General features: G+C 59.8%; 53 protein-coding genes and 1 tRNA gene (2 of these 54 cut by a window edge). 10 read left to right on the top strand and 44 right to left on the bottom strand.

Going from position 1 to position 57,671, the window contains the following annotated elements; all coding sequences use genetic code 11:
• The 6 genes from GFER_RS12940 to GFER_RS12915 form a co-directional block, all read right to left on the bottom strand.
• Positions 1-176 carry the start of an adenylosuccinate synthase gene (locus GFER_RS12940; RefSeq protein WP_040100088.1) on the bottom strand. It extends 1,120 nt beyond the left edge of the window, so the window shows 176 of its 1,296 coding nt (coding positions 1-176); it begins with the start codon at positions 174-176; the stop codon falls past the left edge of the window.
• Between the two features lie 20 nt (positions 177-196).
• Positions 197-1,492, bottom strand: a complete 1,296-nt coding sequence (locus GFER_RS12935; protein WP_040100087.1) for an ATP phosphoribosyltransferase regulatory subunit — start codon at positions 1,490-1,492, stop codon at positions 197-199.
• A gap of 39 nt (positions 1,493-1,531) precedes the next feature.
• Positions 1,532-3,118: a phosphoglycerate dehydrogenase gene (gene serA / locus GFER_RS12930; protein ID WP_040100086.1), complete on the bottom strand. Its 1,587-nt coding sequence runs from the start codon at positions 3,116-3,118 to the stop codon at positions 1,532-1,534.
• 226 nt (positions 3,119-3,344) lie between these two features.
• A complete protein-coding gene (locus tag GFER_RS12925) occupies positions 3,345-3,551 on the bottom strand; it encodes a cold-shock protein (RefSeq protein ID WP_040100085.1) in 207 nt (68 codons plus the stop codon).
• Between the two features lie 333 nt (positions 3,552-3,884).
• On the bottom strand, positions 3,885-4,061 hold the full coding sequence (locus GFER_RS18935) for a hypothetical protein (protein WP_153304556.1): 177 nt from the start codon (positions 4,059-4,061) through the stop codon (positions 3,885-3,887).
• Positions 4,062-4,250: 189 nt separating this feature from the next.
• Positions 4,251-5,759 carry a leucyl aminopeptidase gene (locus tag GFER_RS12915; RefSeq protein ID WP_052446389.1) on the bottom strand — a complete coding sequence of 503 codons (1,509 nt, stop codon included), beginning with the start codon at positions 5,757-5,759 and terminating at the stop codon, positions 4,251-4,253.
• Positions 5,760-6,150: 391 nt separating this feature from the next.
• Here GFER_RS12915 and GFER_RS12910 point away from each other — a divergent pair, with 391 nt between their 5' ends.
• The 5 genes from GFER_RS12910 (at position 6,151) to GFER_RS17845 (ending at position 11,472) form a co-directional block, all read left to right on the top strand.
• Positions 6,151-6,990, top strand: a complete 840-nt coding sequence (locus tag GFER_RS12910) for a carboxypeptidase-like regulatory domain-containing protein (RefSeq protein ID WP_040100083.1) — start codon at positions 6,151-6,153, stop codon at positions 6,988-6,990.
• A gap of 2 nt (positions 6,991-6,992) precedes the next feature.
• Entirely contained in the window at positions 6,993-8,159 is a 1,167-nt protein-coding gene (locus tag GFER_RS12905) for a transporter substrate-binding domain-containing protein (RefSeq protein WP_139172164.1), read from the top strand.
• A gap of 151 nt (positions 8,160-8,310) precedes the next feature.
• Entirely contained in the window at positions 8,311-9,171 is an 861-nt protein-coding gene (locus GFER_RS12900) for an HDOD domain-containing protein (protein WP_040100082.1), read from the top strand.
• Positions 9,172-9,414: 243 nt separating this feature from the next.
• Positions 9,415-9,612 (top strand): hypothetical protein, encoded by a 198-nt coding sequence (locus GFER_RS12895; RefSeq protein WP_040100081.1) that lies wholly within the window; start codon positions 9,415-9,417, stop codon positions 9,610-9,612.
• 327 nt (positions 9,613-9,939) lie between these two features.
• Positions 9,940-11,472 (top strand): DUF342 domain-containing protein, encoded by a 1,533-nt coding sequence (locus GFER_RS17845; RefSeq protein WP_052446388.1) that lies wholly within the window; start codon positions 9,940-9,942, stop codon positions 11,470-11,472.
• Positions 11,473-11,508: 36 nt separating this feature from the next.
• Here GFER_RS17845 and GFER_RS12885 read toward each other — a convergent pair whose 3' ends face one another.
• From GFER_RS12885 to mnmH, 4 genes are all read right to left on the bottom strand, one after another.
• The gene (locus GFER_RS12885) at positions 11,509-11,841 is read right to left on the bottom strand and encodes an Hpt domain-containing protein (RefSeq protein ID WP_040100080.1); all 333 of its coding nucleotides are present in this window, start codon (positions 11,839-11,841) and stop codon (positions 11,509-11,511) included.
• Positions 11,842-11,871: 30 nt separating this feature from the next.
• Entirely contained in the window at positions 11,872-14,184 is a 2,313-nt protein-coding gene (locus GFER_RS17840; protein WP_052446387.1) for a sensor domain-containing protein, read from the bottom strand.
• Positions 14,185-14,415: 231 nt separating this feature from the next.
• The gene (locus tag GFER_RS12875; protein WP_040100079.1) at positions 14,416-15,720 is read right to left on the bottom strand and encodes a YbhB/YbcL family Raf kinase inhibitor-like protein; all 1,305 of its coding nucleotides are present in this window, start codon (positions 15,718-15,720) and stop codon (positions 14,416-14,418) included.
• Positions 15,721-15,780: 60 nt separating this feature from the next.
• The gene (mnmH, locus tag GFER_RS12870; protein ID WP_052446386.1) at positions 15,781-16,860 is read right to left on the bottom strand and encodes a tRNA 2-selenouridine(34) synthase MnmH; all 1,080 of its coding nucleotides are present in this window, start codon (positions 16,858-16,860) and stop codon (positions 15,781-15,783) included.
• Between the two features lie 157 nt (positions 16,861-17,017).
• Here mnmH and GFER_RS12865 point away from each other — a divergent pair.
• Positions 17,018-17,094 (top strand) — tRNA-Met (locus GFER_RS12865).
• A gap of 156 nt (positions 17,095-17,250) precedes the next feature.
• Here GFER_RS12865 and nifV read toward each other — a convergent pair.
• The 34 genes from nifV to GFER_RS12700 all read right to left on the bottom strand — a co-directional run bounded on the left by nifV (position 17,251) and on the right by GFER_RS12700 (position 52,059).
• Positions 17,251-18,405, bottom strand: coding sequence for a homocitrate synthase (gene nifV, locus GFER_RS12860; RefSeq protein ID WP_235264093.1), 1,155 nt, complete (start codon positions 18,403-18,405; stop codon positions 17,251-17,253).
• A 278-nt stretch (positions 18,406-18,683) separates the two neighbouring features.
• Positions 18,684-20,852, bottom strand: coding sequence for a bacteriohemerythrin (locus GFER_RS17835; protein WP_052446385.1), 2,169 nt, complete (start codon positions 20,850-20,852; stop codon positions 18,684-18,686).
• Positions 20,853-20,919: 67 nt separating this feature from the next.
• Positions 20,920-21,237 (bottom strand): rhodanese-like domain-containing protein, encoded by a 318-nt coding sequence (locus tag GFER_RS17830; RefSeq protein ID WP_052446384.1) that lies wholly within the window; start codon positions 21,235-21,237, stop codon positions 20,920-20,922.
• Between the two features lie 141 nt (positions 21,238-21,378).
• Positions 21,379-21,651 (bottom strand): rhodanese-like domain-containing protein, encoded by a 273-nt coding sequence (locus GFER_RS17825; protein ID WP_052446383.1) that lies wholly within the window; start codon positions 21,649-21,651, stop codon positions 21,379-21,381.
• 85 nt (positions 21,652-21,736) lie between these two features.
• Positions 21,737-23,908, bottom strand: a complete 2,172-nt coding sequence (locus GFER_RS17820; protein ID WP_052446382.1) for a methyl-accepting chemotaxis protein — start codon at positions 23,906-23,908, stop codon at positions 21,737-21,739.
• A 271-nt stretch (positions 23,909-24,179) separates the two neighbouring features.
• On the bottom strand, positions 24,180-24,863 hold the full coding sequence (locus GFER_RS12840; protein WP_052446381.1) for a type 1 glutamine amidotransferase: 684 nt from the start codon (positions 24,861-24,863) through the stop codon (positions 24,180-24,182).
• A gap of 18 nt (positions 24,864-24,881) precedes the next feature.
• Entirely contained in the window at positions 24,882-25,940 is a 1,059-nt protein-coding gene (gene modC, locus GFER_RS12835; RefSeq protein WP_040100078.1) for a molybdenum ABC transporter ATP-binding protein, read from the bottom strand.
• Positions 25,937-26,626, bottom strand: coding sequence for a molybdate ABC transporter permease subunit (modB, locus tag GFER_RS12830; RefSeq protein WP_040100077.1), 690 nt, complete (start codon positions 26,624-26,626; stop codon positions 25,937-25,939). The genes modC and modB overlap by 4 nt, the downstream gene beginning before the upstream one ends.
• A gap of 15 nt (positions 26,627-26,641) precedes the next feature.
• Positions 26,642-27,424 (bottom strand): molybdate ABC transporter substrate-binding protein, encoded by a 783-nt coding sequence (gene modA, locus GFER_RS12825; protein WP_052446380.1) that lies wholly within the window; start codon positions 27,422-27,424, stop codon positions 26,642-26,644.
• 16 nt (positions 27,425-27,440) lie between these two features.
• Positions 27,441-28,310 carry a radical SAM protein gene (locus GFER_RS12820; RefSeq protein ID WP_040100076.1) on the bottom strand — a complete coding sequence of 290 codons (870 nt, stop codon included), beginning with the start codon at positions 28,308-28,310 and terminating at the stop codon, positions 27,441-27,443.
• Positions 28,311-28,613: 303 nt separating this feature from the next.
• The gene (locus tag GFER_RS12815) at positions 28,614-28,979 is read right to left on the bottom strand and encodes a NifB/NifX family molybdenum-iron cluster-binding protein (protein ID WP_040100075.1); all 366 of its coding nucleotides are present in this window, start codon (positions 28,977-28,979) and stop codon (positions 28,614-28,616) included.
• 15 nt (positions 28,980-28,994) lie between these two features.
• Complete coding sequence (gene fdxB, locus GFER_RS12810; RefSeq protein ID WP_040100074.1) at positions 28,995-29,264, bottom strand: ferredoxin III, nif-specific; 270 nt, start codon at positions 29,262-29,264, stop codon at positions 28,995-28,997.
• A gap of 304 nt (positions 29,265-29,568) precedes the next feature.
• Positions 29,569-29,955, bottom strand: a complete 387-nt coding sequence (nifX, locus tag GFER_RS12805; protein WP_040100153.1) for a nitrogen fixation protein NifX — start codon at positions 29,953-29,955, stop codon at positions 29,569-29,571.
• A 143-nt stretch (positions 29,956-30,098) separates the two neighbouring features.
• On the bottom strand, positions 30,099-31,556 hold the full coding sequence (nifK, locus tag GFER_RS12800; protein WP_040100073.1) for a nitrogenase molybdenum-iron protein subunit beta: 1,458 nt from the start codon (positions 31,554-31,556) through the stop codon (positions 30,099-30,101).
• A 116-nt stretch (positions 31,557-31,672) separates the two neighbouring features.
• The gene (gene nifD, locus GFER_RS12795; protein WP_040100072.1) at positions 31,673-33,142 is read right to left on the bottom strand and encodes a nitrogenase molybdenum-iron protein alpha chain; all 1,470 of its coding nucleotides are present in this window, start codon (positions 33,140-33,142) and stop codon (positions 31,673-31,675) included.
• Positions 33,143-33,238: 96 nt separating this feature from the next.
• Entirely contained in the window at positions 33,239-34,102 is an 864-nt protein-coding gene (gene nifH / locus GFER_RS12790; RefSeq protein WP_040100152.1) for a nitrogenase iron protein, read from the bottom strand.
• Positions 34,103-34,562: 460 nt separating this feature from the next.
• Entirely contained in the window at positions 34,563-35,942 is a 1,380-nt protein-coding gene (locus tag GFER_RS12785) for a radical SAM protein (protein WP_052446379.1), read from the bottom strand.
• A gap of 226 nt (positions 35,943-36,168) precedes the next feature.
• Positions 36,169-37,587, bottom strand: coding sequence for an NADH-quinone oxidoreductase subunit N (locus tag GFER_RS12780; RefSeq protein WP_040100071.1), 1,419 nt, complete (start codon positions 37,585-37,587; stop codon positions 36,169-36,171).
• Between the two features lie 13 nt (positions 37,588-37,600).
• Positions 37,601-39,217, bottom strand: coding sequence for a complex I subunit 4 family protein (locus GFER_RS12775; RefSeq protein ID WP_052446378.1), 1,617 nt, complete (start codon positions 39,215-39,217; stop codon positions 37,601-37,603).
• Between the two features lie 240 nt (positions 39,218-39,457).
• Positions 39,458-41,221 carry a Na(+)/H(+) antiporter subunit D gene (locus tag GFER_RS12770; RefSeq protein WP_040100070.1) on the bottom strand — a complete coding sequence of 588 codons (1,764 nt, stop codon included), beginning with the start codon at positions 41,219-41,221 and terminating at the stop codon, positions 39,458-39,460.
• Entirely contained in the window at positions 41,211-41,459 is a 249-nt protein-coding gene (locus GFER_RS12765; protein ID WP_139172165.1) for a hypothetical protein, read from the bottom strand. The genes GFER_RS12770 and GFER_RS12765 overlap by 11 nt, the downstream gene beginning before the upstream one ends.
• On the bottom strand, positions 41,456-42,946 hold the full coding sequence (locus tag GFER_RS12760) for a monovalent cation/H+ antiporter subunit D family protein (RefSeq protein ID WP_040100069.1): 1,491 nt from the start codon (positions 42,944-42,946) through the stop codon (positions 41,456-41,458). Before GFER_RS12760 ends, GFER_RS12765 begins: the two co-directional genes overlap by 4 nt.
• Before the next feature lie 22 nt (positions 42,947-42,968).
• Entirely contained in the window at positions 42,969-43,286 is a 318-nt protein-coding gene (nuoK, locus tag GFER_RS12755) for an NADH-quinone oxidoreductase subunit NuoK (RefSeq protein WP_082048067.1), read from the bottom strand.
• Positions 43,283-43,807 carry an NADH-quinone oxidoreductase subunit J family protein gene (locus GFER_RS12750; RefSeq protein WP_040100068.1) on the bottom strand — a complete coding sequence of 175 codons (525 nt, stop codon included), beginning with the start codon at positions 43,805-43,807 and terminating at the stop codon, positions 43,283-43,285. The genes nuoK and GFER_RS12750 overlap by 4 nt, the downstream gene beginning before the upstream one ends.
• Positions 43,804-44,247 carry a NuoI/complex I 23 kDa subunit family protein gene (locus GFER_RS12745; RefSeq protein ID WP_040100067.1) on the bottom strand — a complete coding sequence of 148 codons (444 nt, stop codon included), beginning with the start codon at positions 44,245-44,247 and terminating at the stop codon, positions 43,804-43,806. Before GFER_RS12745 ends, GFER_RS12750 begins: the two co-directional genes overlap by 4 nt.
• Positions 44,244-45,227: an NADH-quinone oxidoreductase subunit NuoH gene (gene nuoH / locus GFER_RS12740; RefSeq protein WP_139172166.1), complete on the bottom strand. Its 984-nt coding sequence runs from the start codon at positions 45,225-45,227 to the stop codon at positions 44,244-44,246. The genes GFER_RS12745 and nuoH overlap by 4 nt, the downstream gene beginning before the upstream one ends.
• Before the next feature lie 5 nt (positions 45,228-45,232).
• Positions 45,233-46,345, bottom strand: a complete 1,113-nt coding sequence (locus GFER_RS12735) for an NADH-quinone oxidoreductase subunit D (protein ID WP_040100066.1) — start codon at positions 46,343-46,345, stop codon at positions 45,233-45,235.
• Positions 46,342-46,860: an NADH-quinone oxidoreductase subunit C gene (locus tag GFER_RS12730; RefSeq protein ID WP_052446376.1), complete on the bottom strand. Its 519-nt coding sequence runs from the start codon at positions 46,858-46,860 to the stop codon at positions 46,342-46,344. Before GFER_RS12730 ends, GFER_RS12735 begins: the two co-directional genes overlap by 4 nt.
• A gap of 4 nt (positions 46,861-46,864) precedes the next feature.
• Positions 46,865-47,446, bottom strand: coding sequence for an NADH-quinone oxidoreductase subunit B (locus GFER_RS12725; protein WP_040100065.1), 582 nt, complete (start codon positions 47,444-47,446; stop codon positions 46,865-46,867).
• The gene (locus GFER_RS12720) at positions 47,419-47,811 is read right to left on the bottom strand and encodes an NADH-quinone oxidoreductase subunit A (protein WP_040100064.1); all 393 of its coding nucleotides are present in this window, start codon (positions 47,809-47,811) and stop codon (positions 47,419-47,421) included. Before GFER_RS12720 ends, GFER_RS12725 begins: the two co-directional genes overlap by 28 nt.
• Positions 47,812-48,325: 514 nt before the next feature.
• On the bottom strand, positions 48,326-49,225 hold the full coding sequence (draG, locus tag GFER_RS12715) for an ADP-ribosyl-[dinitrogen reductase] hydrolase (protein ID WP_040100063.1): 900 nt from the start codon (positions 49,223-49,225) through the stop codon (positions 48,326-48,328).
• Complete coding sequence (locus tag GFER_RS12710) at positions 49,222-50,022, bottom strand: NAD(+)--dinitrogen-reductase ADP-D-ribosyltransferase (protein WP_040100062.1); 801 nt, start codon at positions 50,020-50,022, stop codon at positions 49,222-49,224. The genes draG and GFER_RS12710 overlap by 4 nt, the downstream gene beginning before the upstream one ends.
• Before the next feature lie 12 nt (positions 50,023-50,034).
• On the bottom strand, positions 50,035-50,598 hold the full coding sequence (locus tag GFER_RS12705) for an ANTAR domain-containing response regulator (protein ID WP_040100061.1): 564 nt from the start codon (positions 50,596-50,598) through the stop codon (positions 50,035-50,037).
• 75 nt (positions 50,599-50,673) lie between these two features.
• On the bottom strand, positions 50,674-52,059 hold the full coding sequence (locus tag GFER_RS12700) for an MFS transporter (RefSeq protein ID WP_074669567.1): 1,386 nt from the start codon (positions 52,057-52,059) through the stop codon (positions 50,674-50,676).
• Positions 52,060-52,384: 325 nt separating this feature from the next.
• On the opposite strand from GFER_RS12700, the gene GFER_RS12695 reads away from it, so the two are divergent.
• The 4 genes in view from GFER_RS12695 to GFER_RS12680 are tightly spaced (each overlapping or abutting the next) and all read left to right on the top strand, a layout consistent with a single transcriptional unit that may run on beyond the window.
• Positions 52,385-53,020 carry a TetR/AcrR family transcriptional regulator gene (locus GFER_RS12695; protein WP_040100060.1) on the top strand — a complete coding sequence of 212 codons (636 nt, stop codon included), beginning with the start codon at positions 52,385-52,387 and terminating at the stop codon, positions 53,018-53,020.
• The gene (locus GFER_RS12690) at positions 53,017-54,447 is read left to right on the top strand and encodes an efflux transporter outer membrane subunit (protein WP_040100059.1); all 1,431 of its coding nucleotides are present in this window, start codon (positions 53,017-53,019) and stop codon (positions 54,445-54,447) included. The genes GFER_RS12695 and GFER_RS12690 overlap by 4 nt, the downstream gene beginning before the upstream one ends.
• Entirely contained in the window at positions 54,444-55,634 is a 1,191-nt protein-coding gene (locus GFER_RS12685; protein ID WP_040100058.1) for an efflux RND transporter periplasmic adaptor subunit, read from the top strand. Before GFER_RS12690 ends, GFER_RS12685 begins: the two co-directional genes overlap by 4 nt.
• Positions 55,631-57,671 carry the 5' portion of an efflux RND transporter permease subunit gene (locus GFER_RS12680; RefSeq protein ID WP_040100057.1) on the top strand. The gene runs 1,136 nt beyond the window's last position, so the window shows 2,041 of its 3,177 coding nt (coding positions 1-2,041); the start codon lies at positions 55,631-55,633; its stop codon lies off the right edge, out of view. Before GFER_RS12685 ends, GFER_RS12680 begins: the two co-directional genes overlap by 4 nt.

The following is a 57,671-nucleotide window of genomic DNA, read 5'->3' as shown; positions in this document are numbered from 1 at the left end:
ATTCCCGAGGGGATGAGGTGCAGGACGGTTTTTTCCTTGCCAACGACCAGGGTATGTCCGGCATTGTTGCCGCCTTGAAAACGAACCACGTCGCCGGCATATTCGGTGTAGATGTCAACGACCTTTCCCTTGCCTTCGTCACCCCACTGGGCGCCGACGATAATTACATTTGCCATAAAGGTATCCTTCTTTCTATTCAATCGGTCAGAAAAGCAAAATCACCCGCCAGAATATCCTGTAGATCGGCCTGGAGACTGATGCCGTCCGCCGTGCGGATGATCCGAACATCTTCACCTTCACGACCGAGAGTCATGACAAAGCGAAAACTCATCTTGCGGGCATACTCCAGGGTTTCATCGAGTTCGCGCGGGTAGATGTCGCGGGCGGCAGAAAAGCCCGCGGCTCGTAGCAGGCGCGCCAAGCGTTGCGCAAGAACCTTGTCGTCTCCCGACTGAAAAATCAGCACATCGGTGCTGCGTCGGGTCCGCTCATCGAGTTCGCCCTCCAGGGCGAAGAGCAGATTGAGAATGTTGAAAGCAAAGCCCGTGGCAGGAGCGGGAAAGCCATACCGCGCCGTCAGGTTGTCGTAACGCCCTCCCGAGCAGACCGCGCGGCCGAGTCCCGGCAGGAACCCCTGAAAGGTCACACCTGTGTGATAATCGAGTCCGCGAATCTCGCCGAGGTCAATGGTGACATGATCCTCAACCCCGTACACGGCGAGGATATCAAGAACCCGCGCCAAGTTGTCCAGCGCACGCCGGGAGCGCTCGTTGCGCACCACGGAGGCGGCGCGGTCCAGTACCTCGCGCCCACCGAACAGGCGCGGCAGAATGCTGATTTCCTCCCGCGCCTGGGCGGAAATCGGCGCCTCGGCCAGCAATGCCTGCAGGCCCGAGGAATCCTTGTGGCCAATGGCGTTCTCGACATCTTGCGCGAGGTTTCCCGACAGGGAAAGCCCCTCCATGACTCCGCGGAAAAACTCCACCTGTCCGATATCCACGGTAAATTTGCGGGCACCGAGAGCGTTGAGACCTTCCACCGCCATGGCGATCATTTCCGCATCGGCCTCGGGACTCTGCAATCCGATCAACTCCGCGCCGGCCTGTAGTATCTCGCGGTCCTTGCCGGTCTGCTGCTCGGCATGACGCATGACCCGCCCCGCATAGCACAACCGCAGGGGCAGGGGAAAATCACGCATGCGGGTCGCAACGATACGGGCGACCTGCGGCGTGATATCCGGAGGAATCGCCACCAAATGACCGCCCTGGCGATCGTCGAAACGGAAGGTGCGCTCACGCAATCCGGCTCCCAATGCCTTTTCCAGAACATGCAGGTATTCCAGTGAGGGCGGCATGACGGGCCTGAAACCCCACTGCGCGAAGACATCAAGCAGGGTATGCTTGAGATATTCGATCTTGGCCGCCTTGACCGGGAGAAAGTCCTTAACCCCCCGGGGGAGCATATTTTCAGGAACGGCGGATGGTAGCTTCATGGACGCGCAAAATCCTTTCAAGACAATCCGGTCGCCGATTTACAACTCGACCTGCACAGCCGAAAGAATACTCTCATGGCCAAGCAATCGAGCCAGCACGGATTCGGGCACCGGGCTGTCGACAGTTATAAGGGATACCGCCTCACCGCCCCTTTTGGTACGGCGAGACAGATTCATCATGGCGATATTGATTTCGGCCTCGGCAAGTATCTGGCCGATAAAACCGATGACGCCGGGACGATCAACATTGAGCAGCACCAGAATATGGCCTTGGGGCATGGCCTCCAGCTGGTGATCGTCGATACGCACGATACGCATGTCGCGGCCGTCGAACAGCGCCCCGGCCACCACCCGCCGGGTTTCGCCGGCGTCCACGGTGAGTCGGATCAGGTTGGAGTAGCCTTCGGCCGAGGGATTGCTGACCTCAACCACGGCGATGCCCCGCTCCCGAGCCAGATGAGGCGCGTTGACGTAATTGACCACTTCGCCGAGCAAAGGGCCCATGAGCCCTTTGAGCAGCGCCATGGTCATGGGCGCGGTGGGAAAATCGACGATATCTCCGGCATATTCGATGGTCACCCGCTTCAGACCACGGGGATTGAGCTGCGCCTGAAAAGCACCGAGTTTTTCCGCCAGTTCAAAATAAGGGCGCATCACCGGCAGCAATTCGGCGCTGACACAGGGTACGTTGAGGGCGTTGACGATCACTCCGCGCAGCAGAAAATCAACCACCTGATGAGCCACCTGCAGCGAGACATTGATCTGCGCATCGACGGAAGATGTACGCAGATGCGGCGTACAGATCACCTGATCAAGTTGGAGCAGCGGGTTCTCGGGATCGGGGGGCTCTTTGGCAAACACGTCGAGGGCGGCACCGGCCACGCGTCCGGTGCCGATGGCCCGAGCCAGGGCGGCCTCGTCGACCAGCCCGCCCTGGGCGCAATTAATGATCCGACAACCCGGCTTGACCCGACCCAGGGCGTTTTCGTCAAGCAACTGAAAGGTTTCGGAATTCAGAGGAACGTGCAAGGTGATAAAATCGCTGCGCGCCAGGATTTTGGAAAAATCAACCGGCTCGGCGCCCAACTGGTGAACCATCTCAGAGCTCAGATAGGGGTCGTGCACCAGAACCCGCATCTTCAACCCAAGGGCCCGTTCAATCACCAAGCGCCCGATCTTGCCGGCGCCGACGACTCCCAGAATTTTTCCGGAGATCTCCACGCCGGGGGAATCGGTCTTGGACCAAATGCCATCCTTGACGGCCTTATCGGCTGCGGGGATGTTGCGGGCCAGGGCCATGAGCATGGCCAGGGTGTGCTCGGCGGAAGTAATGGCGCTACCGAAAGGGGTATTCATGACCACCACCCCTTTGTGATTGGCGGCAGCCAGGTCCACGTTTTCAACACCGATTCCGGCACGGCCGATGACCCTCAAGCGGGGCGCGGCATCGAAAAGTTCAGCATCCACCTGGGTGCCGGCCCGCACCACCAGAGCATCGGCCTGCGCCACATGCTGCAGAAGCTCCTGGCGTTCGGCGCCGGGGAGATAATCCACCTCGATGCCTTCGGTTTCCTCGAAGATGCGCAAACCCTCCGCGGAGAGCTTGTCGGAAACCAGGATTTTCATTACCTCTCCCATCCCCCGAAATGGCCGTAAACACACCGTATCCAGCGAGTTTACCGAAGCTGGTACACTAGCAACAGGAGGGGGGGATGTCAAGACCAAAGCCGGGCGGCAAAGCGGCCGCCTGGGGAGTCAAAGGGGGGCTGATGTGGAGGGCGACGAAAAAGGCTCCGCCCGAAAGCGGAGCCTGAAGCGGACAAGACAGATCCCTAGAGGCAATCGAAGCAAACTAGGCTCTCATCACATTTTGCGCCTGAAGCCCCTTGGGACCCTGAATGACGCTGAAAATCACCGCGTCCCCCTCGACCAGGGTCTTGAAACCATCCATCTGTATCGCACTGTAATGCACGAACACATCCGGACCACTGTCCTGCTCAATGAACCCGAAACCTTTGGTTTCATTGAACCACTTCACCTTTCCCTGTTCCTGTTCCATTACTCCCTCTCCCTGCATAAGCGCTATGGTTCCCCCGGCGGCGATCAACCCGGAGGAAAGCCTCCTGTCGATATCAAAAAATGATCGCCTGATATGAATTGTCTGCAAAGGACAAGCAAAAAGGCAACTATTCAGCAGCAATGCCCAACACGTCACAGGCCTTGGCGGTTGCGTACCGCGCTGAATGTTTGAGCCACAGGCGAGGTTTCAGCGCAAGCGATGCCGCCGCGGCCTGCGGTGCAGACTGAGCAACTACTTAAAAAGAAAAGAAAAAAGAAGACCCCCTCCGGGTTCCCGGAAACAGTGGATGGCAAGACATGTCCGTTACAGGCATCAGATACGTGAATCGCCTTCCATCTCGACCGGGAGAGATATCTCCTCGGCCAATTTAGCGAAACACGGCGGGCAGATGGCCGCCGTGTCGACTTCACTGCGATCTTCTCGCACCTGATGTCCCTTTCCGGCTTTGACTCCCAGAAAACTGTCGCACCATGCACAATAACGGAGCAAGCCCATCTCCTTCTGTTACCGCCTTGCCGTGGTTCCCGGACCCAAAACCCCACAATGTCCGTACCCCGGCTCTCTGCGCTACATTTTAGCAGAACTCACTCTTACTTCAATCCCGAGGGACGATTCAGATACAAGGCCCCATTGCGCCGCAGGCGATGCCGCTGCGACCTGCGGCGCAGGCTGAACAGATTAGCCCTCCGACTCCTTTTGCAGAAATCTCATCAACAACCGCACACCGAAACCGCTTGCGCCCTTGGCGACCCAGGGCTCGCCCTTTTCTTCCCATGCGGTGCCGGCGATATCAAGATGCGCCCAGTTGAGGCCATCGGCGAATTTGTGCAGAAAGGCAGCAGCGGTAATGGTCCCCGCGGGTCGTCCGCCGAGGTTCTTGACATCGGCGATTTCGCTTTTGATCTGCGCCGCATATTCGTCCCACAGGGGCAGTTGCCAGAGCTTCTCGCCGCTGTCGCGCCCCGCGGCCAACAGACGGGTAATAAGTTCCTCGTCGCTACCGAGAACAGCAGCCGCATGATGGCCCAGGGCAATGATGCAGGCGCCGGTCAGAGTCGCCAGATCAACGACCACACGCGGTTCAAAGCGTTTAACGTAGGTCAGCGCATCGGCCAGAATCAACCGTCCCTCGGCATCGGTATTGAGCACTTCGATGGTGCGCCCCGACAGGGAAGTCAGGATATCGCCGGGGCGCATGGCGGTACCGGACGGCAGGTTTTCCACCGCGGGAATCACGCCGACCAGGTTGACGGGCAGGCGGGCCTGTGCCGCGGCCCTGAAGGTGCCAATCACCGCCGCCGCGCCGGCCATGTCCATTTTCATTTCGTCCATCTTTTCAGCCGGCTTAAGAGATATACCCCCGGCGTCAAAAACCACCCCCTTGCCGACCAGCGCAACAGGTTTTTCTTCTTTTTTGCCACCCTGATATTCAAGCACGATCAGACAGGGTTCGCGCACGCTGCCGCGAGCAACGCCGAGCAGGGCGCCAAAGCCCTGCTTCTCCAGTTCCTCGCGTTCAATGAGGGTGCAGACAAAGCCCTGCTCCCGCGCCACGGCTTGTGCCTGCTCCGCCAGATAGCGCGGCGACTTGACATTGCCCGGCTCGTTGACCAGGTCGCGAGCCAGATAAACCCCGGTGCCTACCGCCCGGGCCACCGCCACCCCCGCTTCGACGGCGGACACGACGGCGGATTCATCAACCAGATAGCAGACCTCGGCCAGCGCCGGCGGCAACTTGTCGCGCTGCTCGGTACGGTAACGATCAAAGCGGTAAGCCCCGAGCAGAAAACCTTCGGTAACCGCCTGCGCCACATCGGAATGGCCGGCGCCCTTGACCCCGACTTGCACCAGATTAGTAGCCAATTCCGTGATACGGCGCCGCTGGAGCAGCTCAGCCGCCACCGCGGCGGCCTTGCGCAATCGATCCAGATCGCAGTCCGTCGCGCGCCCCAGTCCCACGGCCAGCACCCGCTGCGCGGGCAGGCGGCCGGCGGTGCTCATCAACAGTGTTTCCTTGAATTCGCCGCGGAATTCGCCCGCGCGAATCGCTTGCTGCAAAAGTCCGCCCAGGGCTTCATCGAGCTTCTTCAAAAAACCACCCTTGAGCTTGTCTTCGAAAACACCGACCACCAGTACCGCTGCCTTGCGCTTCAGCAGGTCGGCTTTTTTCACTTTGAATTCCATCATTTCACCCTTTCCATCAGCAGATTTCAGCAATATTGTCGCTGCGGCATCCGCGCTCCGCAGCTTCGCCCATGACTTTAATCGAAATCCCGTGCAATTCAACCCCGGCGCACCCGCCAAGGATCATCCCGCAGAGCCTATCAACCTTTATTAACAAGGTCTTTTGACTTTTCAGGCTCTACGAGTAAAATCTTTGAGGGCCTATATGTGTGCTTAAAAAATCTCTGTAACTATTCTGCTGCGAGGACCGACACTGCCGCAGGATGCGGCGGTTGAGTGCTGCGGCAAATGTTTGAGCCGCAGGTGAGTTTTTGCCACACGCGATGCCGCCGCACCCTGCGGCGCCTGCTCAACGGTTACAAATCTCTTCTTCATCAGGTTCAGGAGGCCGGAAATGAAACGCTTGACGCTGCTGCAGCCGCTGGTGGCCGGGTTGGTCTTTTTGCTGCTCAATGCCTGCGCACCTGGAACGCCCGCCACAGATACCCGCCATCTGGCCCGTTATGTCGAGCAGGATGGGAAGACCGGGGTCACAGGCCAGGTTACCCTCGGGGAAAAGGGCGCCCCTCTAAGCGACGCCTATGTCAGCCTCTACCCTGGGGCCTTCAGCAACCTGCTCGGTCCGCCCCAATACATCTCCGGCCCGAGCGACGACCAAGGCCGCTACCAGATAGACAACATCCAGCCGGGAACTTATTACGTCGTCGCGCGCAAACGCCAGAGCGGCCAACCCGCTGGTCCCCTCTCGCCCGGCGACTACTATTCGGAACACCAGCGCATTACCACCGAGGTTCGCCCCGGCAAGATGTCCCTGGTCGACCTGCCGGTGGTTACCATCAAGGCGCCCATGCTGTTCAAAAGATCGGTCGGAGAAGTGCGCACCGACACCGGCATCCGCGGCAAACTCACGGATACCAAGGGCCAACCCGTCGCGGGCAGCTTTGCCATAGCCTACCTCGACGAGGATGTCAAACGCGCGCCCGATTTCGCCTCGACCCTGGCGGATCAGGAAGGCCGCTTCGTTCTCTATCTGCCCCAGGGCGGCACCTACTACCTGGCCGCGCGTGTGCATGCCTGGGACATGCCCCGACCGGGCGAACTTTATGGTCTGCATGGCGGCGACGCGCCGCAACCGCTGAAAATCACCGACGGAGAGTTCATCGAGGAAATGCACCTCGTCATGAAACCCTTTGAAGGCGAGTACAAACCTGAAAAAAGTCGCAGGCCGTTTTGAACTTGAATCCTCACAGGCGCCGCGGCGCGATCCCTGTCGCGGCACACGGACTTTCGACAAAGAAGACCTCAGAACTCAATCGGTGGCGAAACAGGGCGCTGATCCTGGCGCTGTTTATCTGCCCTTTCGGCCTTCTGTTCAGTGGTGCGGCCGCGGCGGCAACCACGCCCGACGAAGAGGTGCTGCGTGTCGCCACCCGTGAGGTGCCACCCTTTGCCATGCGCGACGCCGAGGGTCACTGGCGCGGCATCAGTATCGACCTGTGGCGCGCCGCCGCCGAAGATCTGAACTTGAAGTTTGAATTCTACGACACCAGCCTTGCGGACATGCTTGACGGAACAGGGCGGCAGCGTTTTGACGCGGCGGTGGCTGCCATCACCGTCACCGCCGAGCGGGAACGCCATCTGGATTTTACCCACCCGTTCTACACCACCGGGCTGGCCATTGCCGTACCCACCACGGAAAGAACCCAGTGGCTAGGAGTGGCCCGCGCATTTCTTTCGCGCGAGTTTTTTCAGGTGGTCAGCGTCCTCGCGCTGGTGCTGCTGGGCTTCGGATTGTTAACCTGGCTGTGCGAGCGCCGCCGCAATTCCGCGCAATTCGGGGGCAGCAGCCTGCAGGGCATCGGTGCGGGCTTCTGGTGGGCTGCCGTCACCATGACCACCGTCGGCTACGGCGACAAGGCGCCCGTGACTCTGGGCGGGCGTCTGGTGGCGCTGGTGTGGATGTTCGGTGCGATCATCATCATTTCCAGCTTTACCGCAGCCATTACCTCGGCGTTGACGGTTTCGCAACTGAGCGGATCCATCAGTGGCCCTGAAGAGCTGCATCGGGCACGCGTAACCAGTGTTTCCGGCTCCACCAGCGCCGCTTACCTGAGCCGCAACCATATCGGATTTCACCCCTTTGCCACATTGTCCGAGGCCCTGCAAGCGGTAGCCGACGGCCGGGCCGATGCCTGCGTCTACGACGCGCCCCTGCTGCAACATTTAACCAACACGCAATTTTCCGGGAATATCCGCGTTCTGCCCGCAACCTTTGAACGCCAGGATTATTCCATTGCCTTGCCCCGCGACAGTGAGCTGCGCAAACCTCTCAACCAGGAAATATTGCTCCGCATCAATTCGCGCTGGTGGCAAGACATTCTCTATCGTTACCTCGGCGGGTGAAAGACGCGACACCAAAATCGACTGCCGATAATTAAACTCATTGAAATTCCCACATAAGAACGATTAAGATGGGCCGACCTGTGCAGCCTCGGCCGCGACTCGCTTGCGATTGAATGCCCTGCCGCCTCCTCAGCAAAGATTAACGGCGCCCATGTTCAACGACTATAAAACTATTGTCAAACATCTCGGGGATCTTCCCCCGATGCCCGCCGTCGCCATAAAGGTTCTGGATTTGCTCAAGAACCCTTACTGCTCGGCGAAACTCCTGGCCAAAGCCATTTCCCACGACGCGGCCGTTTCCGGACGCATTCTGCGCATCGCAAATTCTCCCATCTACGGGCGCCAGAAGCGGGTCACGACCCTGGAAGGAGCCATCGTGGTGTTGGGCGAAAATATTCTCCGCACCCTGGTTCTTGAAACCAGCCTGCGCGGCATCAACAAATCCTTCGGCCGCCTTGAGCGCATGCTGTGGGAAGACTCCATCGGTTGCGCCATCGCCGCGCGCATCATCGCCCGGCGCCTCGGGCAGGCCGATCCCGAGGAAACCTTCATCGCCGGCCTGTTTCGCCATATCGGCAAAGTGGTCATGAGCAATCACGACAAGGAAACCTACCAGCGCGTTCTCGATATGGCGCCCACCGCCGAAGAAGGCCTGATCGATCTCGAACGTGCTTTTTTCGCCTTTTCTCATGAACTGGTGGGCGCCGCCGTACTCGACAACTGGAATCTGGCGCCGGTCTTGGTGCAAAGCGCCCTCCATCATCACGATCTGCGCCTCGACGAAGAAGCCGACCCGCAGACCTGGCACCAGGTTGCCATTGTCAATGTCGCGGGCCGGGTCTGCCGGCGGCTAGGCATCGGTCAGGAAGCCCCCTTGCCCGACCTCGACCTGGCAAGTGCTCCCGGGGCCATTTACCTCAGGCTCTCGGATGATCTCCTTGAAATTTTCGAGCAGGAAATTGCTGCCCTGTTTGAAAAAGAGCGCGACTTTTTCCTGTCGCCAGGCCGCTGACACCCCATTCTGAGGCGCCCCCCCTGAGACATTCTGTCCCAAAGCCAGGGACAAAATGTCCAAGCATTCGCACAGCCCCCCAAGCCACAAAAGAAATCCTTTACATTCCCGACACATACACAAGAGAACAGCAACTCCCCCCGATGGTACGATCCCTGCAAAACTCCTCTATGCGAATGATGCATTTGCCGGCCATCGCATCATTCGAGGCACTCAGATATTCGCTCCACGGAGGCAAATCTCATGAAGAAATTTCTAGAAATATCGGCAGTCCTGAGTTTTCTTCTTATCAGCAGCAGCGCGTCCTTTGCCGCATCGGGCCAGATTCAGGGTCCGGGAAGCTTGTTTTTTGTCCTACTGACCTGCTTTCTCGCATACTGCTCCCTGCTGGTCGGCTTGCAACTGACCCGGACCATCCGCCTAGTCCTGAAACGCCCCTGACCTCTCTCTGGCAAATTCCCTCGCTTCAGGGGCGGAAAGCTATGCCTTCCGCCCCTTTTCTGTACTGTCCACGATTAAAATTATGGAACTGTTTCTCAGGCACCCCAGGGTGCGGCGGCATCGCGTGCGGCAAAAACTCACCTGCGGCTCAAACATTTGCCGCAGCGCTCAACCGCGGCACCCTGCGGTGCTCTCGAACGATGCGCCTGAATAGTAACAAAAATATTTGACTTGGACAGCATCCCTCGATAGAATAAAAAGAATTGCTTCATAAAAAATTTTTCACTTCTTTAAGAAGTCGCTGTCAGATGGATGGGAGGTTGACCCATGGGCGAGGCCCCAAGCGCCGTAGCGGACAAACAAAGCAATCAGCCGGAAATTCTCTTCGAGGAAGACATCGAGCGCCACGCTCTGCGTCTCGAACTGCTGAAAAACGCCCACGAATGCCGCTGCTCAATCACCCCGAAGAGCAAAGAGGGACAAGTCACCAAAGAAGAAATCGCGGAACTTCTGGCCGCCCACGGGATAACACAGGGCATCGACAACGGACAGATCCAGGCCATGTGCCGCACTCTGGCCAAAGGTAAAACCGCCAACAACTTTTTGTTGGCCGAAGGTGTACAGCCCGCACCCGGCCCGGACGGTTATCTGGAACTGTTCGTCAAAACCTCCTCCGATCTTCCCGACTACGCCGAAGCCGAAGACGGCACCATCGATTTCCGCACCCTGAATTTCTTCTCCAACGTGACCCCGGATCAGGAAATCGGGATCCTGCGCCCCCCGGAACTGGGCGAGGAAGGCTATACGGTACGCGGCGACGTCCTGCCCGCGGTGCCGGGCAAACCTCTCAAACTCAACGTTGGCGCCGGCGCGCGCGCCGAGGGCGACAAGGTGCTGGCCGACATGGAGGGACGGGTGCTCTTCGACGGCAAGACCGTCTCCGTCACCGAGGAATATCTGGTGCAGGGCGATGTGGATCTCGCAGTGGGGAATATCGATTTTCGCGGCTTTGTGCAGGTACGCGGCGACGTACTCGACGATTTCGACATTCACGCTGTCAAGGGCATTCAGATCAACGGCAACGTGGGCATGTGTCACATCTCCTGCGGCGGCGACATCGCCCTGGGCGGCATGGCCGGTCAGGGACGCGGCACCCTCACCTGCGGCGGCAATCTGGTCGTCACCTACCTCAATGACGTGACGGTGGAGTGCGAAGGCGACATCCTGGTTAAAAACGAAATCCGCAATTCGCGGGTGTACTGTTCAGGCACCCTGACCATCGCCAACGGCAACATCTTCGGCGGGGAAACCTACGCATTGGGCGGCATCGAAGCCAAAAACGTCGGTGCTGTCAGCGGTATCAAGACGCGCCTCTACGGCGGCATCGATTACGTGCAGATTAAACTGGCCCGAGAACTCGACGAAGTACAAATGGAGTTCATCGAGCTCAATGATGAGCTGGCCATCCTCAGCCAACAGCTCAAACTCAACAGATCCCTCGGGCCTGAGGACAAGAAAAAAGTTCTCGCATTGGCCAAGCGCCTGGAGGAGATCAACCAGATCAAGTCAGAAATCGGTGAAAAAATCGTTCAGGCGCGCAAATTTGCCGAGCAACACGCCAATGGAAAAATCAACATCAAAGGCCGCCTGGGCGAGGGAGTGGTGCTGCACATCGGCGAAAATGCCGAAGAAATCAAACACGAACGCAGCGGCGCGGTGTCCATTATCGAAAACCGCAAAGGCAGCGGCTTTCACTTTCTCTCTCTGACACCCCTGTCGAAAACGGCAGAGGCCTTGGAAGAAGAACTGCAGGAAGAAGAGGCGGAAGAAGAAGTCGGCGGCGGCGAGTGGGGCAGTTGAAAGAATATTTTCGCAGACGCCCGTCGGCAGGCGGCTTCAAATAAAGTTTTCCTCGTTGAGAAAGCGGCACAGCTCCTCCCACTGCCGCCACAGATCCGCAAAACGTTCGCGCGCTTCCAGAACCTGGCCCTTCTCGCAGGCAGCCTCAAGATCGATGGCGGCTTTTTTCAAACTCACGGCGCCGACCACCGCCACCGAGCCCTTGACGGTATGAGCGATTCTTCCGACCTGGTTCAGGTCCGCGGCAGCTAGGCACGCCCGCATTTCTTCGAAACGCAAAGGCAGATCCTCCATCAGCAGCACCAGACAATCCTGCAACAACTCACGGTCGCCCTCCAGAGCCGCCAATGCCCCTTTAAGATCTATCATTTTCTTCGCCCTTCTTCGATATCGCTAATTTCAATGCAGGATCGCTTTCGCAAAAGATGTACAGTCCGGCCGTAAAAGGGCCGGCAAGTCCTCGGCTTTCAACGGATGCGCCCAGAAAAAACCCTGGACTTCATCGCAATGGCGCGCCATGAGAAAATCGACCTGGGCCTTTTCCTCCACCCCCTCGGCGACCACCCGTAAGCCGAGGCTGTGCGCCATGGCGATCATTGCCTCGACGATCGCGGCCTGACCGTAGGGACCGTTGAGATCCGAGAGGAAGAACCGGTCGATCTTGATCTGATCGATGGGAAACGAGCGCAGATGGTTGAGGCTCGAGTAGCCGGTGCCGAAATCGTCCAGGGCCAGACCAATTCCCCTGATCTTAAGATCGGTCAGGGTCATGATCGCCTCTTCGGTCTTTTCCATCACCGTACTCTCGGTCATCTCCAACACCAGGCGCGTCGGATCAAGGCCGGTCTCGGCAAGAATGGTATCAACCAGATCGATAAAGTCGGGGTGGCGAAACTGCCGCCCGGAGACGTTCACCGCCACCCGCAGATCGCCATGGCCGGCATCGTGCCAGGAGCGCACCTGACGGCAGGCCTGACGCAGAACCCATTCCCCGAGGGGCAGAATCATGCCGGTTTCCTCCGCCAGAGGAATAAAACGCACGGGATCCACTTTGCCCAAAACCGGGCTGTTCCAACGTAGGAGCGCCTCGACGCCGACCACTATTCCACTCTTAAGATCGAGTTGAGGCTGGTAGTGTATATAAGTCTCGCCACGGGCCCAAGCCAGGCGCAAATGGCGCTCAAGCAACAATTTAGCCTGGATGCGACGGTTCATTTCCGGAGAAAAAAAGCGATAAATCTGACGCCCTTCGGCCTTGGCATTATACATGGCGGCATCAGCATGACGAATCAGGGTATCGACATCTTCGCCATCCGTGGGATGGAGGGCGATACCGATGCTGGTGCTGCTGTAAACCTCACGGCTGCCGATGAGAAAAGGCTGTGTGAAGGCGTCGAGAATTTTTTTAGCCACGGGCTCGACCTGGCCCTGGCCGTAAATGCTGTGCAGAATGATGACGAACTCGTCGCCGCCCAGGCGCGCGACCGTGTCACTCTGGCGCACGCAGCCACGCAGGCGCTCGCCAACCGCCTTGAGTAACTGATCTCCGCCCTCGTGGCCGAGGGTGTCATTGATATCCTTGAACCGATCGAGATCAAGAAACAACAGACCCATCCGGCGATCTTCGCGCCGCGCCAGGGAGAGTCCCTGCTCAAGACGTTCGAGAAACATGCTCCGGTTGGGCAAACCGGTCAGGGCGTCGAAATAGGCCAGCTTCTGCACCTGCTCAAGCGCCGCGCCATGCTCGGTGCGCATGCGCAGAGCGATCAGACCGAAGGCGAGTTGATTCGCCAGCTCCATGAGCAACCGCTCTTCTTCCTCACTGAAAACCCCCGTCTCGCGCGCATAGATGCCAAGCACACCCAGGCAGCGTTCTTCGGTCAGCAAGGGCAGGGAAATGCAGGAGGCCAATCCCCGACGTGCCGCTTCTTGCCGATAGGATGCAAAGATAGAATCTTCGGCGATGCTCGCGCAGACCACCGGCTTGCGCAAACGCACGGCTCGCCCGCTCGGACCACGACCACTGCGGCGATTTCCCCAGGAGATGCTCAATCCGCGCAAAAAATCCGCATGCTCGCCGTAAACCGCCACGGGCCGAATGCGCTGCCGCTCACCCTCATCGACCAGGCCGACCCAGGCCAAGGCGAAATTGCCCTTTTCAACGATGATGCGGCAAATCTCGGCAAACAAAGCGTCCTCGCACCCGGCCTGGAGCAGAGCACGGTTGCAGGCCGCCTGCACCTGATAGGCGCGGGAGGTGCGCTCGACGACCTGCTCCTGGCGCCTGTGCTCGGAGAGATCCTGCACTGCCGTGCGGCAACCGATCACACGGCCATCGGCTGCGACCTCCGGCATACTTTGAAACTGGACTTCCAGGGGGGTCCCGTCGCGCTTCAGAAGCACCATCTCTTGCGCGCACTCCAAGCCGTTGAAAACCTGGCGCAGATGATCATTGAACTGGTTGCGCCAGCGCGGATGAACATGCTCGTGAAAGGGACGGTCGAGAAAAAATTCACGCGGTCGATCGAACAGACGGGCCGCGGCCGGATTAAACTCGACAGCGCAGGCGTGGTGATCGAGGGAGAGATATCCAATGGGAGCGAAGTCGAAAAGTTCACGGTAACGGCGCTGATAATCCTCAAGCGCCTGCTGCGAGAGACGCAGATCGCATTGCAATCGCCCGCACTCATAACTCTTGATGAGTCGCCGCAATTTTACGCCCCTGGATCTAAGCCGGGCGGCTTTTCCGGGCCGGAGTTTGCGCGGCGGTCGAACCCTAAGACAGTTTAACTGCTTCGCCATTGGCACCCTCGCATGATATGTGAAAATACATTCTAACTGTTTTTCTCAATTTTTCATCTGGATCCGCGAGATCCGGGTTACAGCAAGAAGGCAACAATTCAGAGCCGCGCACCAGGTGCCTGCGGAACTTCATTGGTCGGGTCACAGACCACTCGATTCAAGAGAGACCGCCGTCGCCAATTCCCCCAGACGCAATGCCATCTTGCGCCTGACCGCAGTGGGAATTTCAACATGCAGACACACCGCACCGGGCTCGAAACGCCGCGCCTCCATGCGCTGTAGGGCGTTGCCGCCTGCCCCCGGCAACCAGCGGATGTTCTCGGCAGGCAAAAAGGTGCGCTCCTCTCCCGCGAGCAAGCTGCGCACTTCGGCATGCGGATCAAGGGTGCGGCCGATGAGCTGCAGCCGCCCCAGCACGGCAAAGTGATAGGCCCGGTGCGGCGTTTCGCAGAATTGCACGTATATTTCTTCCGAGAGATCACGCAGCAGCGCCAAGCCGTCGCGATAAGCGGCGCGCGGGAAAAGATGCAGCACCGCGCCGCGCTGTTCGACCCGACCGATATCCGCCGGAGCCAGATAAGGCGGCAGTCCGCCCAGCCCCACGATCAAGCGGTGGTCCTGCGCGTCGGTGCCGACGCAGCCATGAATATCAATCACCAGTTTGGGCCGCGCCCCCCCCAGCAGTGCGGCATAGCGGGCAAAGCCCTTTTCCAGCTTGTAGCAATACGGATGCCCCGCGCTGTCAACATAGGGGTAGATCACATCAATATTGCTCGGGTTGAGGGGAACTCCCCACTTTTTAAGTTTTTCCAGGTTTTCGTCGGTCAGCGGTTCGCGGCCGGCAAAGCCCAGATTGATCAGGGCGGCGCGCGCTTTGCCCGTATGCAGAAAATAGAGGGCGACCTCGAAGGTATGCGGGTCATAGGGACCGTGCGTGGCGGTCAATAAGGGCAGGGACGCTGCCGCCCGCGGACGGCGTAGCAGCAGCACACCGCCCGCCTCGTCAGGCAGAAACCGCGCCTCGGCCCCGGGCAATAGCGGTGGGCCGGGATGCCAGCCGCTGTCCTCACAGAGCAGACGCCCAAAGAAACGGCGCAGGACGTTTTCACGCCACAGGGGAGAAAAGCGCAAGGATCGACCCTTCAGCCGGTACCAGACGTGGTAGAAATGGCGGTCAAGGTAGACGCGGATACCCTGGCGCAGCAACAGCTGCCGGTTGTAATTGTTCTGGGTGGTCTTAAGCAGCCGCTCGGTAATCTCCTCCATCGCCGCGAAAGCCGCGTCCGGCGGGCTCGGCTCCACCAGATCGACGCGCTTGAGGTGACGGTAATCCTCACGGCCGATCTCCACCTCCAGCCGGTTGAGATAGCGCCGGAAGGGATCACTGTCCTGCACTGCGAAGCGATTGAGAAAAAGCGGCGGGATCTGTGCTCGGTTCTCAGCCATGGTCGCCTCCTCGCCCCCTTCAAGTGTAGCAAACAAAGCCGACGCGCGGCAGATCGAAAATCAGGCAAAAAGGGACGCCTCGGTGCGGGCCGCAGGGCCGGCCGAGAGAAGCAAGGGGATAGCCTTTTCAATCCCCGCCAGGCCCGCCTCTTCTTCGTCGACGTCGATTTCTATACGCCGTGCCGGCAGGGTATGCCGATAGAGAGGATCGTAGTAAAGCACCATCAACTCACGCACCAGGGTCGACCAGCATTCACCTTCGAGCAGCACCAGAAGACGCTGCACCGCCTCGCCGCCCAGGCGCCGGCGCAGCGCGCCAATCGGTTCGCGAAAAGTTTCGCGATCGGCGCTGGTCGCGGGATAGTCGCGCAAGATGCGCTCCACGCGCGTCTCCAGGGATGCGTTAAGCCACAAAGAGGTTTCCTCCTGCAGCGCCTGATAGACCTTCGGGGGGAGAAGACATCTGCCGATATGCCGACTCTCCCCTTCGGCCAGAGCATAACCATCCGCGGGGATACGCCGCAATTCATCCCAGAGCAAGCTCTCAAACATTTTCTGGGTTGGTTGCGCAGCCAATCCCAGGGCGCCGAAGGCACTGCCGCGATGGCTGGCAAGGGCTTCAAGATCGATGACCGGATGACCCTGCTCGCGCAAACGCCGCAGGAATCCGGTTTTGCCCACCCCTGTCAAGCCACGCAGCACCAGCAACCGCCCCCAGCGGCGCTGCTCGAAAAACGCGCGCACATAGCGGCGAAAGCCTTTGTGGCCTCCCTGCAACTGGTGCGCAGGCAGACCCGCGAGACGCAGAAAAGTCGCCAGAGCCCGGCTGCGCTCCCCGCCGCGCCAGCAGAACACCACGACTTTGCGAAAATCACTGGTGCGCGCTGCGGCGGCCGCGCGCACCAGTTGCGGAATGCGCGGTGCCACCAGATCTACCGCGAGCAAGCGCGCGGCGCCAGGCCCCTGGTGCTTGTACGCCAAACCGACCCGTGCGCGGCCTTCATTGCACAGCAGGGGCAGGTTGACGGCACCTGGCACCGTCGCTTCGGCAAACTCCGCGGGGGAACGGGCATCGATGAAAAGCGCCCCACGCTCCCGCAAGACGAGCGCTGCGTCAAGATCGATCAAAAGGTTGGTCATATCAGACGAGAATCCGTGAAGAGATGAATAAACTTCAGATTTTCTACCACTTCCGAGAACGTCTGACAACCAATCTTCCCGTCTCGTCCGGAGCAAAAAATTCCTCGGAAAAAACCTTGACATCTCTCCCAGGAAAGAATATAGTTCGCCCTCTTGTCGCGGGGTGGAGCAGTTCGGTAGCTCGTCGGGCTCATAACCCGAAGGTCGCAGGTTCAAATCCTGCCCCCGCAACCAAAAATAGCCAAGGGTCACGACCAGGACGGTCGTGACCCTTTTTTTATTGTAATTTTATTGTAACTGTTCAGCGGTAACATTCCACAGTTCCGCAGGGTGCGGCGACATCACTCTGACCGCCCCTGCCATGAAGGGCGATGACGGCTTTAATTTCTATCAGGCCACCTCGGCGTGACGTCGTGCCAGGAGGAGCAATTCACTATCGGTCAGTGCGCGCTTGTTGCGCTGGGACATGCTGCGCACCCGATCGAGCAGTGCCACGGCCTCAATACGACTTAATTCCACGCCCAGTTCTTTGAGCCGGTGCACCAGCGCCTGACTGCCCGAATGCTTGCCCAGCACCAAGTGCCGCCCCAAACCGACTTCACCAGGATCGAACCCTTCATAATTTTGCGGATTCTTGAGCACCCCATCGGCATGCAGACCCGACTCATGGGAAAACACGCGTTCACCCACCACCGCCTTCCACTCGGGCACCGGCCGGCAACTGGCACGACCGACGAATTTTGAGATATCCACAAAGCGCCGCGTATCCAGGCCGAGATCCAGGCCGCAAGCGTACTTAAGGCCCATGATAACCTCTTCCAGAGCGGCGTTTCCGGCCCGCTCGCCGAGGCCGTTGACCGTGGTGTTGACAAATCGCGCTCCGGCCCTGACTCCGGCGATGGCATTGGCGGTGGCCATGCCCAGGTCGTTGTGCGTATGCACCTCCAGATCCAAATCCACATGGCTGCGCAGGTAGGTGATCTTTTCGTAGGTGGAAAAGGGATCAAGGATTCCCAGAGTATCGCAGAAACGAAAACGGTCGGCACCCATCTCTTTGGCGATCTGCATCAACTCCACGAGAAAGTCCGGATCAGCACGGCTGGAATCCTCACCACCCACCGACACATAGAGATCGTGCTTGGCACAGAAATCCAGTGCCCGCCTGAGCTGCTCCCTGACCCACTGGCGGGTCTTGCGCAGCTTGTGGGTGATATGAATATCGGACACCGACAGGCTGATGTCCACCGCGCGGATACCGCAGTCCAAAGACGCCTGAATATCGCTGACCAGGGCGCGGTTCCAGGTAATAAGCCGCGCCTTCAGCCCCAGATCGACGAGAGCCCGCACACTTGCCTGTTCGATCGCGCCCATTGCGGGGATGCCGCATTCGAGTTCGCCCACTCCGATTTCATCAAGCATGCGGGCGATGGTTATTTTTTCCTCCAGGGAAAAGGCCACCCCGGCGGTCTGTTCCCCATCGCGCAGAGTGGTGTCGTCGATGACGATGGGCTTCTCGATCGGCATCTGCATAGAATGAAACGCCATGGTGCACCTCTCTAAAAAGAAAAGCCCCAGAGATCTCGTCCCTGGGGCTTCGTTGCCTGGTTGCCGGCGGCATTGCCGGTGAAAATTGCGGATTTTGCCTATGCCTTAGCTTATGCAGTGTTCGTGCCAACGAACAAAGCCCCTTGGATCCAGGGGGAAGGTGCGTGCGACCGGAAAACCTGCCGCTCTTTTAGGCAGGGCTGCCCGTTTTTCTAACCGGCTTGCAGATACGCATCCGGAGCGAATACGTCCATCCGGAAACTCCGGATAAAAACTCGCTAGTAAACGCCGCGCCCGTTGAAATAGGGGCCGTACTTTTTGTCCTCACCCTGGATATGATTGATCAGCCAGCCTTTAAGGAAGTTGAACAAATCGCTGGACACGGAGACCTTGCCGGCCTTGAATTTTGTCTGAAAATCCGCCACCTGCGCCACCAACTGGGCATGAGCCGCCTTATGCGCCTCCTGGTCCGGATACTGGTGGGACTTCATCATGCGTTCTTCCTCGAAGAAATGCCGCTGGGTGTAATTAACCAGCCGGTCAAGGATGTCGCTCAGCACCTTATCGCCCTGGCCGGTTTTCAAGGCGGCGAACATCTCGTTGACCATGGCCACCAACTGCTGATGCTGACGATCGAGATGCTCGATGCCGACGCTCAGATCCTCGCTCCAGCGCATCAGCACGTGCTCGCCGCCGTGCGCGGCGGGTTGCCTTTTGGATTGCACCGCAGGTTGCGGCGCGCCGAGGGATCGTTGCGCGACAGGGGCGGGCGTCGCCGGGCGAGGCGCGGACGCATTGTCGAGGCGAAAGCGGCTGATCATCTGCTTGAGCTGCTCGGCCTGGGCCGAAAGTTCCTCGGCGGCCGCCGCACTTTCCTCGGCGTTAGCGGTGTTTTGCTGCACGGCGATGTCGACCTGATCCACGCCGAGAGTGATCTGCTTGATGCCCTCGGCTTGTTCGCGCGAAGACACCGTCACTTCATCCACCAAGTTACTGACCTTGGCGATGCGCTCGGCAAGATCGTTAAGAGCCGTAGCGGTCTGTTCGGCGACTTCGACTCCCGCGCCCGTCTTGTCGATGGACGAGGTGATCAGTTCGCTGGTTTCCTGAGCGGCCTTGGCGCTGCGCGCCGCGAGGTTGCGCACCTCTTCGGCGACCACGGCAAAACCCTTGCCGTGCTGACCGGCGCGCGCCGCCTCGACCGCGGCGTTGAGGGCCAGCAGGTTGGTTTGAAAAGCGATTTCGTCGATAGTGCGGATGATTTTGGAGATGTTCTGCCCGGCGGCGGCAATCTCGTTCATGGTGCCGACCATCTTGCCCACATGCCCATTGCTGGCTGCGGCGGCGTCGCGCGCCTCGGCGGCCAGCCGGTTGACCTGCCCGCAATTTTGCGCGTTGAGCCGCGTCTGGGATTCGAGTTCGTTGATGGAACTGCCGATTTCCTGCAAGGCACCGGCCTGACGCGTCGCCATATCAGACACCGACTGGCTGGAGGACGAGACCTGATTGGAACCGCTGGTGATCTGCTCGGCACCGTTGCGGATCTCGTGCAGAATACTGTTGAGGTCAAGCGCCACGGTTTGCAGCGCATTGCGCAAGCGGTCGGATTGCCCGCGCGGTTGGGCGGTGAAGGTCAGATCACCCTGGGCCAGGGATTCCATGGCGGCGACGATTTCCGTCTCAAGGCTTTCGGCGAAGGCGTCGAGACCACGCCCCATGTCGCCGATCTCATCCTTGCGGCCCATCTTGAGGCGATGCTCCAGATGCCCTTTCTCCAGTTCATGAAGCATCGCCAGAGTGCTTTTGAGTGGCCGAGCGATGCTGCGCGTGATAAGCACGGCCAACAATACGGCAAAGACCAGGGCGAACAGCGAAACGATCAGGCCGGTGCGTGCCGTCTGCGCGGCCAGGGCATCGATGCCCTCAAGCCCGGAATGCAACTCGGCGGAGCCCGTCTGCTTGAGCTCCTCGGCCTGCGCGACAAAGGCTTGCTGGGCCTCGGCAAAGGCGGGGCGCGCTTCCATCATGCCAATGAAGTCCTGGGCGATGGCATAGCGGGCCATGCTTTTGCCCGCCTCGAACATGGCGAGAAAACTCGCGTCCAAAGCGGCCAGAGCGCCATTCAGAGCTGGGGATAGGTGCAACTCGCGCAACTGCGCCAGAGCTTCCTGGTAGTGCACCAGCTGCTCCTCGGCCTGTCTGAGCAAATCCTGGCGCTGCGCGTCGGCCGCGGCAACCAGGGAGTTAGCCACGCCGTCGGCCCGATTGACCAGTTCCAGAGATGCGATGGCGTGGGTAAAACGCTCTTCCTTGAGAACCGTCGCCTCGGCGCCGATACGCTCGGCGTTGAGGTAGCTCAGCAGCGAGAAACCCAGGAAAAGCGCCAAAACTGCGCCGAAAGACACAAAAAGTTTGGCCGAAATTTTCAGATTGTCGATCAGGCGCATGGCGTCTCCCTAAACAACAGGCAAAGGTTTGAAGCAAGGGCGCGGGGCACACCCCGCGCCCCACTGGTTAATTGCCGGCCTTGGTCGGCATGCCCTCTACGACCCAGCGCTGCATGCCGCCGTTGAGAAAGGCCACGTCGGAAAAACCACGGGCGGTCAGGAAGCGGCCGGCGGTCGGCCCGCGCTGCCCGTTGACATCCACGATGATGATCTTCTTGCCTTGAGGAATTTCGCCGACCCGCTCAAGCAGGCTGTTGAAGGGCACCACCATGCGCTTGGGATGGTCGATATAATATTTGTCAATCTCCTGCTGAATGCGGATATCCAAAAGAACCAGGTCTTCGCCCGAATCCAGGGCGCTCTTGACTTCGGCGGAGACCAGCACGGGGATATCCACGCGTGGCAGGGGCTCGGGCGCATTGACCGGATAGCCTGCTCCTATCCAGGCAGGCAGGCCGTCACGGAAAGTGTGAACATTCTGGAAACCAGCTTCGGCCGCCCGACGGGCGGCTGCGGGTGCGGCCAGTCAGGTTCGGCCCAGACAGTAAAAGACCAGGGTCTGGTTCTTGTCCGCCGGCAACTGGTCGGGGATATTGCCGAGTTCGATATGCACGGAACCAGCAATGTGCAGGCTGTTGAATTCGATAAGACTCAGAGGAAAAATGACCTTGGCCTCGCCCTTGTCCATCAGGGCCTTGAGATCCGCCGCGTTGATTTCGGGCGGATCCTCGGATGCCGCCGCGGGTCCACTCAGGGCCAGGGCTCCGAGCAGCGCCAGACAAATAAACAGATGTCGCATGAAGAGATCCTCCTTTTTTAAGCTGGGGTTGAGTCAAGGTTCCGACACCTCAGGTTGTCGGATTGCCGACGTGGTTGCCTCCTGGTCAATAACGTCCGAACTCATCGTCGTCGAGAGCGATGGCTGTTGTTTTGGCGGCGGGTTGTGCAGCCGGCCAGACATCCTGCGGCGCGGCAAAAGCCGCAGGCTGAGTTTTTTCACTTGGCGCGGATACATCCGGCACGGCTGCGCTCAAACGAAAACGCGCCAGCATTTGTTTGAGCTGCATGGCCTGGGCGGAAAGCTCCTCGGCGGCCGCCGCGCTCTCTTCGGCGTTGGCGGTATTCTGCTGCGTTACCTGATCAATCTGGGAGAGGCCGGAATTGACCTGGCCGATACCCTCGGCCTGCTCGTTGGCCGCCGTGGCGATTTCCCCGATCAGATCCGTGACTTTGCGAACCCCCCCAACGATCGTGTCGAGGGCCTGAGCGGTCTCATTCGCAATTTGCGTGCCACGGGAGGTTTTTTCCACCGTGCCTTCAATCAGTTCGGCGGTCTCTCCTGCGGCCTTGGCGCTACGCGCCGCCAGATTGCGCACCTCCTCGGCCACCACCGCAAATCCCTTGCCGTGCTGACCGGCGCGCGCCGCCTCGACGGCGGCATTCAGCGCGAGCAGATTGGTTTGAAAAGCGATTTCCTCGATGGTTTTAATGATTTTAGAGATGCTTTGACCGGCCTCGGAAATCTCGGCCATGGCCTGTGTCATATCACCCATTTTTCGATTGCCTTGCTCGGCCGCTTTTTGTGCCTCGTCGGAGAGATGATTCGCCTGCCCTGCGTTCTCGGCGCTTTGCCGCGTCTGGGAGACCATCTCGTTCATCGATGCCGAGATCTCCTCCAGGGAACTGGCCTGCTCGGTGGCGCCCTGGGACAGGGACTGGCTGGCGTCGGCCACCTCGCCACCGGCACCGGCAATCTGGTTGGCCACCTGCTGAAGCTCGCCGACCAGAGCGTTAAGGCTGTGGTTGGTCTGCGCCAGGGGCTCTCGGATCAGTCCCTGCGCTTCAAAGGTAAAATCACCGTCGGCCAGGCGTTTAAAGGCCTCCAGCACTTCCTTCTCCAGGTTGTCGGCAAATCCATCCATGGCCAGGGCCATCTGCCCGATTTCGTCCTGACGCTTGAGATTCAAGCGTCTGCCGAGGCGACCTGCGGCCAAATCCTGTATCATTTCGAGGGCCCGGCCAAGGGGGCGGGTGATGCTGCGCGTGAGCAGTACGCCGAATAAAAGCGCCAGAAAAACGCCCAGGATGCTGCCGAACAGACTCCATTGAACCGCCTGTCGCACCTCGCTTTCGGCAACGACAACCGCCTCTTCGGCATTGGCCTTGGTCAGTCCGATAAGTTGGTCGAGCAGTTCATAGGTGCGCGCGCTGTGCCGCGCAACGTCGCCCATGAGCAAATCAGACATCTCGGCATGAAGAACTTCGGCACGGCCCGCCACCTGAATCATTTCGCCGAACACTGCTAGGGTTCTGTCCACCGCGGGCATCATGGCTGTGCGGTAGAGTTCCTGAGCCTGCTCGGTGTAGCCGCGCCGGGCGAGATCTTTAATGCGCGCGACGTTACCGTGAAACTCATGGTGCACGCCGCGCACCTGGTGAAGCAGATCTTGCAGTTGTGAGTTGGTTGTTTCAAAGGTCGGCAGCCAGCGACCGAAGGCGCACAGGCTCGGGTCCTCCCCGCCCTGAAAGTCGGCGCCGGAATGAATCAGGTCTTGCGTCTGAACTGCGGCGCGATAATGGTCGCCGCGAAATTTTTCCAGATCGGCGCGCAGGCGCGCAGGATTGAGGATGCCGGTTTGGTCGAGGCGACGCGACAAATCCGTGAAGCGGTTCACCGCCTCGGCGCGCACCCGCCAGGCCCCCATGAGTTCATCATAAAGCGCACGTTCGGCGGTGCCCAGAGGCAACTGCAGATAAGCTTCGCGCGCCGCCTGGATGACGCCACGGGTTCGCGCGTTCTCCTCGTAGAGGGCCTCGCGTTCAGCCAAAGTAAACCCTGGATTGAGCAGAGAGCGGTGAACGATGGTCGATCCCTGGGCGGCTTCCTTGATGGTATAGAGATGTTCAACAGACGGCAGTTTCTCCCGACCCAGAATTTCGATATCGCCTTGTAATGATTTGAGGCCGTTGACACCAATGCCGCCGACGGCAAGGGTGATCAAGCCGACTAGAACAAACCCGCTCATCAACTTTACGCCCAACCTGAAATCCTTCATGCCATCCTCCGCGTTAAATTACCGATAGATGTCTAAAAAAAGGCAGCGTCAGGCATTTTGCAAAACACACACCAATCGCGCACGTATACAACAGAGGAAAGGCCCGGATGATTACCAACTTTGTCATAGTTAGCCCGCAAATCCCGGAATTTAAAATAAATTTAAAAATTAAAAGCAATTAAAATATTTTTTTCTTGGTCGGTTTTATTCGCCGCAGCCACAGGGGAGGGCCTGGCAATCCCGGTGAAATGACAAAAAGTTCGCCCAGGATTCAGGCAATTGGCGGTAGGGAGTCGGTGATTTGCACAAAATTGCGCAGCAGATGTTCGCCCACGGCCTGCAACCGCGCCTGCCGGCTGCAGAACGCGTTGACAACGGCTGGATCGGCGTGAATCCGTTGCCGCCAGTCGTCGACGATGGCGGCATCAACCTCGGGGTGAAACTGTACGCCCCAGGCGTTGCTCCGACGGAAAGCCTGGCCGGCGCAGGTTGGCGTAAAGGCCAGGTGCGTTGCACCCTGGGGAATTTCGAAGCTGTCGTTGTGCCAGTGGAAGGTGGAAAAGGGAGAAGGCAAACCGCCGAACAACGGATCGCGGCGGCCGGCAGCGGTGAGTTGAACGCTGGCACAGCCGTGCTCGCCATGGCGTTGCGAATGAACCTTCGCGCCCAGCACCTGCGCCAACAACTGTCCGCCCAAACAAATGCCCAAGCAGGGAATATCCCGACGGATGACGTCCCAGAGCATCTGCTTCACCAAAGGCAGGAAGGGATATTGCGCCTCGTCATGCACGCCCATGGCCCCACCGAGGACGATGACCCCGCGCGCGGCCGCCGGCGAGGGGACCCGTGCGTCGACATAGGGCCGCCAGGTCTCTTGAGGCACCGCCCAGGCGTTGAGCAATGCGCCGTAAAACCCGGCGGGACAGTGCGCATCCGGCTCGACGATGAGTATCATCTTTCGACCTCCCCAGTGTTAACACAGACGCCGGAACGCCGACGCCTTGATCACGGCGAACAACTCGCGCCCGGGATGCAGCTCCAGATCCCGCGCCGCCTCCCCCACCACCTGAGATACAAGCTTCGCGCCGCCGCAGTCAAGATCAACGCCCACCCGGTTGCCGGCCGGGAAAATCCCGCTCACCCGACAGCGCAGAATGTTGCGCGCGCTCGTGGCCTCCGGATGCTGTTTGAACAGGGTGACATCCTTGGAGGAGAGCTCGAAAACCCCTCCGCCCCCAACACCGTTGCCGCTGGAGAGAATCAGACGATTCTCTCCCCAGCGATAATCCCACAGATCGCTCTGGGCACGGCCGTCTTCGAGCCGCAGATGATTGATGTAACCCACCGGGCTTGAGGCCAGGCGGCGCCGCGCCAGGTCTTCCACGCCGGACTGGGCCGTCAGGCGCCCGTCCTCGAACTCCAGCACCTCGTCGGTCATCAGGCGCATTTCGGTGAGAGAGTGACTGATGAAGATCAGGGGGATGCCGAAGGCGGCGAAGGTCTGCTTGAGATAGGGCAAAATCTGGTACTTGAGCCCCTCGTCGAGCCCGGTCACAGGCTCATCCATGAGGATCAGGCGCGGATGGGCAAGCACCGCCCGCCCCAGGGCCACGCGCTGGCGCTCGCCTCCGGAAAGAGCATTGACGCCACGCCCGAGTAGCGGCCCAAGGTGAAGCACCTCGCACAGGGTGTCGGGGTCGATGCGCCGCTCGGCCCGGGCAATGCGCTTGTAGCCGTACAGAAGATTGGCGCGCACGCTCAGATGGGGAAACAGATGGGCATGCTGAAACACCACGGCGATGCGCCGCTTGCGCGCGGGCACCTCAATACCGCGCGCGCTCTGATACAGGGGCACCCCGTCCAGGTGGATGAAGCCCGCGTCGGCGGGCAGCAGCCCGGCAAGCAGATGCATCAGGGTGGATTTGCCGCTGCCCGAGGGACCGAACACGCCGATGCGCGCGCCCTGCACGGAAAAATCAGCTTCAAAGGAAAAGTTTTCATAGCGTTTGCGCACCGACACCTCGAGCTTCATCGCAGTTCTCCCCGCTTGAAGCGTTTGACCAGGCCCTCGTTGAACAACAGTACCGCAAGGGCCAGCAGGATGGACACCGCGCACAGGGCCAGAGCCATGCGGTCGCCGCCCGGGGTGTTGGTGTAATCGTAAATGGCCAGAGGGATGGTCTGGGTCACGCCGGGGATGTTGCCGGCGACGATGATGGTGGCGCCGAATTCTCCGAGGCTGCGGGCGAACATCAGGGTCGCACCGGCAATCAGGGCGCGGGTCGAAAGGGGCAGGATCACGGTCAGGAGCGTATCATACCAAGGCGCCCCCAGGGTCCGCGAGGCCTGGATCAAACGCTCGTCGATGCTCTCCATGCCGAGGCGGATGGAGCGCACCAGCAGGGGAAAACCCACCACCATGGAGGCCAGCACTGCCGCCTTCCAGGTGAAAATAACGCGAATCCCCCAAGCGTCGAGCAATCCGCCCAGCCACCCCTGGCTGCCCAGGGTGAGCAGCAGCAGGTAGCCCACCACCACCGGCGGCAGCACCAGAGGCAAGTTGATGATCCCGTCGATGAGCGCCTTGCCGGGTACGCGACTGAACACCAGCAGCCAGGCGGCGGCAAAGCCCAAAGGCAGCGAAAGCATGGTCGCGACAAGCGCCACCTTCGCTGAAAGGGCCATGGCCTGGTAGTCCGTGGGGGTGAAATCGAACATGAAAACCGTCCCTTGTCATTGGTCCTTGGTCATTTGCGGGAGAACCTCTTCTTCGACGATGAAACCGTAACTGTGCAGGATTCGGCGAGCCGTGTCGCTTTGCAGAAAATTGAAGAAGGCAACGGCGTTGGGATTATTGCGGCCGCTGGTGGTGAGGGCCGCAGGGTAGCTGATTTCGTTATGAAGATGAGCCGGCACTTCGTGAAGAATGACGGCCTGGCGGGCAAGGAGAGCGTCGGATTTATAGACCAGTGCGCCGTCGACTTCACCGCGATCGGCGTAGACGACGGCCTGGCGTACATCCTGGGCCATGACCAGCTTGCCGGCAAGGGCGGCGTAGACGCCGACGGCATCCAGGGCCTGTTGGGCATATTCCCCGGCGGGCGCGCTGCGCGGGTTGACCAGGGCGATGCGCCCCAGCGCGGAGAGATCCGCCAGGGTGGTGACTTCGAGACCTGAACGCCCCACGAACACCAGGGAGTTTCCGGCCAGGGTGCGAACATCCTCACCTGCGATTCGGCCGGCGGCGATCAGATACTCCACCCACTGCGCATTCGCCGAGAGATAAAGATCGGCCGGAGCACCTTGCTCGATTTGCCGCGCCAGAGCGCCTGATGCCCCGAAATTGGCGATCACCACCTCAGCGGGAGACATCTGCGTGTAAGCGGCGGCGATTTCCCTGAGGGCCTCGGCCATGCTCGCCGCCGCCGACACCCGCACTTCAGCTGCCCTAACCGCCCCTGCGCAAAACAACTGGAACAACAACGTACATCCCAACAACCCGACCCCAAGGCGCATAATCCTTCTCCTATTTTTAACCGGCCTGCGCATGCAACTCCGTCAGATCGATGTCCTGGCCCACCAGCCCGGCGGCATCGGCGCGGCACTGGCGGCAGTGGCGGGCCTGGGAGAGAATCAATTCAGCCTGGTTGCGTACCATCTCCATCACTGCATCGGAGGGCGGCTTGATGTCCTTGAACAGGCCGATGGGGATGACCGGGATGATGTTCATCAGGGTCGCGCCGAGATTGCGTACCTTAACGGCCAGATCGAGAGTTTCATGATCGTTGACGCCGGGGATGTAGACGTGATTGACCTTGACCAACAGGCCGCGCCCCGCGGCCGCTTCAAGTCCGGCGAGCTGTTTTTCGAGAAGCAGGGCCGCGCCTTGCTCGCCGCGCAGCACCGCGCCCTGATAGCGCACCCATTCATAAACCCTGGCGCCGGTCTCGGCGGTGAGGGCGTTGATGGTGACGGTGAGACTGTGCACGTCGAGGGCAGCAATCTCATCGATGCGTTCGGGCAACAGCAGGCCGTTGGTGGAAAGACACAGCATCATGTCAGGATAGGCATCCTTGACCAGCCGGAAGGTTTCAAAGGTCTTTTCATTGGCCAGCGGATCGCCGGGGCCGGCAATGCCGACCACGCGCAACTTGTCGCCGACCTTGGGGTGGCGCAGCAACAGCCGCACCCGCTCCAGGGCCTCGGCGGGCGTGAGAAGCCGGCTGGTGACGCCGGGGCGGCTTTCGTTGGCGCAGTCGAACTTGCGCTCGCAGAACCCGCACTTGATGTTGCAGCCCGGCGCCACGGGCAGATGCACGCGCCCGGCCTTGTCATGGTCGCCGCCGAAGCAGGGATGCTCACTCTGTTTCTTCATGGCCATCATCGGGCAGGATTTGCTCATGATCGGTCTCCTTATAAGTAAAAACGCGCAAGGGCGCTCTTCCGTTGTGCGGAAAGCGCCCTTGCCTGGTCCGTAACGATAAAGCCCCGCCATCTCAGCTTGAGATGCGGGGCTTCGTTGCCTGTTATGAGTGACACAACCTTGTGTCGACTTCCTTAACTGCATTGGCTGTGCCAACCTGGACAAAACGGCTAACAGGCCGTTTTTACATAAAAAAATGGGCAGGCTGGAATCTCGCAAAAACCAGCCTGCCCAAGCCTTGGGCAATTGCACTCTCAGGATGAATCGAATTTGTGCAGAAACTCAGCAGTTGTTAGGCCCGCAACCACCGCCGCAGCCGCACAGGGTGCCATGGGCCGCCAGGATCGCCTGGTCGATGGGACCGACGGCGCTGATGGCGGAGATTCCGCGTTTTTCCAGTTCCTGCCTGGGCAGCTCGCCGATCTGGGCGCTGACCACGGCGCGGCAGCCCGCGAGGGCGGCGAGGATGGCGCTGAATTTGTCTTCGCGAAACGGGTGGTCGGGGTCGAAGGAACAGTATTTCTCCACGGGTTTCTGGTCCACCAGCTGCGGTTTTCCGCCGGCGCAATCATAAATGAGAAAGCGCTCGGCGTGGCCGAAATGCTGGTCGACCAGCGTACCGGATTTTGATGCAACGGCGATGAGCATAGGTGCCTCCCCGGGTCAGATGGCCAGCGGCTTAAAGCTGAAAGCCTTTTTGGAGCAGGCCACGCCACAGGCCACGCAGCCGATGCAGTTCTGGTCATTGGCGATGGTCATGATCATGCGCAGGGATTCCGTTTCTTCATCCTCGAAATCTTCCGGCGCGAACACGTTGCGCGAGCAGGCTTTGTAACAGCGGCCGCAACCGATGCACTTTTCCGCATCGATGGCTTCGATAAAGTTGGGGGTCCAGTCCTTGCCCCCTTTGGTTTTTCCGGTCAGATAAGCCATGGTGATTCTCCTTTTTCGATGGATGCGAGAAGATTTTCCACCGCAAAGAGCGCAAAGAACGCCGAGAAAAATCCCAAAGAAGGCCATGTCCCTTTTCAGGATTTACCCCAGGCCTGCCTCCGCGTTCTTCGCGCTCTCTGCGGTGAATGATTTTATGTAACTGTTAAGCAGGCGCCGCAGGGGACGGCGGCATCGCGTGCGGCAAAAACTCGCCTGCGGCTCAAACATTTGCCGAAGCACTCAGCCGCCGCCCCCTGCGGTGCTGTCGGACGTTGCAGCTGAATGGTTACGATTTTTTTTGATTTTATATCGCGGGCCGCTCACCCTTGAGCATGGCTTTACGCAGCCAGGGCGGCGGGCTGCTGCGCAGAACGTCCTGCAATTTTTCGACGACTACCGAGATCGCCTCGCGGTCCTTGCTCTTGACGGGATGGATTTTCTTGGCCACCAGGCGCGCCGCCGCCGGCCCGCCGATCTCGGCGACATAGACCAGGGCGCAGTCATTCAGGGCCGCGGCGCGGGCCTCGATTTTATCGTCGGAATGGCCCAGGGCGTCAGCGTCAGCCTTGACCTGAACCACGCCGGAAAACTCAGCGCTCTCAGGCCCTACGTCCCAGATATAAAAATGCTCGGCCTGACCGAAATGCTCGTCGATATGGGTCTTGTCCGTGCTTGCAAATGCGACTTTCATGCTGAGACCTCGCTTTTTTGATCCAACTATCACCTCGAAGCGGCGCATCCGAAACATTCAGAATCCTGCCTGCGCTAAAGGCCGAGTTTTCGCGGGACGCGGCAGCTCAGGTTCCGCGTCCCGCGATTCTCGTCCCGTGTGTTCTATCTCATCATCTCGAACCACTGGTCTTCGCAGGTGTCATCCTTGATGTCGAGAAACTTGTTGGCGATCCAGGTCAGCAGGTTGAGGGCGCCCTGATAGCCGATAACGGGATAGCGATGAATGTTGACCCGATCGATAATGGGGAAACCAACGCGGATCAGCGGCGTGCCGGTATCGCGGGCGGCGAGTTTGCCGTGGGTGTCGCCAATCATCATGTCCACGGGGTCGTTGAACAGAATGCTGCGCAGGTGCCAGAGATCCTTGTTGACCCACACATGGCAGCCCTTACCGTAGGGCGAGGCGTCGAGCAGCTCACGCATCTCCTTCTCAAATTTCTTGGTGGCGCGCGAGCAGAGCACGTGGTAGGGCTTGGCGCCCATTTCCAGCAGAAAGCCCGCAAGGGCCAGCAACTGATCAGGGTCGCCGTAAATGGCGAATTTCTTGTTGTGCAGATACTGATGAGCGTCGGTCATGGCATCGACCAAGCGGCCGCGTTCGGCCTTGATGGACTCGGGCACCGGCTTGCCGAACAGCTCGGACACTTTGAGCAGGAAAGTGTCTGTGGCCTGCACGCCGATGGGCATGGGCAGCACTTCATGCTTGCCGGCATACTCCTGCTTGACGAACTTCATGGTATTGGCGGTTGCGTACTTTTGCAGAGAGATGGTCGCTTTGCCGTTGACGGACGCGGCCGCATCTTCCAGGGGCGTGCCGCCGGGGTACATATGGTACTCGCCGTCCAGGGGCGAATCGAAAACCTCGGAAATATCGGCGAGGATGGTATGGGGTACGTCCATCTCATCGAGCAGGCGCTTGTATTCGCGATAGTTGCCGGTACAGGCGTCAAAGCCCGCGATCAGGTTGAGCTTGCCGGTGCAGGCGCCATCGACGCGCTTGCCCGCGGTCAGGTCCTCAAGAATCGCTTTGAGCATGGCGTCGTAGCCATGGATGTGGGTCCCGTTGAAACTGGGCGTATTGGCGTAAGGCGCCGGAAAATCTTCGGGGATATGGCCTTTGTTCCGCGCGTTCCTGATGAAGGCGGTCAGGTCGTCACCAATGATCTCGGGCATGCACGAGGTGAAAATCGGCATGATTTTCGGCTTATAGAGGGCATAAGCGTTTTCCAGGCCTTCGAACAGGTTGTTCTGGCCGCCGAACACGGCGCCGTCCTCGGTCATGGAGTCGGACACGGCCGGCGCCGGCTCGCGAAAATGGCGATTGAGAGTCGAGCGGTAATAGGAGGCGCAGCCCTGAGAGCCGTGCACAAATGGCAAGCTGCCTTCAAAACCGTGCGCGGCAAGCTGGGCACCGACCGGCTGGCAACCATGGGCGGGATTGATGACCGTCCCCTCACGCGCCAGGTTTTTTTCAAGGTAGTCCTTGGACTTGGTCCATTCCAGCACCCGCGCTTCTTCTTCGGGGGTGATTTCGGTGACTTTTTTAACGGCTTCGCTCATGGCATGACTCCTTTTTATTTTCACCGCCGAGAACGCCGAGATCGCTGAGCAAGACTTTGAGATTAATATTTCTATTTTTCTCTGCGCTCTTTGCGCTCTCAGCGGTGAATAATTTTTTAGAACGGTGACTTCACCAGGTTCCAGGTCGGGCTGTTGATGGCCATGTCGATATCACGGGCGAAGATTTCAAAACCCTCATAGGCGTGATAAGGCCCCGAATAATCCCAGCTGTGCATCTGGCGGAAGGGCAGCCCCATCTTCTGGAAGACGTACTTTTCCTTGATGCCGGAAGCGACCAGATCGGGCTTGATCTCCTTGGCGAAGATTTCCAGCTCCATCTCCGAGGCGTCGTCGAACACCAGAGAACCTTTGGGCATTTCGGGATAGGTGCGGTCGTAGTCGTCGGTATGGGCAAATTCATAACCCGAACCGACACAGACCAGCCCCAGATCTTCGTAGGCGCCGATAGTGTGACGCGGCCGCAGACCGCCGACAAAGATCATGACCTTCTTGCCCTCGAGACGTGGGCGGTATTCGTCGATGATCGCCTGCATGATGGGATCGTACTTGGCGATGACCCGCTCGACGTTTTCCTTGATCTTGTCGTCGAAGCGCTCGGCGATGGCGCGCAGGCTTTCCTTGATCTTGGTCGGGCCGAAGAAGTTGAATTCGAGCCAGGGAATGCCGTACTTCTCTTCCATGACCTTGCACATATAGTTCATGGAACGGTAGCAATGGATCAGGTTGAGCTTGACCTTGTGGGTCGCGGCGATGTGCTCGATCTGGCCGTCGCCGGTCCACTGGGCCTTGACGTTAAGACCGATCTCTTCAAGGACCTTGACCGCCGCCCAGATATCTCCGCCGATGTTGTAGTCGCCGATCAGGGCGATATCGTAGGGCCCCGCCTCTTCCTCGAATTCGCGGGTGCCGATGACATGGTCGCGGATGCTGTCGTTGGAAATGTGGTGGCCCAGGGACTGGGACACGCCGCGGAATCCTTCACAATTGCAGGGGATTACCGGCAGCTCGAGTTCGCCGGCCATTTTCTTGGCGGTGGCGTTGATGTCGTCACCGATGAGGCCCACCGGGCACTCCGAGAGTACCGAAACGCCCTTGGCCAGGGGGAAAAGCTCGGTGACCTCGCGGCAGATTTTTTCAAGCTTCTTGTCACCGCCGTAAACGATGTCTTTTTCCTGAAAGTCCGAGGTGAACTGCATGCCGGAAAAGGTCGAAACGCCCGGCACACCCTTGGTCAGGTTGCGGCGCGTGCCCCAACTGTACCAGCCGCAACCCACCGGTCCGTGGCTGATGTGCACCATGTCGCGGATCGGCCCCCACACCACGCCCTTGGCTCCGGCGTAGGCGCAGCCGCGCGCGCTCATGACGCCGGGCACGGTTTTCTTGTTGGAGCGCACCGCGCAACCCTTATCCTCCGGATCGTTGGCGGCGAGATGAGGCGCGCGCTTTTTCTTGGCTTTGGCCGGGTAGAGCTCGAGAGTTTCCTCGATAAGCTTTGCGGCTTTTTCCTTGCTCAGGCCCTCGACTTCGGGCTTGACCTTAGGGTCTTTATCACCAGGCTGATACATAAGCAGCTCCTGTTTGTGGGTGTTGATCCATGTTTCCCGTAGGGGCAAGGCATGCCTTGCCCTGGGCGACGCATGCGTCGCCCCTACAAAGCCGCGTCAGGCGTTTTCAGCCTTGCCGACGATGGTTTCGTCTTCGGCTTCCATGATGCCGAACTCCATGAGCAGATCTTCGAGTTCTTCAATCTCCAGCGGCGTGGGAATTACCAGTTTCTTGTTTTCTGCAATCTTCTGTGCCAGCTGGCGATACTCTTCGGCCTGCTGATGTTCGGGAGAATATTCGATAACCGTCATGCGCCGCAGTTCGGCGCGCTGCACCTGGTTGTCGCGGGGCACGAAGTGAATCATCTGGGTGCCGAGACGCTCGGCCAGGGCCTCGATAAGATCGGCCTCGCGGTCGGTGTTGCGGCTGTTGCAGATCAGGCCGGCGAGGCGCACGCTGCCCGAAGAGGCGTATTTGACGATGCCTTTGCAGATATTGTTGGCGGCGTACATGGCCATCATCTCGCCGGAAACAACGATATAAATCTCTTCCGCCTTGTTTTCACGGATGGGCATGGCGAAGCCGCCGCACACCACGTCGCCGAGAACGTCGTAGAAAACGTAATCGAGATCGTCGGTGTAGGCGCCTTCTTCCTCACAGAAGTTGATGGCGGTGATGACGCCGCGGCCGGCGCAACCGACGCCCGGCTCGGGACCGCCGGATTCGACGCACTTGACGCCGCCGTAGCCGACTTTGAGCACATCGTCAAGCTCCAGATCCTCAACGGTTCCCAGTTCACGCACCTTGTCCATAACCGTGGCCTGCGCCTTTGCGTGCAGGATCAGGCGGGTCGAGTCGGCCTTGGGGTCGCAGCCGATGATCAAAACTTTTTGACCGAGGGCGGCCAGACCCGCGACGGTGTTCTGGGTGGTGGTGGATTTGCCGATGCCGCCTTTGCCGTAGATTGCGATCTGACGCAGCTTTTTCTCTCTCATGATGATTCTCCTGTTTACGGTGGATGTGCGGCGCGGGGACGACTCTTCCCAGGCGGCATCGCCATTGAATTCGCGGGAAGCAGCGACCAGACGTCGCAAAAAATAGAAAGCCCCACCCGAAAAAATTCGGATGAGGCCTCTTTGCCTGTTGCGGCTCCGCCGTGGCGCCGCAAAATGAATACCTGAGCTGTGAACAAACAAAAAGCCCGCGGGATCGCGATGATCCCAGCGGGCGCCATTGCCTGACTGAAATGCGTGAGGCACGTCTTCGTGCCTGCTTACGTCTTCTCTATTAGCAGGGGGTGTGCCAAATCTCCACGTATCGGACAACACTCTGTAAAATCAAGGTTTTTCAAAAGATCGCAGGTGCCTCACGGTTCCCGCCGCACCCAACAGGTGCTTACATCTTGAGCACCCCCTGCGCAGCAAACAATCAGCAACGCTCTCAAAAGTAATCCTGCAGCCCCTCCTTGAGAACCTCATAGGGCTGGATGGCGGAAAATTGCGAGAAATCCCCCCCATTCCGCAAATTGTGAAGAAAATCCATTGCCTTGCCGCCGGTCAGAGTGGTTTCGTTGCAAACCGCGCGGCGCTCGATAATGATCTTGCGTCCCCCATTGATACGCACCTCGGTAAAAGGGTTGCGGTAGCTGACCGCCGCCCGCTGCGCCGCCTCAGCATAACTCACGCGCAGTTCCTGCTCATCCACGGCCACCAGGTGCACCAGGTCGGGGTGAAAGAACAGACGGTCCTTGGCGCGGCTCAGATTCCACATCCCGGCGGCGGCGCCGTGTTGCTCAAAATCCCGGCACCGGCGCTGGAGCCCTTCTGGGCTGCCGGTCAACGCCAGGCTGCGGATGTATCCCGCCGTACTTAAAGCCTCATGTTCCTTTTTGACGAATGGACCGTTGCGTCGACGCGCCGCCTGGGCCTGGCAGCGATTTTTGTAGACAAAAGAGCAGTAGTTGATGGGCAGGTCGATGTCGCCGGCGAGACTGTCGCGCAGCAATTCCAGGGCGGTGAGTTCCGATTCAAGGACGGTAACCTTTTCGCCATGCAGAAAGGTGTAGCCGCGTCCCTGAAATTTATCGAAACTATACGGGGTCAAACGCAGTTGGTGCAGATTGAGGTGGGCGATGCCTTGCGCGGCCATTTCCCTGATTTTGACGCGGAGCTGTTCCTTTTCTTCAGGTACTGCGGGAATTTCCACCGTCACGGTGGGAATCATCGCCACCGCAGACGCGGCCTTGGTGAGATGATAATCGGTGGCGCCGATATCGAAACGGATCTCGTCGAGACCCGCGTCGCGCAGCTGCCCAAGAATCTCCCCAGTAAGCAAGGTCCCGTTGGTGTAGAGCCAGGTGTGGACAACGCCGCCGAAGCGCTTCTTGACCGCCTTGAGATAACTCAGAGTGCGCTCGGGAGTGAGCAGAGGTTCCCCGCCGCTGAAACTCACACCGCGGAAGCCGAAGGTGGCGATATAATCGACATAGTCTTGAGGCTCGGGAAATTCAAGGGAGTTGGTGATGGGTCGCCCAATCTGCTCCTGTTCGGAGGGGCAATAGAAACAGGTGCAATTGCACTTGCCGTTGATAAACAGGCACGACCAGGCGCCCGCTACGCAAATAGCACAACCGGGCGCGAGGCGGTTGCAGTCGAGCTTGGTGCCGCCACAACCGATGGCCGCCTTGCCCGCCAGCGCGTTGAGAAGTTCGTCGCGCCGGGCACGCGCCGCGGCGGCCTGTTCCGCAGTGGGAAATTTCAGCAGCGCGTAACGCTCGCCGTATTCCTCGCGATTGCGGGCAATGATCTGATCTCGCTCCATAGACCTCCATGAAAACAGTCGAAATGGCCCTAAGGTGAAGCGAATTATACCGGCAAACGCGGAAAATAAGCTGCAGAATATTTTTCAGATCTTGCGCCATGATGCGTCGAGAGAGGGGGACATCGACGGTAATTTTTATGGCCAAAGATTGCTGCAACGCTGCAGCCAGCGGCCAAAGCGCACTGGCCCAGGGATGCAATGACGTTGGTTAGGGGGGGGTAAAAAGCTATAAAATCGCCACCGCCGCCTTGGCCAGGGCCAGAAAACCCTGGGGCAACACACCCAGCAGGACGATGGCCAGAATCAGCACATAGCCGAGCAGGCGGGTGCCGAATCCCAGGGACAGAGTTTCGCCACCCTCTTCCGCGCTCAGGTAGGCGGCACGCACAATCTTCAGATAGAAGAAAATGGAAATCGCGGCATTGACCAGGCCGAGAACCACCAGCCCATGGAAACCCTGCTGGAAAGCGGCGGTGAACACCACGAATTTGCCGGTAAAACCGATGGTCGGCGGAATTCCGGCGAGGCTGAATGCGCCAGCGGCCAGAGTGAAGGCGAGCAGAGGAGAGCGCCGATAAAGACCCTTGAGGTCGTCCAGGGACAGATTGCGGCTATCGCCGCTGAGGTGATAGAGAACGAAAAAGCAGGCCAGATTCATCAGCAGATAGCCCAGTGCGTAATAAATGGCTCCCGCCTGACCGAGTGGATTGCCGGCGAGGATGCCAAGCAGCATATAGCCGGCATGGGCGATGCTCGAATAGGCGAGCAGGCGCTTGATATCGTTTTGCACCAGAGCGGCCAGATTGCCGACGGTCATGGACAGCACTGCGAGAATTCCCAGAACCCAGGTCAATTGCGTGATGTCTACCCCGGCAAGACTCACCAGGCGCAGCAACAGAATGACCGCGCCCAGCTTGGGCAGGGTGGCGACGAAACCAGCCGTTTCATTGGCCGCGCCCTGGTAGACATCGGGTGTCCAGAAATGCATGGGAAACAGCGCCAGTTTATAGAAAAATCCGCACAGCAGCAGCACCATGCCCGGCACCGCCAGGGGCTGGGAGGCGATCAACTCGGGCAGCAGAGGACCAAGTTGGGCAAGATAGGTGGTCCCGCTCAGACCGAAGATGTAGCTCATGCCGAACAGGCTCAGGCCCGAAGCCGCGGCGCCAAACAGGACGTACTTGATGCCCGCCTCGTACTGCTCGCGGCTGTGCTGCGGCTGGCGGAAAGGAATGGCGACAAACAGGGCGTAGGAAGAGATTTCCAGGGCGAGGAAGATGGTCACCAACTCCACCGCGCTGCTCAGCATGACCAGCCCCAGGGTGCTGAGAGTGAGGAAAAAGTAGTATTCGGGGCGCAGGCGCTGTTCGATGCCGCGCAGCCCAGGCCCCGCCCAGGCCACCAGCACCAGCCCGGCGCAGAGAATCATTTTGAACAACTGGGAGAGCATGTCGATCTGGTAGGCGTCGTAGAACAGCCTTCCCGCCTGATTGAAGGTGACGGCGGAGGCAAGCAGGGCCAGGGTCGAGAACACCATGACCGCCCCCTGGAGAAAACCGGTGCGCGGCCGTCCCAGGGAAGCGAAGAAGCATATCAGGGCGAGCAGGATCAGCAGCAGTTCGGGCAGAAAAAGCATGGTTTCCATAATGCGTCCGAAATCAGAAGTTGGCCGCGGGCGGCGCCGATGAAGAGAACAGCTCTCCCAGCTTGTCGCCTAGCCCGCTCATGACATGCAGGGTTTCCTCGCCCACGCCGGCCTCCATCTGCTGCAGCAGATGGGCGACGCTGGCATCCATGACGTCGAGCAGGGGGGCGGGATAAAAGCCGATCCAGAACACGAAGATCGTCAGAAAGCTCAGGGTGCCGATCTCACGCAGATTGAGGTCGCGCAGCACGTGGTGACCACCCTCCTGCCCTTCCTGGGAATCCTCGGCATGATGCCCGTGGCCGTCCGAATCGGCCCACACCATGCGCTGCAGAAGGCGCAGCATATAGGCGGCGGCGAGAATCGCACCGACCACCGCCAGAGCGCCGACCAGGGGATACTTGGAAAAAGCGGCAAGCAGCACCAGGAACTCACTGACGAAGCTGTTGGTGCCGGGGAAGCCGAAGGATGAGAGACTGAAAATACCGAGGAACAGCACGAAAATCGGCATCATCGCGCCGAGGGCCGAATTGACACTGATCTCGCGGCTGTGGGTGCGCTCGTAGATAATGCCGATGAGGATAAACAGGGCGCCGGTGGTGATGCCGTGGTTGATCATCTGCAGCATTGCACCCTTGATGCCCTGGTCGTTGAGCAGAAAGATCCCCAGGGTGACAAAACCCATGTGACCGACGCTTGAATAGGCGATCAGCTTTTTGATATCGGTCTGACCCAGGGCCAGATAACCGCCGACCACAATGGAGATCAGCGACAGGGCGAGGAGCCAGGGCATGAAATAGTAGGTCGCTTCCGGTGCCATGGGCAGGCAGAAACGCAAGAATCCGTAGCCGCCCAACTTGAGCATGATGCTCGCCAGAATCACACTGCCGGCGGTGGGCGCCTCAACGTGGGCGGCGGGCAACCAGGTGTGCAGGGGAAACATGGGCACCTTGACGGCAAAGGCCAGGGTGCAGCCGAGGAAGATCCAGGCCTGGAAGGTAAAGCTGTAGGGCTGCCCCATGAGTTCGGGGATAAAGAAGGTGCCGGTATGCACGTAGAGCGCGATGATCGATGCCAGAAAGAAGATGCTGCCGGCGAAGGTGTAAAGGAAATACTTGATGGAGGCGTAGTCCTTGCGCGGTCCGCCCCAGATGGCGATCATCAAATACATGGGAATCAGCATGGCTTCCCAGAACAGGAAAAACAGCAGCGTGTTGAGACTGACAAACACCCCGATCATGGCGGTTTCGATGACCAGCAGCACGAAGATGAATTCCTTCATGCGCTCCTTGATGTAGCTCCAGGAGCAGAGCACGCACAGGGGCATGACAAACGTGGTGAGCATGACCAGGAGCATGCTGATGCCGTCGACTCCAACCACGTAATCGAGCCCCAGGGCCGGCAGCCAGGTACGCAGTTCGACGAACTGGTACTGGGCGGTGGACGCATCGAACTGAGTGTAGAGGGGCAAGGAAGCCAGGGCCGTCACCAGGGTCACCGCGAACCCCCAGAGCAGCAGCGCCCGGTCGCTCTTGAACAGCAGCGCCAGCAGCGCGCCGATCAGCGGCAGCAATAACAGCACCGAGATGATGGGGTAGCTCAGGTCATTGAAGATCAGATACTGTTCCACGATGGTTCCTTGGATGTAGGGGCAAGGCATGCCTTGCCCAGGGCGGCGCATGCGCCGCCCCTACGGTTTGCTTCCTGGTAACTGTTCAGCATGCAGCGCAGGCCGCGGCGGCACCGCCTGCGGTGAAAACTCGCCTGCGGCTCAAACATTCACCGTGACACGCAACCGCCACGGCCTGCGGCACGACTGAGCATTGCCGCTGAATAGTTACGTTCGTGTATTTACAGTGCCGGTATGTGCCTAAATAAAAAGCACTACCACCAGCACCGCCAGCAGCGCCAGCACCGCGCCGCCGATGTACTGCTGGATGCGCCCGGTCTGCAGGCGACGCAGCCGGTCGCCGCCGTCGACCACGCCACGCGCGGCGCCGTCGATGGTCCAGTCGATGCCCTCGCGGTCAAACCAGGTGAAAGCACGTGCCGCCGCCATGGTCAGGCGCGTACCTATGGTGCGATAAACGTTGCTCACCCATTCGTTGGCCGCAACCACCGGACCCGCGGCAAAGCGCATGAAACGCAGCGAACCCTTGCGGTAAAACCAGTCGATATCCAGAACATAGACGCTGTGGGGTTTAAGATATTTAACCATCAGATAAAAACCCAAACCGGTGAAGCCGAAAATCTGGAAGGTCTCCGAAAGATGGTAAGCGGTGTAAGGCTGATACTCCACCGGATAGGGCAGCATGCTGTAGAGCGCCCCGGGAAACATCCCGAGGAAAATGCAGACAAAGGCCGCCATGGCCATGGCGAGTTGCATGTTCCAGGGCGCCTCCTTGGCCTGCACGCCCGAATCGCGGCCGAACCAGATGAAATACGGCAGCTTGATGCCGACGGAGAGAAAGGTACCGACCCCGGCCAGGGTCAGCATAATCAGCAAGATGATCTGATGATTCTCGCCCGCTGCGGCGACGATCATAGACTTGCTGATGAAGCCGCTGGTCAGGGGGAAGCCCGAAATGGCCAGGCCGCCGATGACGGTGAACACCATCGTCCACGGCATGTATTTATAGAGTCCGCCGAGTTCGCTGAGCTTGGAGCGTCCGGTCATTTCCAGAACCGCGCCCGCGCCCATGAAGAGCAGCGCCTTGTAGACGATATGAGCGTAGGCGTGGGCGGCCGTGCCGTTGAGGGCCATGGCGGTGCCGATGCCGACCCCGCACACCATGTAGCCGACCTGACTGACCACGTGATAGGCAAGAATGCGCCGCGCATCGTTTTCGATGACGGCGTAGGCGACGCCGTAGAGGGCCATGACAGCGCCGAGAATGGCCAGCACCTCAAATCCGGGAAAACCTCGCGCCAGCACGTAGACCGCAGTCTTGGTGGTGAAGGCGCACATGAACACCGCGCCGGTCACGGTGGCCTCGGGATAGGCGTCGGGCAGCCAGGCGTGAATCGGCGGCACCGCGGCGTTGAGGATAAAGCCGATCATCACCAGGTATTCGGCCCAGCCCGCGCCCTCCTGGGTGAACATGCCGAAGGACAGATCATGGCCGCTCTGATACAGCAGAAAAATCCCCGCCAGCAGCACCAGGCCACCGGCAACATGGACCAGCAGATAGCGATATCCGGCCTCGATGGAGCGCTGCTTCTTGCGATACCAGATGAGGAAAGTCGAGGCAAAAGCCATCAGTTCCCAGAAAATGAACAGCGTCAGATAATCTCCGGCCAGCGTGACGCCGAAGGAGCCGGCTACATAGAGAAAGGCGGCGATATGCTGGCCGCTCTCCTTGACCTGCAAGGCAAAAATGCTGCCCATCAGGGCCATCAGCGCAAAGACGTGAAGAAAGATAAAGGTCAGCCGGTCGACCCGGCCGAATTGCAGTTCAAAGCCGAGATAGGACACCCGACCGAAACTTTCCGGCAGGAAATGAATGAGGGCCAGGGCGATGAGGGGGATGAGCACCAGCCAGACCTTCTGCACCCCAAGACGCCGAGACAGGGGCATAAGCAATGCGCCGAGGATGAACCAGCTCGCCGGGTGGATGAAGATGCTAGCGGTCATAATAATCCTCCTCCCGCTCCAACAGGACGTGGGAGAGTCCTTTGAATATTACGATCAGCGCCAAGCAGCCCAGCAACCCGAACAGGGACCAGAAACCGATGATCTGATCACCCCAGAAGTGAGGGTCATGACGTTCAATCACAAAGTCAAAGGCCACCGCAAACACCAGAAAGACAAAGAAAATGCCTTTGAGTACAGCTACGCGCTCGCGCAGATATCCGATCCAGCGTGCCATCATGAGCCCACCATCAGCTTGATCGTGTTTAAGAAAAGATCGGGCCAGATACCGATCAGCACCGAAATAAGACCCGTTATCACCAAGGGTACGACCATGAGCAGAACCAGCGGTTGTCTCTCCAGACTGCCCGTCGCCTCATCCCCGGGAAGCGGCTTGGCAAAAAAAGCTTTATAAAAAATCGGCACGAAATAGCCGGCATTGAGCAGACCGCTCGCCAGCAACACCACGAGCAGCACCAGACTGCCGGCATCCATAGCTCCCAGAGCCAGATACCACTTGGTAACGAAGCCGCTCACCGGCGGCGCGCCGATCATGCTCAGCGACGCCAGGCCAAAAGCGATGAGAGTCAGGGGCATGCGCCAACCCAGGCCGCCCAGTTCGGAGATATCCTTCTTGCCTGAGGCCACGTAAATGGCACCGGCAGCAAAGAACAGCGTGATCTTGGCAAAGGCGTGGTTGGCGATATGCAGCAGCCCACCGGTGATGGCGTGAGGGGTGAGCATGGCCACACCGAGGACGATATAGGAGAGCTGGCTGACCGTCGAATAGGCGAGCCGGGCCTTGAGATTGGTCTGGGTCAGGGCAATGACCGAGGCGGCCAGAATCGTAAAGGAAACGAAATACGCGGTGAACATGCCCAGGCCGGTGACATCGAGCAGGTCGATACCGAACACCGAGAGCATCACCCGGCAGATGGAGAACACCCCGACCTTGACCACCACCACCGCATGGAGCAGGGCGCTGACCGGAGTCGGCGCGACCATGGCATCGGGCAGCCAGTTGTGGAAAGGCATGATACCGGCCTTGGCGAACCCGAACAGGCACAGCAGATAGGCAACGATCACCAGCAGGCGGTCCGCCTCGGCGGGGAAGATACCGCTTGCGATCCCGGCCATGTTGAAATCAAGGGTGCCGGTCAGCACGTAGACCAGGGCCATGGCCGGCAACAGAAAGGCCTTGGAGGTGAACATCAAGTAAATTAAATACTTGCGCGCCCCGGCGTAGCCCTCCTTGTCCTGATGATGCATGACCAGAGGATAGGTGAAAATCGAGACGATCTCGTAAAACAGGTAGAGAGTGAAGAGGTTTGCGGAAAAAGCCGCGCCCATGGCCGCGCCCACCGACACCGCGTAGCACACGTAGAAGCGCGTCTGCGCGTGCTCGTTAAGGCCGCGCATGTAGCCGATGCAGTAAATGGAAGCCAGGATCCACAGAAACGACGCGGTGCCGGCGAAGATCAGGCCGAGGGGATCGAGGTAAAAACTAACGCTGATGCCCGGATAGAGCGTCACCAGGGTCAGGGCGTAGCCGCCGCCGGCGAGAACCGTAGGCGCCAGCATCAGCACCGAAATAAAGGTGAGCACCGCTCCCACGAAAGAGCAGCTCTCGCGCAGATTGGGGCTGCGGCCCGTGGCCATGACGAGTGCCCCCGTCACCATGGGGATGAGGGTTGCCAGCAGGACTTTGGACGTGATTATGGGTTCCATGTATTCGCCTGGTCCTAAGAATTTAGCCGCGCAAATCGTCGATGGCCTGGGGATCGACGCTGTGGAAGCGGCGATGGATGGCGATGACGAGACTGATGACGATAGCAGCCTCGGCCGCGGCGATCCCCATGACGAAGAGGGTGAAGGCCTGACCGACGGCCGGATCCGGTGCCGTGAAGCGATTGAATGCCATGAAGTTGACTCCCGCGCCGGCCAGCATCAACTCGACGGAGATCAGCATGCCGATGAGTGAGCGATGCCGGATCATCCCGTAGAGGCCGACGAAGAGGAGGAAGGCGCCGATGACCAGATAGGTTGTGAGATTATCGCTCGGCATCATGACTTATGACTCTCCTCGGGACTACGCGCGATGATGATGGCGCCGAGAATAGCGATAAGCAACACGACGGAAATGAGCTCGAAGGCCAGAACAAACTGGTGAAGGAAGCTCTCACCGAGGTGCTGCACGGAAAAGTCGCCGACACGCTCGGCAGCGGCGGCCCATTGGGTGCGGATCAGGGTGGCGCTCAACAGGACGAAGCCCGCGCCGCAGGTGCCCACGGCAAGATAGCGGTTGTTGCCGCGGCCGCGTACCTCGGCGCTCTGCGTCGGCGCGTTGCCGACCATGATGCCGAAGACAAGCATGACGCAGACCGCTCCGACATAGATCAGAATCTGCATCATCGCCATGAAGGGCGAGCCGAGATGAAAGAAGAGCCCGGCGACGCCGATGAAAGCGACCGCCAAACCCAGAACCGCATGCATCAGCTGCCGCGCCCGCACCGTGAGCAGGCTGCCGAAGAGGATCAGCACGACAAAACCGAAGAAAATGGCTTCGGCGAGAAACCTGTAAACGATCATTTCTCTTCCTCCACCATGGCAAGCAGATCGTAATGGAAGTCTTCGCGACGAAAGCCTACTTGGCGGTATTCGTTGGAGTAGTCGAGAGCATCGGTCGGACACACTTCCACGCAGGTACCGCACAAGCTGCACTTGGTGAAATCAAGCTGATAGCTGACCAGCACCAGTCCCTTGACTCCCTCGCGCTTTTCGCCCCGCAGGCTGATGCAGTCGGAGGGACACTCGCGCTCGCACATTTTGCAGGAAATGCAGCGATGCTTGAGCGGTTTGTCCTCGTCGCGCACCAGGTAGGTGTGCCCCCGGTAGTTGGGAGAGAGGGGGAGTGTTTCGCGGGGGTACTGCACGGTGACCACAGGGCGGAAGAATTCGCGCAGGGTGACCAGCATGCCGATGATCAGACTCTTGCCCCCCGTGAATATCTCGACGAAATAATCTTTCATATCTTGAGCACCACGGCGGTCACCAGGAGGTGAACCAGGGAAAAGGGAACGAGATATTTCCAGCAGAAATTCAGCAGCTGATCAAAACGCACCCGCGGAAAGGTCCAGCGGATCCAGATCATGATAATGAGCAGGGCGTAGACTTTGAAGAAGAACCACAGGGCCGAGGTGTACTCGGCATAGGGCAGCGGCGGTCCCTGCCAGCCGCCGAGAAACAGGATCACGGTGAGCGAGCAGGCGATGAACATGTAGGTGTATTCAGCCATAAAGAACAGGCTGAAGCCCATGCCGCTGTACTCGGTCATAAATCCGGCGGTCAGCTCACTCTCGGCCTCCGGCAGGTCGAAGGGTGCACGGTTGGTTTCGGCAACGGTGGCGATGAAAAAAATGAGAAACGCCACCGGCATCAGAAAAATGAACCAGAGACCCTCCTGCGCGGCAACGATCCCCTTAAGGCTGAAGGTGTTGGTCACCAGGATGACCGACAACAACGTCAGCAGCATGGGGATTTCATAGGCGACGTTCTGGGCCACCGAACGCATGGCGCCCAGCAGGGAATACTTGTTGTTGGAACCCCATCCGGCAATGAGGATGGCCAGGACGTTGATCGCCACCACCGCCAGGATGAAAATGAGGCCGATATCAAAATCACGCCCCTGGAGCTTGGGGCTGAAGGGAATGACGAGCAGGGGCAGCGCCGCCGGCGCAAAGGAAACGATGGGCGCGATGCGATAGAGGATCTTGTCCGCCTGGCGCGGAACGACCAGTTGCTTGCCGACCAGCTTGACGCCGTCGACCGCCAGCTGCAGAATGCCGTGCCAGCCAACTTCCATGGGGCCGGGGCGACGCTGAAAGCGCCCGGCGAGCTTGCGCTCCAGATAGCCCATGACCACGGCATTGCCGAAGACAATGACAATGGCGCAGACCACGGCGAAAACCATGCGCAGCAGCTCGGGGGGAAGGAAAGAGTCAGTCATCATGCCGCTCACCTGTCAATCTCCGGGATCACCAGGTCCAGAGTGCCCATGCAGGCACAGAGGTCGGAGAGGAGCATCCCGCTGCAAATCTCGGGCAGAATACTCAGGTTGGAAAAGGACGGCACCCGGATCTTCATGCGATAGGGAACCTCGCTGCCGTCCGCCGTCAGATGGTAGACCAGCTCACCCCGAGGCGACTCCACCGCATAGGAGGCGTCACCGGCCGGCAGCTTGATCTTCTTGGGCGTCTTGGCACGAAACGCACCTTCAGGCAGCCGCTCAAGAGCCTGCTCGAGAATGCGCAGGCTCTGCTCGATTTCGCGCACCCGCACCAGATAGGCGGCCATGCAATCGCCGGCGCTTTCGGTGGGGATTTCGAAGTCCAGCTCGGGATAGACCGAATAGGGCTCGGCGCGCCGGATATCATAGGCCACGCCGGTGCCGCGCAGGCAGGGGCCCGTGAGTCCGTAGCGCCGGGAAAGATCGGGGGTAAATTCGCCGATGCCCTCAATACGCTTGCGGAAGATGATGTTGCCGGTGACCAGTTTGTCGTACATGGGCATGCGCGAGCGCTGCCACTTGATGTACTCGCGAGTGCGCTCGACGAATTTTTCGTCGATATCACGCACCACCCCGCCGACGCGCATGTAGCAGTAGGTGAGGCGCGAACCGGTGACATCCTCAAGAATGTCGAGGATTTTTTCCCGATCCTCGAAAGTGTACATGATGGGCGTAAAGGCGCCGAGATCGAGCACCAGCACCCCCAGCCACAAAAGGTGGCTCTGCAGCCGGTTGAGTTCGGAGGTGATGACGCGAATGTACTCGGCCCGTGGCGTCGCTTCGATGCCGGCCAGGCGCTCGACCACGCCGACATAGCCGTGGTTGTAGATCAGCGCGGCGAGATAGTCCATGCGTGCCGCATTAGGCAGAAAACCCGGCCAGGAGCGCGATTCGGCCATCTTTTCCTGCATACGGTGGCCGTAGCCGAGTACCGGCTGCGGGTCCATGACGTATTCGCCCTCCATCTCGAGGATGACGCGCAACACCCCGTGGGTACTCGGGTGCTGCGGCCCCATGTTGAGAACGTAACGCTGGTCGTTGGTCTGCGGCGTCGTACTCATGCGCCCTCCTCCCCGCCGCCAGGGGCCGGGGACTGTTCGTCACCGCTCTGCTCGGCGCGGGTAACCGCGGCGCGATCCTTGAGTTTCTCGTCTTTTTTGAGCAACGGCTTGAGATCTTCCATGTCCTCGGCCAGCAGCAGGGGCTTGAGATTGGGATGGCCGCGAAACACGACCCCGAAAAAATCCTTGGTTTCGCGCTCGTGCCAGTCCGCGCCCTGAAAAATATCCGAGATGGTCGGCAGGGAATTGTCCTCATCGACGGCAACGCGGGCCAGAAGGCGACAGGGAAAGCTGTAGTTGGCGAACTGGTAGCTCACCTCGATGGCGGGGCGCACATGCAGGCCGGACACAAAGCTCAGGTAGAAGTCGCCCGTGCGCAGCGCTTGCGCAAAAGCACGCAGGTGCTCGGACTCCAGTAAAACCTCCAGGTGGTAGCCGCGCTGCCGGTAATCGACCTCTTGCACCCTGGCCGGCACCTTTTCCAGTTCCGCGATGACGGAATCACGAGATTCCATGGGGTCAGGCTCCTTCGGGCATCTTGTTCATGGGCACCGGGAAGCGGGTGCCGGCAATCTTTTCCTGTAACTTGAAAATCGACTCAAAGAGGGTTTCGGGGCGCGGCGGGCAGCCCGGCACATAGACATCGACGGGAATGAGGCGATCGACCCCCTCGATGACGTTGTAGTTTTCCTCCACCGCAAAGGGCCCTCCGGCGATGGCGCAGTTGCCCAGAGCGATCACATAACGCGGCGCGGCCATTTGTTCGTAGAGGGTCAACACGACCGGCGCCATCTTCTTGTTCACCGTCCCGGCGACGATCATCAGGTCGCACTGGCGCGGCGAGGGGCGAAACACCTCGGCGCCGAAGCGCGCCAGGTCAAAGCGGGCCATCCCGGCACTCATCATTTCGATGGCGCAACACGACAAGCCGAAGGTCAGCGGCCACAGTGAGTTGGCCCGGCAGAAATTGAGTACCTTTTCGACCTGGGCAAACTGAACGACGGAACCGAGACCATCGGGAGGATGACCGTCAAGCTCGCGACGGCGCGCCTCCTCGGTCTGGGTGTGTACCGTCAGGAGATCTTTTTTCTCTTCGGCCATGTAAAAACTCCTTTGGCCCAGGGATAGACAACGGTCAGAGACAGGACGAAAACGAATATGAACAGCACGATGATGCCGTGCGCACCGGAAACCAGGTGATAGGCCGCTGCCACGGGAAACAGAAAGAGGATGTCGACGGCAAAGGCGACAAAGATCAGGGCGTAGAGGTAGTAGCTGACATGAAAACGGATATCCCGGGCATCACCGAAGATATCCATGCCGCACTCATAGGGATCGAGAGTGGTTTTAAGAACTGAACGTGGATTGACCAGGTTCGACAGGACGAACGGCCCCAGGGCGGTGCAAACCCCGACCATGAGAAAGACGAAAACATAGATTAAATCGAGAAGCTGGCTCTCGGCCATAAGCGCGATCCTTTGCAGACAATGACGCTCTTGCCCGGAAAAACGAAAACCAATGGAATTTTTAACCGTTCAATATGCGCCGCAGGGCGCGGCGACACTGTTGGATGTTGCGACTGAAGAACTACAGCGTTTTTTTACCGCGACTAAAATTTTTGCGTATACAAGCATAAAGTTTCTAACGTAACTGAAATCAAAATGTCAAGCCTTTATTTGTAAATTGGTCCGACCATTGTTTTAACAAAAAACCAGGCCAATCTTGGCGCCAGCCCGGAAGCTTTGCCGCCCAGCCGGAAGAAAGTGATTGCAACAGCAGTGCCACAACCTGCCGCTACCCGAGACGCCTCGGAAAAACTCCCCTAACCTTTTGATATTGTTTACACAAAAAGCCATACCCGAGCCAACCCCGAAAGAATTCCCCCGCACTCTGGCACAAGGCGCCGCGCCGCCAAAGGTGGCGAGAAAATACCCCCTGTGGCCATCTTCCACAAATTGGCCGCAGCAAAACCGCACGGGTCTAGGGCGACGGGCTCCGTCCGTGAGCCCTGGGTGACAAACCCACCAATTGCGGGGCGAGGGCGAGAATCTCGCTGCGTACCCCAGCATCCAGACGTCGCAGCCAGGAGCCGGGCAGCGCCTCGGGACCGTAAAAGGCGCCGGCGATCATGCCGGCGATCGCTCCGGTGGTATCGGCATCGCCGCCCTGGTTGACCACGCCGACGAGACATTCTTCGAAGGTTGCGGTGGTAAACAGGTAATGGAACACGGTCTGGAGAGTTTCCACCACATAACCGCCGGCATGGCCCCGATAATCATTAAAGCGGAAATTGGGGTGAGCCGCGACCAATTCGCGGCTTAGGGCGTGCAGCGTCTGCCGGTCGGCGCCGGCCAGTGCCTGTTGCACCATGCGTCCCACGGTGATGCAGGCCGCGTCGGAAAGGGGGTGGTTATGTGTCAGGCGTGCCTGCTCCAGGGCGCAGCGCGCGAGCAGTTGCTCGTCACCCAGGGTAAACAGCGCCACGGGCAGCATGCGCATGACGGCCCCGTTGCCCGCATCCCACTCGTTGCGGCGACACTCCATCTGCCCCTTGAGCATGTAATCGCGAATACCGCGGCGACAGGTAGCGCCGATGTCGATGGGCTTGGAACGCATCCAGGCGACAAAATTATCAGCGATCGCATTGAGATCCCAGTCGCCCGCGGCCACCAGGGCGCGGGCGATGCACAGGGACATTTCCGTGTCGTCGGTGACCCGTCCCGCCTTGAGGTGCAGCCAGCCACCGCCGATGATCTTGCGGTGCACGCCAAAACGAGAGCGGATCTCTCCCGGAGTCATAAACTCGGTGGTCGCACCCAGAGCGTCGCCCAGGGCCAACCCGAGAAAAGCACCTTGAGCCCGAGACAGAACCTCACTCATCCAAAACCACCCGTCAGCACCTCGACCTCGAATTCGCCGCCCAGCACCAGAACCTCTTCCTCACCTTTAAGCAGGCTGGTCGGCAGGATGCCGGCCTGATAAAAAATTTTGCCGCGCGGCACCCGCGTTTTCATCACCTTGCTGCCGAATTCCCAGGCGCGCTCGAAATCACTGGTGAAGGAATTGAGATTGTTGAGCCGCACGACAAAGCGGTTTTGTCCCAGATCTTCGACAAGGGGATATTCATGAAAATCGTAGACCCCGCGATAAAGAACGTAGTGGCTGCGCTCCGGGCAAGAACGCGCGAGTTCTTCCTGCACGAATTCAAAGAGCACATCGAGCTGGGCATTGATGGCATTGGTGCGCGCCGCGCCCTTCATGCGATCGACCAGATAAACATAGTAGGCGTGGGAATTGAGGTCGCAAATGGGTGAGTGGTGGAAGGTCGGCGGCAGGCCGAAACGGCTCTCCACCCAGCCCTTGAGCACCGCGCCCTCCAGAGAATTGCTGTCGAACATCCAGCCGCGCAGAAAGCGCAAATAACTGTTCTTGAGGCTTTTTCGTCCCTTGGGCGAGGTTTCCTGCTGCCACTGGTGGAGCTGAAAAGTCACATCCATGTAGTCATGAAACTGCAACGCCCGCGCCCGTGGGTCCATCAACCCGGAAAGGCGCTCAAACAGGAGGCCATTGGCCTGGCGCACCCCCTGTATCTCCAGCGGTTGCGGATAAGCGTTGTACTGGCGCGAGGCAATGACCCAGGGCGGCAGGTTGCACAGATTCATGGCATAAGGGCGCATTCCAGCCCCCCCCTAGCCTTCCATGAGCAGAATTGCCTCCGCCACCTCCTTGAGGGATTTGCGCTTATCCATGGCCAGTTTCTGCATGCGGCGATAGGCTTCGGGTTCACTCATCCCCTTCTTCATCAGCATGCCCTTGGCTTTTTCGATGATCTTACGCGACTCAAGAGTGTCGCGCAGGCCGGCCACTTCTTCGCGCAAAGTCGTGACTTCCATGAAATGATGGATGGCCAGATCCACTGCGGGCAACAACTGCTCACTGCGAAAGGGCTTGACGACGTAGCTCATGACTCCGGCGAGGCGCGCGCGTTCAATGGTGGCGACATCGGCGTTGCCGGTGAGCAGCACGATGGGCGTCGGCGCCTGACTGCCTATTTTTTCAGCAGCGCTGATGCCGTCAAGAACAGGCATGGTGACGTCCATCACGATCAGCAGGGGGCGTTTGGCCAGGGCCAAATTCACGGCCTCCTGCCCGTTGGCGGCTTCGACGACTTCGTCAAAGCCATAATGGGCCAGAGTTTCCGCCGCCTGGCGGCGAATCATGGGTTCGTCATCGACGACGAGCGCGGTTTTCATCGGGACACCTCCCTGAGGTTAATTTGGGGATTGCTGAACCTAGCTGTCCTGTTCCACTGCACAAGCAGTGCCGCGTCAACCTCCGGAGCGATCCTGATCGGGGCCGCCATGATGACGATAGGCGCGGTGAAACACCCAGGCAGCGACCAGCACCGTCGCCGCCGAAAGCACAAAGACTCCGGAATAGTGGCGGCTGTGCGCAACGACCTGAGCTGCCGGATCAAAGTACATCAGCAACTCGATGAAGCGCCCGGACATTGCCGCGCCGAAGGCCCCGGCGGTGAAAAAGACCAGATTGTAAAATCCCATACCGACCCCGCTGTGCCGCGGCGCCAGAGTCGTGGAAACGGCCTTGGCCAGGGCCGATTGCAGAAAAGCGAATCCCGTGTAGCAGACAATCAGCACCAGCGAAACCAGGCGCGTGTCGGCTCCAGTCGCCAGGGCCAGGCCGACAAAACTCAGCAGCAACAAGGCCAGGCCCAAATGAATGACGAAAACGCTGCCCCGCCGATCGGCCAGTCGTCCGCCCAAAAAGCCGAAAAATGCCGCGCTGACCGCCCCGGGAAAAATAACCAGACCGATATGCCAGGTGGAGAGTCCATAGAGATCACGCAACATCAATGGCACCGCGAAGAGCATGCCGAACACGGGGCCTACGGCGAGAAAAACCGTCAACAGTCCGTTGCGATAGAGTTGCCCGGCAAACAGACGCGGCGGGGCGAAGGGGCTCGCCACACGCCGGATATGGACGAAAAAAAGCACCCCGAGCAACACGCCCAGGGGTAGAAGCAACAACCGACCTTGCGTGACGAACACCAGCAGGACCGCAACCGCTGCCGCCAGCAGCAATCCCCCGCCCAGATCAAAGCCATCGGCGCGCCGCGGCTCATCGGGCAACAGACGGCGAAACAGCACCAGCGCCACCAGGGTCGCCAGAGACAGCAAAAAAAGATAGCGCCAGTGAAAACGTCCGCCGATCAAACCACCGATCAAAGGGCCCATTCCTGCGGCAAAGGCCACGGTCGAAGCCATGGCCCCCAGCATCCGCCCGCGCAACTCCGGACCAAAAAAACGCGTAGCGACCAGCAGTGACAGGGCAGGAATCGCCCCCCCGCCCGCCGCCTGCAGCAGCCGCGCACAGACCACCACAGGGTAACTCGCGGCAACGAAAAACCCCAGAATGGCCCCGGCATTGAACAACAGCAGGCCGATGGTGATGAGCCGTCGCAGCGGATAGATATCCGCCAGTTTGCCGTAGGTCACCGCCGCCAGGGCAAAAACCACGATGAAGCCGGTTACCACCCAGCTCACTTCGGTCGGCGAGAGATCGAACTGCTGCTGGATATCGGGGACCGCCACATTGAACATGGTGCCGTTGAGTACGGAAAAAAAGACCGTGAACGCCATGAGGGCGACAATACGGCGTTGAAAATGGGGATGAATCACGACGGGGCTCGACATAGGCGGATGAGTTTCAGGGTGCGGGTTCGGAGTATGGGTTCGCCGACATCATCTCCCCGGCAGCGCGCACTGTCAATTGTCCAGCACCGCAGGAAAGGTAAAATTAACGATTCGGCGCGGGGGCTCGCGGCATCCATGGCGAAGGTGTCCGGCGCCCGGATGGCACCGGACAAGCCCCAGGGAGGGTTTCATGCGACCTTCGACAGGGAGGTCGCGCGCGCCCTCCCGGCCAGGGTGGGCAGCTTATCGGCAAAATTGGGCTTGACAGAAGAATCATACATTCGTTTAAATCGAATGATAGAAACGTAAAATTCCGAGGCGAAACATGAGTCAACCCGACACCAAGCAACGCATCCTCGATGCCGCCGAGCAACTCTTTGCCCGTGACGGCTTTCACAACACCTCCCTGCGCACCATCACGCGTGAAGCCAGAGTCAATCTGGCAGCGGTCAACTACCACTTCGGCGGCAAAGAGGCCCTGGTTGAGGCTGTCTTTGAGCGGCGACTGACACCGCTCAACGCCGCTCGTCGCAGGCACCTCGACGCGGTGCGTGATACCGCCCGGGGGGCAGGGCGCGCACCAACCGTCGAAGAGGTGCTGCGCGCCTTCATCGAGCCAACCCTCGCCTTTCGCGACTCAGGACCAGGCGCCTGCTCATTCATCTCGCTGGTGGGCCGCGCTCTGAGCGAACCCGAGGGCGTGGTCCGCACCACCTTCATGCGCCACATGCAACCCTTGTTCGCCTACCTTCTGGAAATGATCCGTTGCGCCCTGCCGGCACTGAGCGCGCACACGGCCTTCTGGCGGCTGCTCTTTGCCCTTTCCGCCACGGCTCAAACCATCTGTCTGAGCGACAAGCCACTTGCCTGGCCTGCGGGCGTCGCCCCGCTCAAAGAAAGCGATGCGCTGCTGGCCGAGATTTTGCCCTTTCTCATTGCGGGCATGGAGGCGGAAAGATGAGTTTGCGTTATCTGCTTGCCGCCCTGCTGCTGATCTTGTTAACCGGATGCAGCCTGCATCGCCCGCAGTCCGTCGAATTGCCCGGAAACCTTCCCGAAACTTTTCACCAACCCCAGGCGCAAGGGATGCGCCCATCACCTGCTCAGCCCTGGTGGACGATTTTCGCCGATCCCGCTCTGGATGAGCTGATAAACGAAGCTTTTGCCCACAACCTCGATCTGGCCCAGGCCCTCGCCCGCCTGGAACAGGCCGAAGCCCTCAGGCGCACGACCGGAGCCGCGCGCCTGCCGCGACTGGATCTGCAGGGCCAGACACGCAGAGAAAAGAGTCCCGGCATTTTCGGCGAGCACACCGGTACCAGCTACAACCTGTCTCTGGCGGCCGCCTACGAGGTCGACCTCTGGCAGAAACTTTCAAAACATGAACGCGCCGCCGACCTCGATCTGCGCGCGGCAGGCGCCGATGCCCAGACTCTGCTCCTGAGCCTCTCGGCGCGGATCGCCGATTTCTACTATCTGGCCGCCGAGCAACGCAGCCAACGCGACCTGACCGATGACAACATCGCCGCATTCACCGACATTCTGCAAAGGGTCGAGAGCCGCTACCGCCAGGGACTGGTGCCGGCCCTCGATGTCTATCAGGCGCGCCAAAACCTTGAGGCCGCCCGCGCCCGTCGTCCCCAATATGAGCGCGGTCTGGCCCAGGCCGAGCATGCACTGGCGGTGCTGCTTGGGCGCTACCCGGGCGATCTGCCGACAGGCACCCTGATGACCCTGCCCGCGGCGCCGGAGGCTTTTCCGGCGGGCTTGCCGTCGGAGCTTCTCGCCCAGCGCCCGGACGTCAGCGCGGCACTGCTGCGCCTGGAAGCGGCCGATGCCCGCATCGCCGCCGCCGTCGCCGAGCGTTTCCCGACCTTCAACCTGCTGGCCGCCTATGGATATTCACGTAACGCCTTCATCACCGGCGACATTTCCGGAGCTTTCTGGAATCTCATTCTCAATGCCGCACAGCCCCTGTTTGACGGCGGCCGCCGCAAGGCTGAAGTAGAGCGCAACGAAGCGCTGTTTCGCGAACGGCTGGCCGCCTATCACGGCAGTGTGATCGGCGCCTTCCAGGAGGTCGAGGACGCACTCGCGGCCAATTTCGCCGGCGAAGAGCAGATCATGCACCTGGAAGACCAGAACCGGTCCACCGAGGCCGCCCTGCGCCTGGCCCTCGATCGCTATCTGGCGGGCCTCGCGGACTATTTGCCGGTACTTGCGGCGCAGAGCGCCCATGTCGAAAGCCAGAGCCTGCTGCTCAATGCCCGCCGCCGGCTCATCAGCGACCGCATCAGCCTGGCGCGGGCCCTGGGCGGCATATGGATGGCGCAAGAGCTGGAACGCCACCTCACCGGCATCACGAATCAAGGAATTCATCAACCATGAGCCGCAAAACTCTTTTGTTGAAAGTCGTCCTGCCGTTCATCATCCTCGCCTGCGGCGCCGCGGGCATGGCCTTGCTGGTCATGAGCCGTCAGCCGCCGGCGCGGGAAATCTCCGAAATTCCGGGCGTCCTGGTCGAATTCATGCCGGTCGCGCGCGCCGATCACCAGGTACGCATCCTCGCCACCGGCACGGTTCAACCGCGCCACGAAGTGGTTATCACCCCCCAGGTCAGCGGCCAGGTGGTGGAAATCGATACTCAGCTGGTACCCGGCGGCCTGGTTGCCGAGGGACAGAGATTGTTGGCCGTCGAGGACGTCGACTATCGGCTGGGCGTCGAACGCGCACAGGCCGCCCTGGTGCGCGCCGAACTCGATCTGCAAATGGTCGAGGGACAGGCGCGGGTGGCCCGCGCCGAGTGGCTACGACTGGATCTGCCCGGCGAAGAGGAGCCCAGTCCTCTGGTGCTCTTCGAACCCCAATTGGCCAGTGCCCGGGCCGGCGTGGCCTCGGCACGCGCGCAACTGGAACAAGCGCGCCTCGATCTTGAGCGCACACGCCTGAGTGCCCCCTTCAACGCCTTGATCCGCAGTGCCCCGGTGGAGCGCGGCCAGTACGTCCGCGCCGGCAATCCGGTGGCGACCCTGATCGGCACGGACCGCGCCGAAATCATCGTCCCTCTGCCCCTGGACGAACTGGCGCGCATCCAGGTGCCGCGTGCCGGCGGCAGGCAGGCGGGCGCCCCCGTGGAAATCCGCCTGAGCCTCGGCGAGCGCCACTTCACCTGGCAGGGTCGGGTTATCCGATCCCTGGGCGAGGTCGATGCCCGCGGGCGCATGGCACGGGTGGTGGTCGCCGTCGACGACCCCTACAATCTCAAGGGCAGTTGGCCGGACTCCCACCCCGCCCTGGAAATGGGTCTGTTCGTGCAGGTTGATCTGCAGGGCGAAACCCTGGAGCAGGTGGTGAGCATTCCGCGCAGCGCCCTGCGCGAGGGCGACCAGGTCTGGCTGCTGACCGCGGACGAACGCCTGCATATCCGTCCCGTGGAGGTTCTGCGCCGCGAACAACAGACACTGATCATCGGCGCGGGCCTTGAGGGCGGGGAGCGGCTGGTGCTGACTCACCTCATGGGTGCCGCCGAGGGCATGAAGCTGCGTCCGCGCGACGCGCGGGAAGAGCAGCCATGAACGGCCCGATCCGCTGGATGGCCCGTAACCATGTGGCCGCCAACCTGTTGATGCTGATTTTTGTGGTTGGCGGCCTAATCATGGCCACTTCCATCAAGCAGGAAATTTTTCCCGAGGTATCCCTGGACACCATCCAGGTCTCCGTCGCCTACCCCGGCGCCGGCCCCGAGGAAATCGAGGACGGTATCCTGCTGCAAATCGAAGACGTTCTCACCGAAGTCGACGGCATTCGCGAAATCCGCGCCACGGCCATCGAAGGCATGGGGATGGTCAACGCCGTGCTGCGCACCGGGGAAAATCCAGACATCATCCTGCAGGATGTCAAAAGTGCCGTCGACCGCATCATCACCTTTCCCGAAGACGCCGAGCGTCCGGTCATCACCAAGCTGCTCAACCGCCGTGAAGTCGTGTCGGTGGTGGTCTACGGTGAGCTTTCCGATCACAGCCTGCGCGAACGCGCCGAACTCATCCGCGACGAACTGCTCGATTTCGAACAGATCACCCAGGTCGAACTCGGCGGGATGCGGCCCTATGAGATTTCCATTGAGATCAGCGAAGAGAACCTGCGCCGCTACGATCTCACCCTCGACCAGGTGGCGCAACGCGTGCGGCGGGCCTCCCTTGATTTGCCGGGCGGCGCCATCAAAACCGCCGGCGGCGAGATCCTGCTGCGCACCATGGAGCGCCGCTATTTCGGTCCGGGCTATGCCGACATCAGCCTGATCACCCGTCCCGACGGCACCCAGGTGCGCCTCGGCGACCTTGCCGAGGTGCGCGACGATTTTCGCGAAACAGATACCTTCGCACGCTTTGACGATCAGCCGGCCGCCATGATCAAAGTCTATCGGGTCGGCGAGCAGAAACCGACGGAGATCTCCGAGATCGTCACCCGCTACGTCGCGGACAAACGCCTGGAGCTGCCTCCGTCCGTAAGCCTGGGCATCTGGAACGACACTTCGGAGCTGCTCGAAAGCCGCATGAACCTGCTGATCAAAAACGCCCTGATCGGCCTGGTCCTGGTGTTCATTATCCTCGGGCTGTTTCTCGAGATCCGCCTGGCCCTGTGGGTCATGCTCGGAATTCCCGTCAGCTTTCTCGGCGCAATGCTTTTCATGCCCGCCATGGACGTGTCGATCAACATGATCTCTCTGTTCGCCTTTATCATGGCGTTGGGAATCGTGGTGGATGATGCCATTGTGGTGGGGGAAAACGTCTTCGATCACCGCCAGATGGGCAAACCCTATCTGAAGGCGGCCATGGACGGCGCGGTGGAGGTTGGTCGGCCGGTGATCTTTTCAGTGCTGACCACCATTACCGCCTTTATGCCCCTGGTGTTTGTCAGCGGCATGATGGGCAAGTTCATCGGCGTGATTCCGCTGGTGGTGATATCCATTCTGGTGGTGTCTCTCATCGAGGTGCTCTTCGTGCTGCCCGCCCATCTCTCCCTGGGTGGACCGCGCAGTGCGCCGGGAGGCATCCTCGGCAGCGTCGACCGCACGCGGCGCCGCTTCGGACGTGCCTTGGACAGGTTCATCGCCGGACCCTACCGCCGGGTGCTGACTGCGTGTCTGAGGTTTCGCTACGCCACGGTGGCCGCGGCCATCGCCTGCCTGCTGTTGAGCGTCGGGCTGGTCGGCGGCGGCTTCATCCGCTTTCTCTTCATGCCTGTGGTGGACGGCGACGTGATTCTGGTCAGTGTGGAAATGCCGCCGGGCACCCCGGTGGAAATCACTCGCGAAGTGCAAGAGCACATCGTCGATCAGGCCTATGCGGTGATCGCCGAGCATGACCAGGCCAACCCCGGCAAACCGAGCATTCTGCGCAACATCTACGCCCTGGTTGGGACCACCATGGACCAGGGCGGCCCCAACCCCGGCGACACCAGCAGCGGCGCGCACCTGGCCGACATCGCCCTGTTCCTTCAGCCCAGCGAAGAGCGCGACATCGCCGCCACGGAAATCTCCCAGCGCTGGCGCCGGTTGGTGGGCGAGGTTCCCGGCGCGCGCAACTTGACCTTCAAATCCAACCTGATGATGC

The sequence above is a fragment of the Geoalkalibacter ferrihydriticus DSM 17813 genome (genome assembly GCF_000820505.1).
Classification (GTDB): Bacteria; Desulfobacterota; Desulfuromonadia; order Desulfuromonadales; family Geoalkalibacteraceae; genus Geoalkalibacter; species Geoalkalibacter ferrihydriticus.
Note: the sequence above shows the minus strand (reverse complement) of the source record. Positions and strands in the feature narration are given on the sequence as shown.

Bases quoted from the DNA above. Each gene is read 5' to 3' on its own strand.
- GFER_RS12935 (WP_040100087.1), bottom strand. From the start codon at position 1,492: ATGAAGCTACCATCCGCCGTTCCTGAAAATATGCTCCCCCGGGGGGTT.
- serA (WP_040100086.1), bottom strand. From the start codon at position 3,118: ATGAAAATCCTGGTTTCCGACAAGCTCTCCGCGGAGGGTTTGCGCATC.
- GFER_RS12925 (WP_040100085.1), bottom strand. From the start codon at position 3,551: ATGGAACAGGAACAGGGAAAGGTGAAGTGGTTCAATGAAACCAAAGGT.
- GFER_RS12915 (WP_052446389.1), bottom strand. From the start codon at position 5,759: ATGATGGAATTCAAAGTGAAAAAAGCCGACCTGCTGAAGCGCAAGGCA.
- GFER_RS12910 (WP_040100083.1), top strand. From the start codon at position 6,151: ATGAAACGCTTGACGCTGCTGCAGCCGCTGGTGGCCGGGTTGGTCTTT.
- GFER_RS12900 (WP_040100082.1), top strand. From the start codon at position 8,311: ATGTTCAACGACTATAAAACTATTGTCAAACATCTCGGGGATCTTCCC.
- GFER_RS12895 (WP_040100081.1), top strand. From the start codon at position 9,415: ATGAAGAAATTTCTAGAAATATCGGCAGTCCTGAGTTTTCTTCTTATC.
- GFER_RS17845 (WP_052446388.1), top strand. From the start codon at position 9,940: ATGGGCGAGGCCCCAAGCGCCGTAGCGGACAAACAAAGCAATCAGCCG.
- GFER_RS12885 (WP_040100080.1), bottom strand. From the start codon at position 11,841: ATGATAGATCTTAAAGGGGCATTGGCGGCTCTGGAGGGCGACCGTGAG.
- GFER_RS12875 (WP_040100079.1), bottom strand. From the start codon at position 15,720: ATGGCTGAGAACCGAGCACAGATCCCGCCGCTTTTTCTCAATCGCTTC.
- mnmH (WP_052446386.1), bottom strand. From the start codon at position 16,860: ATGACCAACCTTTTGATCGATCTTGACGCAGCGCTCGTCTTGCGGGAG.
- nifV (WP_235264093.1), bottom strand. From the start codon at position 18,405: ATGGCGTTTCATTCTATGCAGATGCCGATCGAGAAGCCCATCGTCATC.
- GFER_RS17835 (WP_052446385.1), bottom strand. From the start codon at position 20,852: ATGCGCCTGATCGACAATCTGAAAATTTCGGCCAAACTTTTTGTGTCT.
- GFER_RS17825 (WP_052446383.1), bottom strand. From the start codon at position 21,651: ATGCGACATCTGTTTATTTGTCTGGCGCTGCTCGGAGCCCTGGCCCTG.
- GFER_RS17820 (WP_052446382.1), bottom strand. From the start codon at position 23,908: ATGAAGGATTTCAGGTTGGGCGTAAAGTTGATGAGCGGGTTTGTTCTA.
- GFER_RS12840 (WP_052446381.1), bottom strand. From the start codon at position 24,863: ATGATACTCATCGTCGAGCCGGATGCGCACTGTCCCGCCGGGTTTTAC.
- modC (WP_040100078.1), bottom strand. From the start codon at position 25,940: ATGAAGCTCGAGGTGTCGGTGCGCAAACGCTATGAAAACTTTTCCTTT.
- modB (WP_040100077.1), bottom strand. From the start codon at position 26,626: ATGTTCGATTTCACCCCCACGGACTACCAGGCCATGGCCCTTTCAGCG.
- modA (WP_052446380.1), bottom strand. From the start codon at position 27,424: ATGCGCCTTGGGGTCGGGTTGTTGGGATGTACGTTGTTGTTCCAGTTG.
- GFER_RS12820 (WP_040100076.1), bottom strand. From the start codon at position 28,310: ATGAGCAAATCCTGCCCGATGATGGCCATGAAGAAACAGAGTGAGCAT.
- GFER_RS12815 (WP_040100075.1), bottom strand. From the start codon at position 28,979: ATGCTCATCGCCGTTGCATCAAAATCCGGTACGCTGGTCGACCAGCAT.
- fdxB (WP_040100074.1), bottom strand. From the start codon at position 29,264: ATGGCTTATCTGACCGGAAAAACCAAAGGGGGCAAGGACTGGACCCCC.
- nifX (WP_040100153.1), bottom strand. From the start codon at position 29,955: ATGAAAGTCGCATTTGCAAGCACGGACAAGACCCATATCGACGAGCAT.
- nifK (WP_040100073.1), bottom strand. From the start codon at position 31,556: ATGAGCGAAGCCGTTAAAAAAGTCACCGAAATCACCCCCGAAGAAGAA.
- nifD (WP_040100072.1), bottom strand. From the start codon at position 33,142: ATGTATCAGCCTGGTGATAAAGACCCTAAGGTCAAGCCCGAAGTCGAG.
- GFER_RS12785 (WP_052446379.1), bottom strand. From the start codon at position 35,942: ATGGAGCGAGATCAGATCATTGCCCGCAATCGCGAGGAATACGGCGAG.
- GFER_RS12780 (WP_040100071.1), bottom strand. From the start codon at position 37,587: ATGGAAACCATGCTTTTTCTGCCCGAACTGCTGCTGATCCTGCTCGCC.
- GFER_RS12770 (WP_040100070.1), bottom strand. From the start codon at position 41,221: ATGACCGCTAGCATCTTCATCCACCCGGCGAGCTGGTTCATCCTCGGC.
- GFER_RS12765 (WP_139172165.1), bottom strand. From the start codon at position 41,459: ATGATGGCACGCTGGATCGGATATCTGCGCGAGCGCGTAGCTGTACTC.
- GFER_RS12760 (WP_040100069.1), bottom strand. From the start codon at position 42,946: ATGGAACCCATAATCACGTCCAAAGTCCTGCTGGCAACCCTCATCCCC.
- nuoK (WP_082048067.1), bottom strand. From the start codon at position 43,286: ATGATGCCGAGCGATAATCTCACAACCTATCTGGTCATCGGCGCCTTC.
- GFER_RS12750 (WP_040100068.1), bottom strand. From the start codon at position 43,807: ATGATCGTTTACAGGTTTCTCGCCGAAGCCATTTTCTTCGGTTTTGTC.
- GFER_RS12745 (WP_040100067.1), bottom strand. From the start codon at position 44,247: ATGAAAGATTATTTCGTCGAGATATTCACGGGGGGCAAGAGTCTGATC.
- nuoH (WP_139172166.1), bottom strand. From the start codon at position 45,227: ATGATGACTGACTCTTTCCTTCCCCCCGAGCTGCTGCGCATGGTTTTC.
- GFER_RS12735 (WP_040100066.1), bottom strand. From the start codon at position 46,345: ATGAGTACGACGCCGCAGACCAACGACCAGCGTTACGTTCTCAACATG.
- GFER_RS12730 (WP_052446376.1), bottom strand. From the start codon at position 46,860: ATGGAATCTCGTGATTCCGTCATCGCGGAACTGGAAAAGGTGCCGGCC.
- GFER_RS12725 (WP_040100065.1), bottom strand. From the start codon at position 47,446: ATGGCCGAAGAGAAAAAAGATCTCCTGACGGTACACACCCAGACCGAG.
- GFER_RS12720 (WP_040100064.1), bottom strand. From the start codon at position 47,811: ATGGCCGAGAGCCAGCTTCTCGATTTAATCTATGTTTTCGTCTTTCTC.
- draG (WP_040100063.1), bottom strand. From the start codon at position 49,225: ATGAGTGAGGTTCTGTCTCGGGCTCAAGGTGCTTTTCTCGGGTTGGCC.
- GFER_RS12710 (WP_040100062.1), bottom strand. From the start codon at position 50,022: ATGCGCCCTTATGCCATGAATCTGTGCAACCTGCCGCCCTGGGTCATT.
- GFER_RS12705 (WP_040100061.1), bottom strand. From the start codon at position 50,598: ATGAAAACCGCGCTCGTCGTCGATGACGAACCCATGATTCGCCGCCAG.
- GFER_RS12700 (WP_074669567.1), bottom strand. From the start codon at position 52,059: ATGTCGAGCCCCGTCGTGATTCATCCCCATTTTCAACGCCGTATTGTC.
- GFER_RS12695 (WP_040100060.1), top strand. From the start codon at position 52,385: ATGAGTCAACCCGACACCAAGCAACGCATCCTCGATGCCGCCGAGCAA.
- GFER_RS12690 (WP_040100059.1), top strand. From the start codon at position 53,017: ATGAGTTTGCGTTATCTGCTTGCCGCCCTGCTGCTGATCTTGTTAACC.
- GFER_RS12685 (WP_040100058.1), top strand. From the start codon at position 54,444: ATGAGCCGCAAAACTCTTTTGTTGAAAGTCGTCCTGCCGTTCATCATC.